This window comes from Candidatus Hydrogenedentota bacterium (assembly GCA_013359265.1).
Taxonomy (GTDB): domain Bacteria; phylum Hydrogenedentota; class Hydrogenedentia; order Hydrogenedentales; family SLHB01; genus JABWCD01.
Genome location: JABWCD010000006.1, coordinates 1 through 57,671, shown reverse-complemented (window position 1 = coordinate 57,671; position 57,671 = coordinate 1). Strand labels below are relative to the sequence as shown.

Sequence of the window (57,671 nt, the reverse complement as noted above, 5' to 3'; positions counted from 1 at the left end):
TAGGGTGCAGCAGGCAATTTCCGCTAGAGCTCCGACCAACTCGACGCCCGTCGGACCGCCTCCCACAACGACGAAAGTCAGCCACTGCTGAATCCTTTGTGGATCGGTTTCTCGTTCCGCGATCTCGAAAGCCAAGAGAATCCGCTGCCGAATCTTGGTGGCATCTTCCACAGTTTTCAGCGCCGGTGCCCATTGCTCCCAGTCCGCATGACCAAAGAAGAAGCTTTCGGAGCCGGCCGCGACGACAAGCGAGTCGTAAGGAACGTTTCCGTCCGTCATCAGCACGCGGCGTTTGCTCAGGTCGAAGCCCGAGACCTCGGCCATGAGCACTCGAGCATTCTTCTGACGCTTCAAAACAGACCGGAGTGGTGCTGCGATATTTGCCGGCGAGAGCCCTCCAGTGGCCACTTGATACAACAGTGGCTGGAACAGGTGAAAGTTTCGGCGGTCGATCACGGTGACCTGCACGGGTGTTCGCCTCAGTGATTGTACCGTATACAACCCGCCGAATCCGCCACCAACAACTACAACTTTATGCGGGCGCTCCATCGGTCCTCCTATCAGGAAACGTACAATGGGCTACCAGAAAGGTGCTCGATATTTCGAGGAACTCGACGATCTTCCTGAAGTGGTCAAGCAACTCAAAGAGTATGAGCATCACGGGACAGCGACGCTAGTGTACGGCACAAAGCACTGGTAACCGGCCTGCAGAAGACGCCGTACCATGTTGGTTTCCATCCAGCCCAGCCCAATCATTTCGAGTTGCATAGGGTGGTCCTTTCGCAAAGCCTTCGCGCGTGTCCGGCGCGACGCTCAGATATTGGCCAGATCGCCAAAGTATTCGTGGTCCTCGGCAAAGCCGCCTTCTCCCTCGCCGATCGACTGAACATCCTCGACGAACTCGATCTCCTTGATCCACTTGACCATCTTGAAGCCGAGCTGATTCTCGACACGCAACCGTAAAGGGGCCCCATGAAGATGATTGAGCGACTGGTAATTCATCTCGTACGCCAGCAATGTTTGAGAGTTCAACGCGTTCGCGATCGAGAGGTTGTCGTAGTATTGAACACCCGAGACGCCCTTATGGAGCGCGACCCCCTCGCCAAACGAACGGAAGACAATTGCCTTCGCGTTGTGCTTCGGCCGGACGAGTTTGATTAGCTCCGCCATCGGCAAACCACCCCAAGCCGCGATGCCCGACCAGCCCTGGATGCAGTGGTGCAACGTGATCTGCTCCTTCTTGCCCATTGCCCGTAGGTCGTCCAGCGACAGTTCGACCGGGTTCTCCACCAGGCCCGATACTTTCAGTCGGTACTCTTTGAAGTTGTCGGCGGCAAGCGTGATCCATTCCTCGCAGGTGGGTACCTTGCCGTTGGCCCAGAGGAATGGAGAGATATCCTCGCGGCGAAACTCGGCCCGTGGAGCGGTACGGTCGAGAAGGAACGACATCACCGGCGCGACAATCACCTTGGCCACATGCTGCACCAGCCTCGGGTGGCGCCACGCTGACCAGTTGGCCAGCGCGTTCACTAACACAATGACGCCCACTCCCATAAGGCCGAGGTACACGCCGGTCAAGCTGGCGTCGTCGGTGCCCACGACGATATGGTTCATGTTACGGATAAACCCGGTCATCGCTACCATGATTACATGGCCCACGAGAAAGATGACGAAGGCACACATGATGAGGAAATGCAGCGAGCGACCTATCTGCCGATTGCCGGGTACCTTCGGATACCATTTGAATCGGGCCGTAAATGCGGGCGACATCGAGGGGCCGGTCAGGATTGCCAGCGGTGCCAGGATAAACACCACTCCGAAGTATGTCAGTTGCTGGAGGGCGTTGTACTGGTAGAAGCCATTCGGCTCCGGCGGCAAGTGGAAGGTGGCATAGTGGACGAAGACCGCCCAGGCGTCGGGGACGATTTGCCAGGAGTTGGGTACCAGGCGCTTCCACTGGTCGGTCGCGAACAGCAGGATCACGAAGAGTAGGCCATTGCCCACCCAGAACAGAACGCTGAGAAAGTGCCAGTGCCGGGCCATGCCAATGGTGTGTCGATAACCGGGCAGACCAATCCACGGGCTAAGGTGACGGGAGTCATCCTTGGCTGTCCAAACGCGGTCTTTAGGCACTTCGATCGGTGTCAGCCGAAGCCATTCCGTACCCGGCGTACTGTGGGGGTTCCAGTATAGCCGCGGATGGTCCGCGAGGATTTGCAGGCCGCTACGGACTAGCAGGACCAGGAATAGAAAGTTGATGTAGTGGGTAATGCGCAGCCAAATCGGAAAACCGTGAGGCTCCACCACCGCTTCGCGAATCGTCGGGAGGCTGGGCGACAGCGACGGAAGACCGAACATGCCCCACTGGACATAGGCCGCGATAACGAGGGCCAAGAATGGCCCTAGAAGCAATAACAGTGTCTTAAGCCTGATGTGCACGATGATCACTAGCCTTTCGGGGCAAGATCGTCAAGAGTACGGATGCGTCTTCAATGCCCTGAAGTGAAAGAAGCGCATCATCGGTTAGGTAGAGCACTTGGCCCGCTCTCAATTCAAGCATCATGTCGCTTGCGGTGCGGGCACGGCCTCAGCGTAAGGAGCTTGACGAGCAACCAGTCTTGTGCCAATAGACCGTTAATGTCGTCGGCGGGAGCAACGTCGTTGGTATCGATTAACTCCAGTCCACGTGAACCGAACAAGATTCTCAGTATAGTCCGTCCGAATCCCGCCAAGAGCATTTTTCTTTACCCTGAATATCTTCTGACTCATTCCTTATATCGGTGACAACATTCGCGGACAGGATTTTATGCCGAGGCAGTAGATTCCCACACAGCATTATGCGCGTGCGTTTCCGCGCAAGCCGTGTTTCTCAAATTCAGTATATCCGCGGGCGTTCCCCTCATCATCTACAGCCAGAAGCGAGAAACCCGCGCTAAGGTCGACCAGCAAGTCCGGGACGACGTGTCGAGCTAATAATTTGGAGGTTGAGTGCCAAAAGCTTGCACTGCATTTCGATCGACTTTGGTTTGTTTTTGAGGAGTAGTCCAAGCTTGTCCAGCAGGATGGCGAGGTGGGTCTCAGGGCGGCAGCCCGCGCGGCCGAAGGCGAGGCGGGGAGTATCGGAAAAGCCATTGATGCTGATGTGACCGATTTCATGGGGGGAAATACCATCGCCGACGACGTCACTATTGTGGTTGCGAAATCAATTGTGTGAACCTTAAATGCTCGACACCTGCAAGCTGACCTGGGCCCGACCCTCCACAAGCAACTTTCCAGATTCTATGGCAACCAGAACAACTGTGGACCCAGGCATTCTGGGACATTACTGCGAATGCTTGCGCCGTTCGTACTCGCGCTTACGCGCATCGTACCCTTGGAACGCACTTTGCACCGTCGTTCTATTCGCAACATTATCCGAGGCGATCTACCGTCTTACGAACCTCGCTTGTCAATCCTGGCGAACTGCATGTCGATGGATCGAACAAAAAGCTTCGCTGAGTTATTGTATCAACAGCGGCAATTTGGCAAACCCGCTGCCAGGGTAAACCGCATTTCTTGGGGGAGTTCCCGGAACGAGCCCGACGCTGTCTGTGCGGGCCAACAATTCTTCCAGCCAGACTCGCATCTCGAGTCGCGCAAGCGGTGCGCCTGGGCAAACGTGCAAGCCGGCGCCGTACAGAAGATTCTTCTCCACCTCCCGATCAAAACAAAAGCAATCCGGTTCGTCAAAGGCCCGGCCATCACGATTGGCGGAAATCCACATGAGCGAGACTCGTTCGCCTGCGTCGATTTGCCGGCCATTGATTTCCACAGGCCTGGTTGTGACTCGCCGATTGGCAACGAGGGGGCCGTGAATCCGCAGAATCTCATCGATGGCGGCAGGCAAGAGCGACGGCTCCGCCCGAAGTTGCGATTGAAGATCGGCGTGTTCGGCAAGATAATGAGCCAATATCCCAACGGCGGCAGAGATTGTCCCGATTTCCCCGACAGTCCAATTTCGCAGGATACTCGCGATATCTTCGTGGCTTAACGGTCGTCCCCAAACCGTGTCGTGCATGAGGGACGCCGTAATGTCGTCATCCGCCTTGGCGCCAGCCTCAAGCCGGTCCTCTATAAGCTCGTCAACCAAGCCCTCAAACTCCCGTGCAATCTCCGACATGACTTTGCGATTCTGGGCGAATGTGGCGGCGTGGTTTTTCTGGGTCCAGCGGATGAGCGGTTCCTGTAACGTTGACGGCCATCCAAGGAAGGCGCATTGGGCCCGTGCCGCAAAAGGCAGCGCAAAATCAGCAACAAGCTCCACCTGACCACGTTCGAGCAGATCCTGGACCAGATCCACAACGAGGTTGCGGCAGATAGGCTCGAACGTCGCTATCCGCTCGCTAGAAAAATACCGTTCGACAATTGCACGATATGCCGTATGCTCGGGTGGATCCATGCCGCTTGGAACAGACAAGTGCTCCGAAACGGTGCTGCTGAAGGTCTCGTGGTCTGAGAGCACGCGCATCACGTCCTCGTGCCGAAACACAGACCACTGCAATGACTCGCTGTACGCCACTGGGCAACGTTCGCGCATCGTGTCGTACACCGCGCGTTGGTCGCGCAATACACCCGCTGCTTTTAAGTCCCAGTCCGGTTCTCGCGTGTCGCTCATAATATTCCGGTTACTCCATCGCAAAATTGAGAATCGCTTCGGCGTGAATGCGGGTTGTGTCGTAGAGTGGCTTTGGACTGTCCTCTGGCTGGATTAGAAGGCAGAGTTCCGTGCAGCCAAGAATCACCGCCTCGGCGCCCTGCGCGGTCAAATCGGCAATCATGCCCTTCGCCGCTGCGCGGGATTCGGGGCGCACGGTTCCGTGCGACAGCTCCTCCCACACAATACGGTCCAACTCCTGCCTCGCGTGCGCGTCGGGAACGAGCGTTTCGATATGACTCGCCTGAAAATGCTTCTGGAAAAACCCGAACTCCATGGTGGGCCGTGTGCCCAGCAGCGCAACTTTCCGCCGGGCGTCGCTGACAAGCGCCTCGGACGTAGCATCCATAATCGTGAGGATTTCCAATGGACTTGACTCGCGGATCAGGGCGTACGCATTGTGAGGCGTGTTCGCCAGAATCGCCGCGAATTCGGCGCCGGCGTTCTTGAGACAGTGCAAAGCGTCCAAAAGAATGGCAGCGACCTTGTCCCATTCGTTTTGTTCGAAGTGCGGGATTAATTTCTGCAGGTTCAGACTCTGGAGGGTAATCTCGGGAAAGTTCAATTCGCCGGCCCGGTGATTGTATTCGCGACAGATTATTTCATAGTAATGAACAGTCGACTCGGGGCTGAGCCCTCCAATTAAGCCTATGTGCTTCATTGCCGCCACCTTTCCGATTCTAAGTGTTCCAATCTCGGCTGCCGTTGACCGCTCCGGTCGTCTCCTGACCGATTGTCGGCAGCCCACGCATTAATTCTTGGCGCGAGTTCAGCTACCAGGCGGAAGGGCAAGTGCGCCGCCTTCACGCAACCGTGGGGCGTCCCTTGTGCTGTGAAGTCTCATACGTCCCCGGCACCTTCCGAAAACTGACGGCCAGCCGGTTCCATCCGTTAATCGCCACAACCGCCAGTGTCAGGTCTGCCAACTCTTTCTCGTCGAAGTGCTGCCGGGCGAGCTCATAGACTTCGTTCGGAACATTCGTTTGTGCGACGTTGGTCACAGCTTCGGTCCAGGCGAGAGCGGCGCGCTCCCGGTCACTGAAGAATGGCGTCTCGCGCCAGGCGGAGAGCGCGTAGAGTCGCTGCTCGGTTTCGCCGCCGGCCCGGGCATCCTTGGTGTGCATGTCGATGCAGTAGGCACAGCCATTAATCTGGGAGGCGCGGGTCTTCACGAGTTCCAACAAGGAAGGCTCCAGTCCGCAGCCGTGCACGTATTTCTCCAGTCCCCACATGGCCTTAACGCCATCCGGAGCGACGCTCGCATAATCAAGTCGCGGTTGCATATGTTTTACCTTTCAGGTGGGTTAGTTGGCATTGCGTTAAGGAAACATGATCGTCAACAATATGAGCGAGTTCTCCCTGCCGGCGATTGTGTGAGGGACACCACCCGGCAAAAAAAGCCAATGTCCCTCAGGTACAACTCGCGTTTCGCCATTTGCTGTAAACGCAATTTGGCCTTTCATACAATGGATCGTGATTGGGCCTTCCACCTGGTGATTGCGACACACCTCGTGTCCTTTTGGGATCTCCATCCGGATGGCCTCAAAGTCTTCGGTCTTCACCAGCGCGTTCGCCTTCGCCTCGGAAAACCCCTCCGCTTGTGGCCGAAGATCTACGGGAATACCGGGAGCCGCATGCGGAATCGCCATGATAGTCTCTCCTTTCTTTGAAATCAGATTGAACTCGGCCGGAGATTGCGATGTCGCCATCGTCGGCCTTCTCCTTCCGGATCGTCATCTCCTGTCGAATCGTGTTACCTGCGCCGGAGCGTGGCGTCAGCGAATCCCCTTGGTTTGGCGGACGCGTTGAAGGTAATTCTTTAGGGCCACAGCGTTATTGTGCTGGGGATCGTGAGCCGCATAGAGAAGCGTAACGGTTTTCTCCCGCGCCAGCTCCTTGACAGCCTGCCGGACGTCCGGTCTCTCATCTAGTTCCTCGAAGTATCGCCTTTGAAACTCTTCCCAACGGGCCGGGTCATGCCCAAACCAGCGGCGCAGTTTGTCGCTGGGAGCAACCTCTTTCAGCCAATTGTCGAGTTTGCAGGTCTCTTTCTTGAGTCCACGCGGCCATAGCCTATCCACCAGGATTCGAAGTCCGTCTTGATTTGACGGAGGTTCATAGATTCGCTTCACGCGAAGGTACAGTGAATTGATCATCTTCCGACTCCATGCCGCGGGGGTCTCTCGGACTACAGCCTCTACTTCTCGGACAAGCCCGCGCCTACGTGTCCGAGGCTCGCGAGCGATCGCCGCTTTCTCATTTCCTCGCCGATTTCCCGAATTTGCTCAGATTTTAGTATGCGAACTGCGATCGCAAAGACCTTCCCTTCCTCAAGTTGTATGTGAGCCGCATAAATCTCTTCCAGTTCATCAAGCGCCGGCCGAAGGCGCTCACGTTGAGCGTCGTCCAGTCGACCCGTTTCGAGCCAACTGCGCACCACGCGGTCAACGAGCGAATGGAGCGCCTCGCAACCGCGATGGTCGTTTTCCAGACGCTCTAAATCGGCCGTGACCTCCCGTGCGTCCGGGTCGCCGGAGTATCGCATCCGTGGGAATAGCGACTGCTCCTCGTCAGCCGTATGGCGCGGCGCGAAGTTCGCGAAGTAGTTCAGCGAGGCCTCTAATGCGTGACGTCCTTCTTCCTCGAGTTCGCTATTGCCGAATCGCCGTTCGGCTTCTCGCAATACTTCTAGAAAATGCTCGATCCGCCGATGGCAATCTTTCATCATCTCGATGGGTTCGCTGAAATCGGCCAGCGGTTTGCCGCCCACGTTCACGGCCATCACACCTTCGCCCTTTCGACAAGTTCGGCTTCGAGCTTGGCGGCCCTCGGAAACAGCACGTTGTCTTCTTTGTGAACGTGCTGATGCATGTCGTGCTCGAGGCGGGCCAACGCATCAAGCATCACACGGTACGTGTTACAGGCCCAGTCAGGCGGGGTGTAGTCATCAGTCAGCGTGCGCATTCGCTCGAGCGCCGCGCCTGCGTCGTGATGCTCCATCTCCATTTGCCGGACCGGATTGGTGATCGAGCCGCAGTGGAACTTCGGAAGCGCCTCGCTCGCTTCCAGCCGGCGGATCATGGGAAACAGGATTTGCTCTTCCTTCATCATGTGGCTGGTCATTTCGGCTGCCAGCGAAAGCAGCGTCTTGCGAACGTCGTGCAGGCGAGCGTCTTCCCCTCCGTGCACAGAAGCCACTTTCTCCGTGAGCGCGTCAAGCCGAGGCAACTCCGAGCTGAGGTAAGCATGGTGCGTGTGCTCGACGTGGTCGGCCAACTCCGTGAGCGACATGGCCGCCGCATCCACGAGCGGCTCTCCCTCGGACGCCGCCTCCGACTGCTCCAGCCTGTCGGCGAACGCTTGCGGATCAACGCCTTTTTCCCGGCATGCCTCCTCCAGCGTCTTTTTGCCGCCGCAGCAGTAGTCCACGCCGGCCGCTTCAAACGCATGCGCAAGCATTGGGCGCCGTGCGATGATCTCTCCCACTATGTTTTGAACGGAAATCGTGCTCATCGGGATTCTCCTTTTTTCAATTGGCGTTGCAGCTACGTCACCTCGCACAACGGAACGATTGGGCTTGCCGAACGGAGCAGTTTCGCAATCGTCACGCGCCCCAGCGCACGTTCCGCCGCGGCGTAGACCTGGTCTAATTCGCTGTGGAGAGGGCAAAGCGTCGTGTGCGATGGCAGCCCTAGCGGGCAACTGCGGATACGCTCCAGCGGCGCCACGGAATTGACCACGTCGAGGATCGTGACATCCTCAGGCCTCCGCGCCAACGCGTAGCCGCCGCTAGGACCGGGCTGCGACCGCACGAGGCCGCCGCCCACCAAGTCTTGCAAGACCTTGTGCAAATAGCGGCGTGGTACCTTCGTGCGCTCGGCCAGAAGGTCGGCCGAAGCCGTTCGCCCTGGTTCACGGGCCAGCCACACCACAGCCCGTAAGGCATACTCTGAAGTCTTGGGCAACATGCATCACCTCGCTTGATCGCATCCTCTATCCATAATTATACACATGTACGTGTAGATTTCAAGTTACCCCTGACACGAGCCGACAGAAATTGCTACTCATGCTACAAATACGCGAGTAGCGACACGCTGTCGTGGGGCATCATTGCAGATGTACTTTGTGGATTATTTGACAGGACACCAGCTTTGCCCTTGGAGTTGAATCGATGTTCATAGCCATGCCACTAGTGGGTGCCGCGACGCTCTGTTTGGCCATCGCTGCTGATACAGGTTCATCACTTCTGGTTGCTTTCAAGGGGCTTGTCCGTTCCTGAGATCGCTGCTGAAGCAGAACTCTTTCTGACAAGAACGCGCTGCAATTTCACATCCTACGAGAGACTTACCCTGGGTCCGCCGTCATCTCGCTGGCGATGGGTTTATCTCGTGGATGGATGAGCTGCGGCCCCAAATCGAGGGAGGGCGCTACCGAGAATCGGAGAGAGCCACGAATTGCTTTCTCATGGTTTGGAAAGCCTCAAGCTGCTCTTGTGCAGAGGTAAGCTTGGTCATGGAACGCAGACGCCTCTCGGTAAAGAAGGCAATCTTGGCAGAGTCCTTTGCGGCACTCAGTTCGGTGATGACCGCCGGTGGAAGTTTGAGGAGATTCAGGAGTTGAGTGACCCGAGCCCGCGTCAGATCTACTTGCTGCGCAAGCTGCGACTGATCACGGACTGTACCTTGGTCCAGCATCTTTCGAAAGGACAATGCGAGCGCTACTGGATTGATCGGTTCGGTCTCTTCCGGTTCCTCTGCTGGAGTCACCGCGTATATCACGTTGCGAACTAATGAGTTGCGATGGACCGGCGATATGTGCCATCCGCAAGCAAAAGTTCGCTGAGTTCGCATCGCGCGGAGCCATGATATCCAGAGGGGTTGCGCTTCGTGCGTAACCCCTTTTCGTTTAATCACTTAACCCGCTCGATTGCACCCAGGTTCCTTTTGGCCAGTTTGCGAGTTAGCGAACTTTCGCGCACAGGTTCTACCGAATGAAGGGGACGGAATCGGGCAAAGTGCATTCCAAAGCAAGCATTCTCATACCGGGTGGTGGCAAGTCGGTGCCAGTGCCTGTATCGCTTGGCCGGCTATTTATCGCGTACGCTATCATAGAGATTTAGTAGTCGAAGTCCGTTTTGAAGATAACCAGAAGCGACGCTCCCATATCGGCAGCGATGGCCATCCAGAGGGTGGCGGCACCCGCAAGCGAGAGAATGATAAAGACGGCCTTCAGTCCCAGAGCGAAGATTATGTTTTGCCGGATGATGCGAAGTGTGCGCTTCGAGTGTTTTATAAGCCAGGGTAGTTTAGAGAGGTCATCAGACATGAGAGCGATATCTGCCGTCTCCAATGCAGCATCGGTTCCAGCCGCGCCCATGGCGATACCGACGCTAGCCGCTGCAAGGGCGGGGGCATCATTTATGCCGTCCCCGACCATGGCCACCTTTCCGAAAGCGGTTACAAGTCTTTGAACGGCTTCTACTTTGTCCTCTGGAAGCAGTTCGGCTTCCACATCATCAACTCCAACCTCATCGGCGATAGCTTCGGCTGTACCGTAGTTGTCGCCCGTTAGCATAATGACCTTTTGTATACCGGCATCCTTTAAAGCCAGAACAATTTCTCTTGATTCCGGCCTAACGGCGTCTGCCACGCTGATGAGGCCGCATACGTGTTTGTCATTTCCAACGATGATAACCGAATGGCCGGCGTTTTCGAGTCGTTGGGCCTCTTCGTGGATTCGCTCATCCTCTTGCCCTAGCTCGTGAAGTAGGCGATGGCTCCCGATCCAGTACAAGCTCCCATTGATATACCCTTTTGCCCCCTTACCTTTTATCGCCTGAAATCCCGCCGCCGGTGTGAATCGAACACTATCGGCATCAGCCCGGCGCAGAATAGCTCTTGCTAACGGGTGCTCGCTTTGGGATTCCAGTGCGGCGGCACGCTCAAGCACCTCATAGGCGGAGTGACCGCTCAACGGCACGACCAGTTGCACTTCCGGTTGACCACGCGTCAGGGTTCCGGTTTTGTCCATGGCGATAGCTCTTAGTTGGGCTGGGGCTTCAAGAAAGACTCCACCTTTTATGAGAACTCCGGCGCGGGCGGCGGAACTTAGGCCAGCGACAATGCTGACCGGGGTAGAAATAACAAGTGCGCACGGACACGCGATGACAAGTAACACGAGACCCTGATAGAACCAAGTCGCCCATGCTCCTCCAAACACAATTGGGGGCACGATCATGACGAGCACGGACAAACCCATCATGATGGGCGTGTAGTACCGTGCAAACTTCTCGACCCACTGCTCGCTTGGTGCGCGTCGAGATTGGGCTTCCTCGACCATCCTGACGATCCTTGCAATGGTAGTGTCAGTCGCGAGTTTTGTTGTTCGAAACTCGAAAGAACCCTGTTCGTTGACGCTTCCGGCAAATACGGTGTCACCGACATCCTTGGCTTCCAGTTTCGATTCTCCCGTGATTGGAGCCTGATTGACGGTCGTGGATCCTTTGGTCACTGTTCCGTCGAGCGGAATCTTTTCTCCGGGTTTGACCAGAACGGCAGTCCCAACGGGTACGTCCGCGATTTCCATTTCCTTGATCCCGCCGTCATCCAGCAGACATCTGGCAGTGGGGGAGGCCACTTCCATGAGTGCGGAAATCGCCTTTCGGGCTCGACCGACGCTCCATGACTCTAAAAGGAGGGCGACGCCAAAGAGAAGTGTGACAACAGCTGCTTCAAGCCATTCACCGATAGCTATGGCGCCGATGACAGCCACGGTCATCAAGAGGTTCATATCGGGCCTTATGCGCCGCGCAGAGTTCCATGCTTTCGGGAAGATGTGCCAGCCCGACGCAAGAATTCCAGCCCCGTAAAGGACTAGAGTTGGGAAGGGGAATCGGTGGCCGGCGGAACCGCTGCTCGCGAAAGCATGCAAGAATCCATGGTACTGGACATGGATCAAAAACCCGGCAAATGTCGCAAGTCCACCCAGGATAACGAATAATGTACGCCCATGTCTCTGCCAGAGACTGTTAGAAGCGGTGGCGTTCCTCATATGCGCTTGCCAGGGCGTGGCCTGCATCCCTGTCCGGGCCACGGCTGCAATAATGGCTTCATCTCGAATGTCTTTTTTTGCCGGCGCAATGGTGATTCTTGCATTGAGCAGGTCAAACGAGATGCATTCTTCGCCGCCTACCAACGGTCCAAGTTCGCGCTTTAGAATCGCAATTTCCTCAGCGCAATCCATGCCCCGAATCTTAAACGACTTTGGAATTGGCCCAAGATTGGGACCCCCATTCGTGATCATCGGCATATTTCTCCTAACGTGTTTTGCTCAGCTCCTGGGCGCGACAAGTACACGAGGGATAGTACATAGACCTTGGAACTCACGTTTGCGTTCAACGTCCGTGACGCCACCATTCGTAACCGGACCAGACCGATACTGCGAGGCAAAGGATCGCGAGTATCACTGGTGAAACGGAAATATGCACGTGCCCAACCGACCGGTAAGACCGGACGATGGAAATGGCTTGGATCAGGACTAACATTAGAGCGATCACGCCCGATATACCTGCCAACACGGCCAAATCGGCAGATCGCTTCTTGGCGGCTGGTACCCGGCGGTTGGACCCTTTCTTGTGTGAACGTTGTCGCACGGCTAAAACGCCTTTCTGTTCACACTTCATTCTTCGTGTTTGTTTGCTCTAGGCGCGAAAACAGGCGGTACAACACCGGCAGTACAACTAACGTCAAAAGTGTAGACGAGATGATTCCGCCGATCACGACGGTAGCAAGAGGACGCTGAACCTCCGCACCGGTGCCGGTAGCAGTTGCCATGGGTACGAAGCCCAGGGACGCAACGAGCGCCGTCATCAGAACTGGACGCAGCCGGGTGATGGCTCCTTGAGTAATCGCCTCGTCAAGCCCTACGCCTTCCGTGCGCAGCTTCTGAATGAACGAAATCATGACCAGCCCATTGAGTACCGCGACGCCGGATAGCGCGATAAAGCCGACCCCTGCCGAAATGGACAGCGGTATGCCGCGCAGCCACAACGCAAGGATTCCCCCCGTGAGCGCCAACGGCACCCCGGTAAACACGAGAAGCGAGTCCTTCACGTTGCCGAACATCATGAAGAGCAAAATGAATATCAGCAATAGCGCAACCGGCACGACGATTTGGAGTCGCCGAGCGGCCGAAATCATCTGCTCGAATTGCCCACCCCAGGTTGTCCAATATCCCGTAGGGACTTTGACCTGGCTCCGAATTGCGGCTTCAGCTTCGGCAACGAACGTTCCGATGTCTCGTCCTCGTACGTTGGCGGTAACCACCACGCGGCGTTTACCATTCTCCCGGCTGATCTGATTGGGACCCGGCGCAAGCTGAAAATCCGCGACGGATTCCAGGGAAACATAGCGCGCGGAGTTTGATGTGTCGGCAGGCTCGACCTGCTCCTCCCGTGCAGGCACGTCGGATTCCAAGGGTAGCGGTACGGGAATACGCTTGAGCGCGTCAATACGTTCCCGTTGATCCTCCGGCAGACGGACAATCAATTCGAAACGGCGATCGCCTTCGAATACTTGCCCGGCGCTCTTACCGCCGACGGCGACTTCGATAACCTCCTGCACGTCGGAAACGTTCATGCCCAGCCGGGCAATGGCGCGTCGGTTTGGCGCGATACTCAGTACGGGAAGCCCGGTCACCTGCTCGACCTTTACGTCCGAGGCGCCGGGCACCTTTTCCAGCACTTCGCCGACTTCTTCGGCGGTAGCCAGCAGAACGTCCAAATTGTCACCAAAGACTTTTACAGCCACGTCGGAGCGGACGCCCGCAATGAGTTCATTAAACCGCATTTGAATGGGTTGCGTGATCTCGTAGTTATTTCCGGGAATCTTTGTGATAATCTCTTCAAGTTCCGCGATGAATTCACGCTTCGATTTTGACTGGTCCGGCCACTCTTTGCGGGGCTTCAGCATCACAAAGTTGTCAGAGACGCTGGGCGGCATCGGGTCCGTGGCGATTTCAGCGGTACCTATTTTTGCAAAGATTGTTTCGACTTCGGGCATGGCCTTTATCGCCTTTTCCAGCGTATCTTGCATAGCAATCGCCTGCGTCAGGCTGGTTCCAGGAATCCGCAAGGCGTGGAGCGCGATGTCTCCCTCGTCGAGACTCGGGATGAATTCGCGCCCCATTCGAAGCCCCACTGCGCCGCACACAAACACAAGAGCCACCGCACCCGCCACAACAGGCGCTTTCATCCGCAACGCCAGGCTGAGCGTCGGCACGTACACGCGTTTGATTGCTCGAACGATGAGATTCTCCTTCTCGGAGACTTTCCCCGTCATGAATAGCGCTACCGCAGCAGGAACGAATGTGATCGAAAAGATCATTGCCCCAAGCAGCGCCGCAAGCACGGTAAAGGCCATCGGGCGGAACATCTTCCCTTCAACTCCCGTAAGCGTAAGGATCGGGAGGTACACGATCATGATGATGAGCTGACCATACAGGATTGCACGCCGCGTTTCGCTCGACGCATCGAAAACAACCGCCAGTCGCTCGGCAAATGTAAGCTTCCGACCTGCCTTATGCTGTTCTTCGCCAAGGCGGCGAATGCAGTTTTCGACGATAACGACGGCGCCGTCGACGATAATGCCGAAGTCGAGAGCGCCAAGACTCATGAGATTGGCGCTCACGTGGTTCGTGACCATGCCGGTGATAGTGAACAGCATGGATAGCGGTATGATAAAGGCAGTGATAATTGCGGCACGGATGTTTCCTAGAAACAGGAAGAGAATTACGATTACAAGAAGTGCGCCTTCGCTCAAATTCTTCCAGACGGTATCAATGGTCTTGTTGACCAGTATTGTCCTGTCGTAAACCGTCTTGGCTATGACCCCCGGCGGCAACGTAGTGTTGATTTCCGCCAGTTTCTTATCCACGGCCTGGGAGACCGTCCGGCTGTTCTCGCCGATGAGCATAAAAACGGTGCCCAGCACGACCTCTTCGCCGTTCTCAGTAGCTGCGCCCGTACGCAGTTCCTTGCCCAAGGCTACTTCGGCCACGTCATGGATGTGAATGGGTACACCTTCATGAGTGGCAATGACGATCTCGCTTATGTCTTCGACTGTTGCAACTTGCCCTGGTGAGCGCACGAGATATTGCTCACCGCTTCGTTCGACGTAGCCCGCGCCGACATTGGAGTTGTTCTTCTCCAGTGCCGCAAGGATGTCGTGAAAACTGAGCCCATACGACATCATGCGTTTGGGATCCGGCGTGACGTGATACTGCTTCTCGTATCCGCCGATCGTGTTCACTTCGGTAACCCCAGGAACATTTCGGAGTTGGGGTTTGACAACCCAGTCCTGGATCTCCCGGAGATCCATGGCCGTATACGGCGTTCCATCCGGTTTCAGTCCGCCCGTTTTCGGCTCGACGGTGTACGTGTAGATTTCGCCGAGACCTGTGGCTATTGGACCCATCGTGGGCTCGAGTCCCGGCGGAAGATTGCTCTTGGCCTCCTGGAGCCGCTCATTGACGAGTTGTCGGGCGAAATAGATGTCCGTGCCGTCTTCGAATACGATGGTCAATTGCGAGAGGCCGTACCGCGACAAAGAGCGGGTGTATTCGAGATTGGGAAGTCCGGCCATGACGGTTTCCAGAGGAAAGGTGATTCGCTGCTCGGCTTCAAGGGGAGAGTAGCCGGGCGCTTCCGTGTTGACCTGAACCTGAACGTTGGTAATATCAGGTACGGCATCGATGGGCAACAGCGTAAAGTTGTAGACGCCGTACGCCGCGATGCCAAGAGATACGGCCATTACCAACCAGCGCTGGTGAATGGAGAATCGTAGTATTCGATCAAGCATGAATGCTTCCTCAAGTGTTTTTCAGTTGTTGCCGCGTTTATGTGGGCTTATACCGCGTCGATTTGTTCCTCACCGGACCGAATCCTGACAATACGCTCGGCGTCGGTTACGACTATCAGGCCGTCCGCGGCATTGCCGGTATGGGCCGCTTTCTGGATGACTGCGACGATTTGGTCGCAAGTGCTGTCCGCACAAAAGACCATCAAGAGGCGCATGGCGCGGAAATCGAGGCTGTCTTCGGTCGCAACATATTTTCCGCCCGGTCCGCGACCGCGGCTCTGTCCTTCACACGGAGAGAGAGTGACGCCGGGAAAATGCTCACAATCGTGCAATGCGCTCAAGATGCGGTGTACCGCGTCGGTGCGGACTATGGCTCGAATTTCTTTCATGGACATTCTCCTCAGTGGTCGTGCGCGGCGCCGGCTTTTTCGATGTCTGCCTTGATCAGATAGCTGTTCTTGCTGACAAATAGCTCGCCAGGACTTAACCCGCTTACAATCTCGACGAGTGATCCGTCGCTACGGCCCTGCTCGACAGGACGCGCTTCGTAGGTATTGCCTACTGAGACGAACGCGACTGACCAGTCGCGAAATGTTTGAATCGCGTCCACCGGCACGGCAACCGGCACAGACGACTCTTCACCTGCAACGGTGACTGTCACAAAGAGCCCTGGGCGCCACAGTCCTTCCGGATTTGGTAAGTCAACTATCGCCTTGGCGGTGCGCGTTTGTTCGCCGACCAACGCACCTACGAAGGCAATCACGCCTTGTGCTTCGATTCCCAAGTCTTGAGAATGTACGGTAACGGGCTGGTTCTCTCGGATGCGCTTGAGGTCGGCGGCATACACCACGACTTCGGCCCAGAGACTGCTTAGATCGGCAATGACAAACGCGTCCGCGTTATCGGCCACGGCTTCGCCAATGCTCATGTGCTTTTCGATGATGGTGCCATCGATTGAAGAATGAATCGGATAGTCCGTCAGCGTCTTGTCTTTACCACCGCGGATGTCTGCAACCTGTTCCGGCGATAGTCCAAGAGAGCGTAGTTTCTGTTCCGCCGATCGCACGCTTACGTCCAACTCGGCGAGTGCCTGTCTGGCAGTCAGGAATTCCTCTTCCGAAGAAATCTTCTTGTCGAAGAGGTCCTTCTCTCGACTAGAGCGAACACGAGCGAGTTCTCGCCGCTCCAGGTCCGCGAGGAATGCACTCTTGGCATCGGCCAGTTCACGGCTGTCTATAACGGCCAGAAGGTCTCCCTTTTTCACAGTGTCGCCGAGGTTCTTGTGGACTTCGCGCACTAAGCCGGGGAGGCGCGGTACGACGTGTACAATTCGATTGGGATTGAGTTGGATTTCACCCGGTAATGCCACAACGTCGCGAATGGTGCCCGGCCCGGCTGGTTGGGTCTCGATTCCACCCTCCCTAGCCGCTTCTTCGCTTATCTCAACACGGCCTTCATAGCTCTCATAACTCCACGTAAACGGCTTTCCTGCGTGCTCCGCATTGACCTCAACGTCGAATGAATGCGGTTCCTCGACTTCCTGATTGCTCTTGAGGAAATCGTCCTCGGGAGAAAAGGTGATGCTATCGGTACGTCCGCCAAGGCGGTGAAGAAGAATCGTGAGTTGTACCTCATCCGGTGGCAGGGGATTTTCGTCGGCATAGGGATAGACCCGGAACTCAGGCGGCACGCCCGTCTCGAATATCGTGATTTCAAGTTCGAGTCCTTCGCCGTGCAACATACGCCCGCCGTGTGGGCCTCGCTCACCCTCTTCGTCATGGCCGCCCTCCTCCGCGTGGCCGTGAACGTCGGCTTCCTGAGCTTGCTCTTCATGACCACCGGCGTGACCGTGTTCGTCTTCGCCAACTGGTTCCGCGCGGTTGGCAGTGACGAAATAGTAGGCCCCACCGAGTCCGGCGATGGCGATCGCGATTACGACAATTGCATTGAACACTTTCATGGTTGTTCCTCGTGCGATTCGTTCGTTTCGGGTATGGCAAACAGCGCCTGACCGGTGAGACGTTCCACATCCGCAAGGTATTGGTAGTACCTAGACTGCGCGTCTAGTAGCTGACTTCGCGCGTCGAACAGGCTGCGTTGCGCGAAAAGCACGTCCAGCAACCCGAACTTGCCCTGAAGATAGCCTTCGTTGGTGGCCTCGAATGCCTCTTGCGCTTTCGGCAAGACATCCGATCTCAGGGTGCTTGCTTCTATATGGGCAGCCTCGAGCACACTGTACCGCGCGGCTAGCGTTGCGCCGACCTGCACTTGCGTAGCACGCCGCTGGGCGGACGCTTTGAGCGCCATGTACTCGGCCTCACGAATTCGCCCTTGGTTGCGATGGAATAGCGGTAACGGAATCGAAGCGCCAAGCACCAGCGACTGCTCCCGCGAATCGTGCGGCCGTACAGTTGATTGCGAGTATCCAAAGTTGCCCTCGCCCGTGAGTCCGTACGCCTGCTGGTCACGTGCGCCAAGCCCCGTGCTTCGAAAACCCAGCGTCACCGTCACATCCGGTTTGGCATTGGCTCGTTCGAGTTCTATCGCAGCTTCTCGAAGGTCAACTTCGGCCATCCAACGCGACAAATCGGGAACTGTTTCCAACTGTTGCCCAAGTTCGTCCAGCGGGGGTATGGCTTGTGTCTCGTCAAACTGGCCGATGGCGTTCGTGAACGTTGCGGATGTCGCACCCCAGTAAGACACCAGAGATATTCTTGCAGCATCCAGTTCGCGTCTCGTACGCTCGACTCCGATCCGCACCACACCGGCTTCGACTTCCACTTTGGAGAGTTCAATGGGAGACACTTTGCCCGCATCAACCCGCGCACGCACGGTATCCTGGACCTGTTGCGCTAAGTCGGCCAAGGCGGTCGCCAGCCGTAGACGTTCTTGGGTGGCTACGACTTCGTAGAATGCCTTTGCCGCGTTCGCAAGAACATCGGCTCGTGCAACCTCGTAGTCCCATGCGGCGACTGCCTGTTCGCGTTTTGCCACGTTAATTCGCTTCCCGCGTTTTCCGCCCAGTTCGATGAGCTGCGAAAGGCTTAGTGTAATCTCCGCTTCGCGCAACCCGGATTCGGATCCGGTTTCTCTGGTCCGTTCATATTCGGGCACGAAACCACGCCGGAAGATAGGAACCGCTATGTCTCCACTGGGGGTTGTTATGGTCTGGGTTTCGCTGGTAAGTGGACTGGAAAGTCCGAAACGCTTGGATGTCACACCCGGCCCGGATTGAAGCCGTAAATCCTCGACCTGAATGGAAAGCTCGGGATTCGGTCTGAGGCGCGCCTGTATTTCACGCGCCTCTGCAGCGCGAATGTCCCACGAGTATGCCGCCAAAGACGGATTCTGTCTTAAGGTTAACGCGAGTGCCTGTCCAAGCGTCAATTCCCCTATAGGATTCTCAATTGCCGCAGACTCTGGCTCCTGACTGGAGTCTGCGCTGTTGGCGTGCGAAACTGAGCAAATAAGCCATGTCGCGAATAACATGACGGCTATTCGAAAAGCCCACATATTACTTAGTCTCCTTTGTCGTCGGGGCTGAGCGTTCGAAGTGGGTATGACCCAAGTGCCGCGTTTTCTTGAACGGCTGGCCGGATGTTTTGGGACGTGGAGACGTTTCCCCTTGGGGGTCTGATGTCAAGTCCTTCGTGTGGTTGGCTCCATATGTTTTGCATCCGGAAAGAGCGAATGTTGTACATACCAAGATGGCTGTGAATAGTAGCTGTTGGATTACTCGGTTTTTCACGGCTGGGTGACCCTTTCCTTTCTCAGTGAACTCCACACGAATGGCAAAAAGCATTCGAGTTGTTGCGGTACTTTCACGAGGGCGTACGGTTAGCGTGGCGCTGGTTGAGGGGTTACGGGACCATCTTGTCGATGCTGTGCTCGACTGAATCCCGGTCACTGCACGCCCGTGCAGTCAGAGGATAGAGCGTGGAAGTGGGCCTACCCAACAATTGATGAGAAGACCAACTACCAAGTAGCCGAGAAGCGATGATCCGAACCGAACACAGAAGGTAGGCGGATCAAATGAGTAGTACGACCGTACGAAGAGGAGTGGGTGACAAATGGGTGGGATTATTGCGGTTAAAAGGTTGGCGAGTACAAAGCACGGCCGCCAGACTCGTCAATGATAACTCCGTACAGTAGGACTTCTGGACTGGATTCGGCGCAAAAAGCCGTGAAGAAAGTGCAAGATTATTCGCATGTGTAGATATGAGCGGCATATCTGTGCAAGGGCCACAGTGCGAATTGTCCTGCGTCACATTCGTTTGATGGTCTGGCTCTGTACGCGACGCTGACTGTGCGAGATTGTCGAAACAACGGCCTCGCTGAGCGGCTTCTATTTCCCTGTGGCCATCCTGCCCTACACACAAAACACGGAGATCGTGGCCGGGCACACCTGCCACGAGTTGTAGGACAAAAATCGTTCCAACAAGGGAAACAAACAATCTCTTTGCGATCATGTGGACAGCCTCATCCGGCAGAAGGGTATCAATCGAAATCCCAAATGTCAATAAACACGCTCGGTATATCCGGGGGCGTAAAAGCCCTCTGTGCGTTCAAATTATCGAATGACGCGGCTATTGATCGCCTACCAGCAGGCGTCCAATCAGGGCTACGGAGTGTTCGGCCACCATTCATTAGGAGGCTTCTTAAGTTCCGAAAGCAGACAATCTCTCCGCCTGATCACACAATAGCTAACAGTCCAACCAGCAAACAGAACAATTCAACACTTGTCGCATATTCCATCATTGGATTGAATATTCGACTCACTTTTCGAACCTGCTGCTACTTGACCTATTAGCCTGACTCATACGAAGGAATACGCTCCATTCTCCAACTCCCATTCTCTGTTTTATTCAAGCGATCGGGCACGCTGCTATTGAAGTGCTTTCAGTTCCTTCTTCAACTCCTGAAACATTCTGCCCTGTGCCCTTGGAGAGGAGAGTCTGGTGAGACGTCGAAGGCGCCTCTCAGTGAAGAAAGTGACCTCAACATGCTCCCGGGCGGAACCCAGTTCTTGGACAATATCAGGCGGAAGCTTGAGCAGATTCAGCAATTGAGTGACTCGAGACGGCGTCAAACCTACTTGCTTCGCAAGCTGCGACTGATTGTCGACCACTCCTTGGTCGAGCATACTTCGAAAGGACAAGGCGAGCGCTATTGGATTAATCGGTTCGGCCTTACCCGGCTCATCCCGTTGGATCGTCGTGTATATAGCATTGCGATCTAATGAGTTGCGATAAACCGGGGACACATGCCATCCGTGAGCAAAAGTTCGCTGAGTTCGCACCGCGCGGAGAACACAACATCGCGAACGCGTCCGTTCGCGGTTGCGCTATATGGAGGTCCTCGGCCTAACTGGTTCGGGGACCTCCCTTTTTTCTTATTCCTTGGTTGATGTGTGACGTGTGCTTGGGTCCATTCTTTCTTCTACGCTATGCCTATGGCGGCGGATAGTGACGGCGTCTTTCAGTCCCGAATCTTTGATTGATATTCGGCCCGCGATTCGAGTCAAATCGAGATGGTTCGCCGATTCGTTGCGGAGGAGAAGTAAAGGTTGGGAAAGAAACCGAAGCAGGCAAAGACCGACGCCCTCGAACGGCTGCTCGGTGCTGCCGATGCGGAAACACTCCGAAAGTTGACGCGCAGCTTGGCCACAAAGCCGGACCTTCGACGGGCCTGCCTTGAATTCCTACGAAAGGAAGTCCGGATCAAAGCAGCGCCGCTCACGGATACCGACGCTGAAATAGTCTGCGCCATGTGGGACGAATTGCAGCCCGAGTTGGACGAATTGGACCAATATGGCGGGAGAGATTATGACGCTGTCGATCATGTGGGCGAACAGCTCTACGAACTTACCAAGAAACTTGGCTATTCTGTTGTTCCGGTTGAAACGCGGAAATTCCTTTTGGACGAGGTAACGCCGTACATCCGAAGCCGGAATTCAGGTTTGGAAGACATGCTCTACGATTTGGCTTACTCGCTGTGCAAAGACAGCGACGATTGGCGGGATTTGGCGGCCCGCTTGGAAGCTACCGGTCAAGATTGGCCCTGTGACCACGCACGGCGCATCTATCGAAAGATTGGCGACCATCAAAAGTATCTCGAATTGCGCGAACGCCGCATGGAATACGGCGCCGATTACCACGATCTCGCGACGTTCTATTGGGAATCGGGAGAAACGGACCAGGCGCTGGCAGTTGCGCGGGAAGGGATCGAAAAGGCGAAGGGCCGGATGGATGAACTTCGTGGTTTTCTGGCTGAGCGTGCCAAGGAATCCGGGGATCGTGCGTCCTATCTCGAGCTGGAGTTCGCCCAAGCCACCGATTTGCTTTCTCTGGACTCTTACAAAAAGTTTGAACACCTGTGCTCCCGCGCGGAATGGCAAGCATACGAACCGCGCATGCTCGACACGGTTGCGAAGGCGTGGTGCGACACGCAGATGCAGATTTATATTCATCGAAAGGACCTACGGACGGCAAGCGATGTGCTCGCCAAAGCGAAGTATCCCGTACCCAAGGGCTACGGGCCTGAAACTATTTTGAACATGGCAGCCCAACTTGAGGCCGCATTCCCCGAAAAGGTCCTGGCCTTCTACCTAACGGGACTTGCGAATCTGAACCACAACGCCACGCGAGATCACTACGCCCACTACGCACAAACGGCAAAGCGTGCGCGGCGGGTTTGGGTAGGTGTGCTGCATAGACCGCAGGAATGGGAATCCTTTGCAAGAAGAATCAAGCTGGACAACATCCGGCGTCCCGCGTTTCAACAAGAGTTCGCCAAGGTCGTACCCGGATGGGACGAGCTGTGAAACGCGACCAAGCATCATATTCGAAGAAAGGCGCGTTACGCCGGAACAAATCGACAAGCCCACCAAGTAGGACCCGCGGCTGCGCGGGACGCTTCAGAATCACCGAACTGGACGGATTCGACGACGATTACTTGTGTCTGGTTACAGAGCCCTTTATTGAGATTGGCCCGGACCAAACGGGTCGCTTCCAATTCGGGGCTTTGGAAGCAACTATGGACGTTCGAGAGACTGAAAGAGATGGCAAGCCGTCAATTGAATTCACATGGGATGGGTTCGACGAAGGCGACGAGATCAGCGGACGAAGATGGGCGGTGCTTGAGGGATTCAGCCTGCGCGGTCACCTATATTTCCACATGGGCGACGATTACGGATTCAAGACGAAACGTATCAAGAAGTAATCCAAACGGGCCACTGCTCTGAATAACTGGTGGCTGGATTACTCTCCGCGACTTGCAATATTCAATGAGGATACCGGCAAAGGTAATTGTTCATTGACGTCCTGGATTACATAGCCCATTGCGCGGTAACCACGAAGGCGCTTAGCAAACATACGCGCCAGCATGGGAACGTCGTGGTCTACGTAGTCATACACACGCACCTCGTTTTTACTTGCATGCAGACGGTGCAGACGACCGACATATTGCTGCAGCGTACCCCGCCATGATATCGGCATAGCGAGAAAAAGAGTGTCGAGAGGTGCGTAGTCGAACCCTTCTCCGATGTACCGGCCAGTGGCAAGAATGACGTACCGCGATTTGCCGTCCTCACCCGACCGATTCTGGAGGCAGACTCGGTTCTTCTTCGTTGTGCCGCCTCGAAGCACGATCACTTCGTCGATTTTGTCGCATAGCATCGATTCCAAGGTCGCTATATGTTCGATGCGTTCGGTGAGTATGAGGGGAACACGTCCCCTACTGATGGCCGCAGCAACATCGGCCACGATTTGGTGGTTACGGGGCATATCCTGGACTAACTTGGCATAGATGTCGTGAATGGAGGGATTTACAGCTTCTACGCAGAATCCCGTTGCCCTTGGAATTACAAAGTGCTCGAACGGTCTATTGGCAGCGGCTTGCTTGATGTGAACTATGTGTCGGATTGGCCCGCATTGCATGAAGATGATCGGATGGTGACCGTCCTTGCGTAAGGGCGTGGCCGTGAGACCAAGCACGTACTTGGCTTTGACTTCTTTCATGATGCGTTCAAACGTGAAGGCGGACACATGATGACATTCATCCACAATGACATGACCATAATCCGCAACGAGGTCGGCCACTTCTCCTTTCCTCTGAATGCTTTGCAGCATAGCGATGTCGAGAATCCCGGTCGCCTTCTTCCGGCCTGCCCCGACTGCTCCTATCGATTTCCTCGAAATATCCAAGAACAGAGCCAACTGTTCGCGCCACTGGTCCAGCAACGTTGTTCGATGAACCAGGATTAAGGTGTTTTTCCGGCGTTTCGCTATAGCCCATGCCGCTAACATTGTTTTGCCAAAACCGGGCGGTGCCACGAGCACACCATCATCGTGTTTGAGCAACCGAATCGCCGCCTCTTCCTGCTCAGCACGCAGCTGTCCCTGAAAGGTGAATTCCACATCGTTGCCGGAATGACGTTTGTCCTCCAATTCCATGACTATTCCAAGGCTATGGAGAAATGTTTGTAGTTCGGTAACGCATCCTCGCGGAAGTGCAAGATGCCGTGGAGATTCTTCCGCACAGCCGATGACCCGTGGTTTACCGAAGGTTGATAGCCTCATGGCTTGTGCCGCATAGAATTCGGGGTTTTGAAACGCCGCAAGTCGAATGATCCTGTTCGTCAGGGCAGGGTTTAGGCCTTCCTTCTCGATGTAGAGCAGGTTACTCTGAACGACGGGAATGCGTTGCGGAAAGGGACCGGATATCTGTCTCTCGGGCTGCCTCTTGGATGGAGGCAATGTCCACGGATCTTGGTCTGCTGATTCGTCGGTAGCCGGTAGTCGAACACCGAGGACCGTATCGCGGCGTTCCACCTCATTGACGATCTCTTGAACCTCGTTCCGGCTAAGCCGTTGGACTGACTCCAGGAATCTCCATTGCTCCGGATGAGGTTGAAACGCATCACCCAGGAATTCTGAATTCCCCGCTTTACGCGGGCCGCGCTGTAACGGCAACGCGATGAGATTCCCGAATCCGCCTTTGGGCATTGTGTCCTGATTCGGAAACAAGCGATCATACGACGCCAAACCTACCTGATGCCGTTCATCCATCGCGGTTGTCAAAATCGCGCTGCCCAGCTTTCGGGCCAGCGCAGCAGGTATGGCTTCCTGGAAGAATATCCAGATATGTCCACCTCTTCCGGAACGTGAGCGTTCCAGATACGCCTTCGCACCCTTGGCCCGGCAAGTTTCCAGGAAAACACGCGCATCCTCCTGCCAACCTTCCTTGTCAAAGTCGGTAGCGAGAAACCAGCATGTTTCGTCTTGAAGCAGCGGATATATACCGATGGTTTTTTGCCCAAGAAGGTGGGCACGAACCACTTCGTTCGTCAAGGGAAGGTAGCTACAGTTCGTGCACTTTCCATTAGGCTTCTTGCACAAGATCGGATCCCATTCATGGGCACATGCAGGCGAATAGCCAGACTTTCCCTTTTTGCTTTCCCACCGCACGGCGTATACGTCTTCGCGTCCGCGGAACAGGGAGCGAAAGAGTTGAATGCGTTCATCGGCAGTCGAATTCGAGGTGTTGGTCGCAGGTATGGCGCCTGTTATGTCGGGTTGTGACTCGACATGACGCTGTGGTGGTTGGTTCTTGAGTGACGCGGCAGGCTTTACGGAGAATGCCTCCAGCATGTCTTTGAGCTTTGAATTCTCGCTCTGAAGGCGGTCGGACTCTCTCTGAGATTGCTCCAGTTCTTTCCGGAGCCTTTCGATTTCATTGTTCGGATTCATTTGTACTCGGCGGCTAAGGCATCCTCAGAAGGGTCTAGTGTGCCGAACGCCATGGCCCTCCCTGTTCTGCGAGTGCGTGACCCCATTCATTCTTCCCGGTTCGCTCCCGTTTGCCGCGCGCGGCCCGCGGGGGTTAGTACGTAGCGCTGAAGACGGCTGTTAGGGCGCTCAGGGATCGTGTAGTCGACTAAACCTTCTCGAAGAAGCGACCGCATTACCATGTTCAGCCTCCCGGACACCTCTTTTTGTCCTAGGCGTTCGGAAATCGACGACTTTGATAGGGGGCCGTCTACAAGCAAAGTAAGAATCCGCAGTTCGAGTGACTCTAGCCGTGACTCTGGCCGCGACTCTGGCCGTGACTCTGGCTGCGGCTTGCGCTTCCCCTTCGTCGAATGGTCGGTTCCGGGGGCCGGATGAAAACGAACCACCACCTCTCCGGCACGGGACTCGAATTCCGGCGCAGGAAGCCCAGCGGCTTCCATTAGTTCTCGCATTTTGATCGTTCCCCGCCCCCACGCTTCGATGATGCCTCTCCTGTAGAAGACCTGGGCAATAAGCGGGTTCCAAGGGCGCGACGCATGTGGACGCGTGAGATCTTCCGGCGTCAGATCGAACGGCAAAACACCCGTGCTTGACACTTCTATGCGATCATCGTAGATTGCGACACTGACGGCGCCGCCCGGGACACTATAATCGCGGTGGCAAAGTGCGTTTGCCACCGCTTCACGGAGCGCCGCGGGCGGATAAAGCGGGTCGTCCTTGCGTTCGAATACATCCGTCAGAATACGCCCCGCCACGGGTAGGTGGTCGCGGAAGAATCGCTGCGTGCGCGTCAACAGTTCGAAGGCGTTTCCAAGCTCTTGGCGATTGTCCAAAAACTCGGTCTTGTCTGTCCCGCGAAAGCGCGCCAAACGAATGCCACACTGGGGATAGTAGGGTAAGAGCCGCTCGCTTCGCGCGAACAGGACTACGGCCGCGTTCAGAAGCCGGTCTTTTTTGATCAAGCCGAATCCCGTAAGCAGCTCTGCGAGATCTCGTGTTCCCGGATCGTCCAGCCGCAAGCGCCGGACGGCTTCGTCGACAGTCCGAAGTATTTCAGTTTTGTCCAGATCCCTGATCGAGAATCCATCGGCAGGAAGGTTTTCCCACCTTTGCGATGCATGCATGCGTTCGAGCAAGACACGCTGATAACGAGAAGACGGCATGATCTTCGTGGTAGGGCCGTGCCGGGCATAGGGTCGTCCATCATAGGTGTACGGACCACCTCCACCTGAAACACGAAGCACGACGACAGCTTTACCGGTTCGAAGTTTGACCATCTCTATGTCGGGGAATGCAGGGGGTTCGATCCGCTGCAGTTCGTGGGCAATATCTTCGAGTGTCCGCGAGGAGGTTTCTTGACCGATTATCTCCGCCTTGTCCGTGACTCCGAACAGCACAAACCCACCAACGCCGTTCAGCATGCCGCAGACTGTCTTCATCGCTTCGGTGCGTTGCCCCGTGGATCGCTTGAACTCGACTTGCTCCGATTCACCATTGGAGACCGCTCGCTGGAGTTCCGTAAGGTTCATTTCAAGTGCTTCCTGAGATAACTCCTGACACTTGTCTTGCACCATCATACATTGGTGCAAGTTTCTTGGTTAACAACGTCACCAGAGAATCGCCGTGAGGTAAGGGCGCATGACTTTCGTCACCCGGCAGATCGCCGCGAATCGCATGAGAGCATCCACATCGACCTTTCGTCGCTCTCGGTAGAGTCGAAGCGCCTCAAGCGCTACGTCCAGACCAATCATGCCGCGGGACTTGAAACAATCGGCGAGTGTCTTCTCGGTGCAGCAGACGCGCACTCGTACCCCATCGACCTGATGGGTCTCGACACCATCGCTGTAAGAATGCCCTGTAAATCGATAAACTCGAAGCGGTGGGTGGACAAGCCTGGGTGGCTCTGAGCCTCGGGGCAGGGCAACGTCGACAGCACGGGGAATCTGAGAGGTCAGATCGTGTAAGGCCGGCGCTGAAACAAGGCTGACGATCCCCTTAAGAATTGAGTAGTGTCCAGCGGATACCGGCACGCTTAGCTGAGCAGGCGGAGAACAAAGATCACAATGAGGACAACACCGATGAGGGGTAGAACGTACCTTTGCAGCAGGAAACCGTACGTCTTCGTCGAGTCAATTGGGCATTGAACCAGGCCCAATGAGGCCGCGATCGCCACTTTATCGCCGCCTTTGGCGTAGGTCCCCAAAGCTCTCGTGAACGAATCTCCAAGGCTCGTGGCCAGTTCCTGGCGTCCAGGGAGTTCGTCCAGTCCGAGATGCTGGACGAGGGAGACGTAGTCGCGTGGAATTATCGAGCATGAAACCATGCCCTGAGTGTTCACGCGAAGAGATGATGAATGCGTCCCCCACGCCATCTTCTCGAACAGAGAACCCCTCAAACGAAGCCGCACGGTGAAGCTCTCCTTGTCTTTTCTTAGGGGCGGCGCCACTAAGCCGTATTCGTTCAATATCGTGAGCCAAGGCTTGATCTGTTTTTCTGCAATCGGGATTGTCGTAACCGCGGTAACAACGCCGTGCGTGAGCAATGGGGCAACCCAGAAGCCGGGCGGAACGGCGCCTAGCGCGATGTTGGATTTGTTAACAACGAACCGTTGGAGCACCAGAAAGACGCCCAAGGCGCCTAAGCTATAAGCAGGCCATAATGACACCGCCGCAAGTACTACGATTGCGCCCCCAAGGCCGGCAAGCTGCTTAACCTTCTCCCGTGGTGAGAGGAGATCAATCTCCCTCTTGAATATGGCCCCGAATGCCGCGGCTACAATCAGCCAGTAGATTACCCAGTAAGGAGCCAGGACGGTCTGGAGCCCGTGCAGATGCGCCGCGGTGATTGAAGCAGCAATGACAGCAGCAACGAGTGGCGCCAGGAGCAGCGCAGCGGCGAAAAGGAGGACGCCCCGAATGATGATTCGCTTGCGCTGGGTCAACATCCCGGCAGGCGCGTGATTATGCCAGCGCTTCACGTCCCATTCTGTGGACCACCAGAACAGTGAAATTAGTGCCGGGAATGCAAGAGCGCCGCCCAGTAAGGAACTCGCTGCAATGCCCCCCTTGAGAGGACCCACGGCGCTGATAGCTTCCATGATAGCCGGCGAGAATGTCGGCAACGGGGCGATCCCCCAGACCCCTTTGAGATCCCCTATCCTATCCCCCAATACGGCTCGGGCTTTGTGGAGTCGCATCTTGACCGTGCTCTCCTTCGTCTCGGTGAGCGCCGCAATCTCGCTCACTTTCAGTTCCTGCCCGTAGTGCAAACTCAGGACCTCGCGGCTAATGTCGTCCAACTGGCCCACGCGCGACCACAGCGTACGGGTTGTGTCTAGTGCGCTGATTCCTTGCCGGGGGTCAGCCGACATTTCGGCAAGTTGTTCGGATCCATGCAGGGTTTGCTGCAAGCGTTCTGTGCGCCACTTGCCGCGCATGAAATCCACACAGAGCCGTCTTAGGATCGTGAGGAGCCACGGCGCAAACGCATCATGATTTTTCAGCATCGGCAGCCTCGTGTAGGCGCGAAGAAAGGCCTCCTGGCTCAGATCCTGGGCATCCTGGCGGTCGTAGACTCGCGCTACCGCGACAGCGTAAACCATAGGTTGATAGCGGGATACCAGGCATCCGAAAGCTTCTACTGTGCCGGCGAGGGTCTTTTCTATGGCCTCCTTGTCGTCCATTTCATTCCTCCCGAATTGGGCTACATTAGAATAGACGAACGATGCCGGAACTTGGTCCACGCAGCCATCCCCTAATCCATCAGGTTTCTCAGTAAGAAAGAAGAATTGCCGCAAGAATTCGCAATCGCGTTTTCGTCTTTCCGCCAACGACGATGCCAGCGTGCTTCCCGAAAGCTCGTGCCTATCGGCACAGAGCAACTTTCGAAGGAGTGATTTCGTATATCACATTGTGGTCGGCGAAGTTACGGTACACAGGCGCTACATGCCGTCCGTAGGCAAGCGTTCGCTAAGTTCAAACTGTGCGGAGCCATAAAATTTCCAGGCCACCCGAGGGGGTGGCTTTTTCTACTGCTACCCCTACCCCACGCGGGACAAGCGCGAGCGACTGTTTCTCCGTGGCCAGCAGCGACTATCTGATAAGCGGCCGCATATCCGAACTCAAATCGTATATTGAGCGTAAGTGGCTGGCGGCTTCTGCGCTTCGCATGACCTGACGCTATTTACGATGGAACAGGGCGTTGGCTATCCGACAAGCATGCGAGCCCACTGGTAGAGCTGCGGGCTAACTTCCTTTCCCTCCTTGCCTTGTGCATTGGCCGAATGCTATAAAAACCTTCGTCTGCGCGGTTGCGGCGCGCGGTAGAGGGTTGAGGGTATTTCAAAAGCAATCGTGGCGCGGCCACGTGTCGGAGGAGTACGCATTCATGAACACGATTTCCGGGGACAAGGCGGGCAAGGCGGCAAAGGCGGCGCTCGAGGCGAACGAGGGGCTTCTTCGGCTCGCGCCGACGTGGGTGCCGCGTTCCTTCCTGCAACCGGGCCGGCGCCTGAAACTGCACCCCGAGGACTACTATGCGCTGGGCAAACACCGGGGCGGCATCGACGAGCGCTGGTTTGCTTCGACCACCGCGGCGGACAACGAGGGCGCGCCGCCGGACGAAGGCCTCAGCTACGTGACGCACGACGGTGCGCGGTTCACGTTGCGCGATGCGGTCGAAAACCTGGGCGCAGAGGCCATCGGCTCGAAAATCTGGGACGAGTACAAGCGGTGGCCGGTCTACTCGAAGTTCTTCGACAACATGGGCCCTATCCCCCACCATCACCATCAAAGCGCGGAACAGGCGGCGCTGGTCGGGCGCGAAGGGAAGCCGGAATCGTACTACTTCCCGCCGCAGTTGAACACCATCGGCAACAACTTCCCGCATACGTTTTTCGGCCTCGAACCAGGCACGACAAAAGAGGACGTGATCAAATGCCTTGATCGCTGGAACTGCGGTGACAACGGCATTCTCGATTTGTCGAAGGCGTACCGGTTGAAACCGGGCACGGGCTGGCTGGTGGGGCCGTGCATTTTGCACGCGCCAGGATCGCTGCTGACCTACGAGCCGCAGTGGGGCAGCGACGTGTTCTCGATGTTCCAGTCGCTGGTCGAAGGGCGCGAGGTTTGGAAGCACCTGCTGGTGAAGGACATTCCGAAAGACAAGCAGGACGATAACGAGTACATCGTGAACCAACTCGACTGGGACGAGAACGTCGATCCGAATTTCAAGGACAGCCACTACCTCGAACCGATCCCCGACGGCGACACGGAGAGCGCGGGGTACGTTGACCGCTGGGTAGTATACGGCGAGGTGCGCGGCGAGCAGTTGTTCAGCGCAAAGGAATTGACCGTCGCGCCGGGCGCGAAAGCGACCATCAGGGACAACGGCGCTTCGGGCGTGATCCTCATGCAGGGCCGCGGCAAAATCGGCAACCTTCCGTTCGAGTGCCCGCAGATGATCCGCTTCGGCGAGTACACCGAAGACGAGGTGTTCATCACCGAGAAGCGCGCGAAGGAAGGGTACACTGTCGAGAACCTCGGCAAGGAGTGTCCGCTGGTAATGTTGCGGTACTTTGGGCCTGGCGTGCACCCGAAGTTGCCGAAAGTGGGCGATCATAAGAAGACGAGGTAAGTGCGCGGACCGCGGTTTCGATAGGCATTTGTCGCGGGGTTGGTGAACGAAAGCGCAAAAAGGGAGAACGTGGGTATGCGGCGTTCAACACTGTTATTTGCCGGCAAGCTTGCCATTGCGCTCGGGATTGCGATCCTACTTGTATCAACGGGACTGCGGGCGTCTGGATCCGGCGGCAACGAATCTGGCAACACCGTCCATGCAGAGAAGGCAAACGTCGGCCGGTTGAAGGTCAAGGTCAAACCGAAGAAAGCCCGGCAGCAGGGCGGGCAGTGGACCGTGGACGGCGGGACGGCGTGGTACAACCACAAAGAATTGGTGTACCTCGATCCGGGCGAGTATACCGTCGAGTTCAAAGACATCAACGGATGGGTTTCGCCGAATGATAAGAACGTGACAATCGAGTTGTTCGAGTTAACAAAAGCGAAGGGCAAATACCAGAAGGAAATGTAACGGTTTGGTTCGCGGAACGGCCTTTGGGCTGTTCCGCTCGCGGGTTGCGATAGAGGTGTAAGAGTGCGGCTATGCGGGGCGCGGGCTTGGGACCCGTGATACGTGGAGGTGCCATGCGATTCATTCGATTGATTGTGTATGTGGCGATCTGTCTCGGTGTGGCGGCGGGTACGGTGTCCATTACGTTGGCGGCGCTCGATTGGGCTGCGCCAAAAGCGCACGCGGCCGTGCGCGACGGAGAGAAGGCCACGCTGAATCTCATACGCGGCAAGATCAAGCCGAAGAAAGCGCGGCAAGCCGGCGGGCAGTGGCGTGTGGATGGCGATATAAACTGGCGCAATCACAAAGAGTCGCAATACGCGACGCCGGGTGAACACACCGTCGATTTCAAAGACATCGACGGATGGATTACGCCGTATGCAAAAGTCGTCCAAGTCGAGGAGGGCAAGACGACGAAGGTCAAGGGCAAATACCGTAAGGACTCGAAGTAAGGGGTGTCGGCTCGTGTGTGGCGCAGCGATTCAGGATGCGATGCCGGACAACTACTGCTACGGCTGCGGCGCCAACAACCCGCATGGGCTGCAAATCAAAAGTCATTGGGACGGCAACGAATCGGTGTGCACGTTTATGCCGAGTCCGCACCATTCCGCCGGACCGAGGCAGTATTTGAACGGGGGAATCATTGCGACGCTGATCGATTGCCACTGCATTTGCACGGCAGTCGCGAACGCGTACCGCAATGAAGGCCGTGATGTTGGCGAGCCGCCGGAGATTTGGTACGTAACCGGCGGCCTGAACGTGAGCTACTTGAAGCCCACGCCGATCGATAAGCCGGTAATGTTGCGCGCGCGGATAGTCGACGAGAAACCGAAGAAGACCGTGCTACACTGCACGCTCTCGTCGGACGGCGCGGATTGTGCCCGCGGCGAAGTCGTCGCGGTCCGGGTCCCGAGCGAGTGGAAGGGTTAGTGGGTAGAAGAACGTGCTTGCGGAACTCGAAATCGATCGAGAGCTTCTGGAGGCGGTGTGCAAACGCTGGCACATCAAAAAGCTGTCGATTTTCGGCAGCGCGCTGCGAGACGATTTTCGGCCCGACAGCGACGTTGACGTACTTATCGAATTCGACCCCGAACACATACCGGGCTGGGAAATTGTTGACGTTGGGGATGATCTTTCAAAAGCTTTTGGCGGGCGATACGTGGACATGGTTAGCCCCAAGTACGTGATTCCCGCGCTGCGCGCGCGCATTTTGACCAGCGCCGTCGTTCAGTACGAGGCCGCCGATGGAAAGGGATGACGCCGCACTCGTCCGGCACATGCTCGATACCGCCCGGAGCATAGCGCGGCGCACGGAGAGTGTGGCGCGGGACGAGTTTGACGCCGACGATGATCTGCGGGACGCATTGGCCCTGCGAGTTCAGATCGTTGGCGAAGCAGCGTCGAAAGTCTCGCACGCATACAGGACCGAGCATCCCGAAGTGCCGTGGGGACGCATTGTTGGCATGCGGCACAGAATCGTTCACGATTACCTTAATGTAGATTTCGACATACTGTGGCAGGTTGCCAAAAAGGACGTGCCCGCACTTGTGCCATTGCTTGAAGGACTTGCCAAGAGCGAATAACGCGACAATGGCGATGCGCGGGACATTGGGAATGTGACCGGGGCGCTGAACGTGAGCTGCCTAAAACCTACGCCGATTGATAGGCCGATGGAGTTGCGGGCGCGGATCGTCGAAAAGAAACCGGAAAAGACAGTGGTGCAGTGTTCGCTCTTGTCAGACGACAACGAATGCGCTCAGGGTGAAGTGGTTGCTGCCAGGGTCGAACGCGAGTGAAAGTCATAGTGTAATCATGCGAATTTTCATAATGCATATCGGCCACCCCGGCAATATAGACATCAAGTACACGATAACGCGGCGGCGTTCTACGACAGAGATTCTGGAGGGGATTGGAGATGATGCTCCGGAGCGCGCATTTTTCGAAGACGACGCGGATTTTAAGTCATCTTTTCCTGACGGCCACTTCAATTGCTGGGGTATTCCGCAACGGGCTAGACCTGCTTTTGACAAGACACGTTCCGGTGATTTGGTGCTCTTCGTCCCTGCAATTGGCGTACACGGTGGAATTCACCACATCGGAATAGTGCGCGCGAAATGCCGCATGACAGCACATCGAGCCAGTCGTGTGCTTTGGCCTGATACTCCTCACGATAGAGTTTACCCTTGGTTGTTTTTCTTTGACACGGAGAATGGCTATTTAGAGTGGTTCGAGTTCTTACAGGAACTTGGATACAACCACGATTGGAATCCAAACGGTTGGTATAGAGAACCGAAAGCAGAAAGATTTGGCAATTTTGGGGGTGCTGCTGGGTATCTTCAGCACCTACGAAATCTGGGGTTTGGATGAATCACAGGCGCTTGGCGTGTGCGTAATGCCGAGTGCATAGGGGTAAAGGAGAGAATTGATGAGCGCATCGAAGAACACGTATCCAAAACTTCATAACGCCGCGTGGCCGGGATTGGTCGGTAAGGGGGAAGGTTCGGAGCCGCCAATCAGTCTGGACAAAATGATCGAACTCACGACCGCCGCGGAAGTGGACGGCGTGAAGTTCGACGGTATGGACCTGTTTCTGTCGGACCCACACATCAGCATCGATATCGATGTCGACGGCGTGAAAAAGTTGGCCGACACATTCCGCTCAAAGGACCTTGCGATCGGTTCGCTGGTGGCGCCGGTGTGGCCGCCGACGGGTGGCGGTTCGACGATGGGCAGCGCGGAGGAGCGCAAGCAGTTTGTCGCGCAGGTGAAGAAGGCCTGCAACATCGGGAAGCAACTGCGCGAGCTCGGCGCGCGCCCGTATGGCGTTATCCGCATCGACTCCGCATGCGGCGTCGGCGACTGGGACGCAAACCCAACGGAAGGTACCCGCAAGATAGCCGATACGTTCCGCGAAGCGTGCGATGTGGCGGAGGGTTACGGCGAGCGCCTGGCCGCCGAAGGCGAAATCTGCTGGGGCGGTATGCACTCATGGAAGGAAATGATCAAGCTGCTCGAACTGGTTGACCGCCCGAAAACGCTCGGGTTCCAGGCGGACATGGCGCACACATTGCTCTACACGCTGGGCGCGAACGCGGAGAAGGACGCGATTCTGCCCGCAGGCTACGACTGGAAAGACAAAGGAGTGCTCGATGCGGCGTTGAAGACACTCACGGACGCGTTGCGCCCGTGGACCATCGACTTCCACATCGCGCAGAACGACGCAACGGTGTTCGGTTCGGGTTCGCACGACAAGACGGGCCGCCACTGTCTGCCGAACGATCCGAACGGCAAGTTGGACATCGTGAAGCACGCGGGCCTGTGGATGCGTGGCGCGGACGGGAAGCCGATGAAGGCGTTTCAGCATGTTTGTTGGGATGGGTGCATGTTCCCCAATGCGACCATGATGAAGCAGGAAACGTGGAACAGCATCCTGGGCGTGATGGCGAAGGTTCGCGACGCGCACGGCTGGTAAGAAAGATACGTCCACAGATTACACAGATTTGCACAGATTAAATGCGAAGAGATTGAAGAGAAAAAGAAATAGAGAAAGAAGGACGAACAACGATGGGGGATGAGAGAGACCCGCAGACGTATGCCATATTGGGCGCGTGCTATACCGTGCATGGGGTAAAAGGATGCGGGTTCCATGAGCCCGTTTATCATGAATGTTTGGCGATTGAATTTGAGTTCCTTGGGATTCCATTTATTCACGAGCAACCGTTTTCGATCGAATATAGGGAGCGGCCTTTGCAGGCGAAATACTATGGAGACTTCGTTTGCTATTCGGAAGTGTTGTTGGAATTAAAGGCGGTGGACAAATTGACGGACAAGCATGTCGCCCAAACAATCAATTATTTGAAGGCGTCCGGGCTACATCGCGCACTGCTAATTAATTTCGGCGCACCGAGTTTAGAGTTTAAGCGTTTTGTTCATTAATCTGTGTTCGTCTGTGAAATCTGTGGACGTATAGAGGGGCGATTCAAATGGCTAAGAAGAAACTGAACGTTGGCATGATCGGGTACGGCTTCATGGGGCGGGCGCATTCGAACGCGTTCCGCAAGGTGAGCAACTTTTTCGACAACGAGTACGTGCCGGTGTTGAAAACGGCGTGCGCGCGCGACGCGGAGAAGGTGAAGGCGTTTGCGGACACGTGGGGCTACGAGTCGACGGAGACGGATTGGCGCAAGCTGATCGAGCGCAAGGACATCGACGCGATTGACATCTGCGTGCCGAACAACTTGCACAAAGAAATCGCGATCGCCGCGGCGAACGCGGGCAAGATGATCCTCTGCGAGAAACCGCTTGCGATGAACGCCGCGGAAGGCGAGGAGATGTGCAAGGCCGTCGAGAAAGCGGGCGTGTTGAACACGGTCTGGTACAACTATCGGCGCGTGCCCGCGGTGACGCTTGCGAAGCAACTGATCGACGAAGGGCGCCTCGGGAAAATCTTCCATTACCGCGCGGTTTTCTTGCAAGACTGGACGATCTCAGCGGACTTGCCGCAGGGTGGCGCGGGGTTATGGCGGCTCGATGCGGCGGCGGCCGGCAGCGGCGTCACGGGCGATTTGCTTGCGCACTGCATCGACACAGCGATTTGGCTGAACGGTTCCATGAACGACGTGTCGGCGATGACAGAGACGTTCATCAAGGAACGCACGCACACGGCAACGGGCAAGAAACAGGCGGTCGGCATCGACGACGCGTGCGCGTTTCTCGCGCGCTTCAAGAACGGTTCGCTGGCCACGTTCGAGTCCACGCGGTACGCGCGCGGCCACAAGGCGCTGTACACCTTCGAGATCAACGGCGAACACGCCTCCATCCAGTGGGACCTGCACGACCTGCACCGGCTGAACTACTTCGACCACCGCGACGATTCGATTGTGCGCGGGTGGCGTTCGGTACACGTGACCGACGGCGACATGCCATATATGGGCCACTGGTGGGTGCCCGGATTGCAGATTGGCTACGAACATTCCTTCGTGCACCAGGTCGCGGACTTCCTGGCGAACGTCGCAAAGGGACAGTCCACCTCCCCCACGTTCCGCGACGCGCTCGAAACGCAGTGCGTATGCGACGCAGTATTGAACTCCGCAAAGTCGGGCAGGTGGGAAAAGGTTGCGCCGGCAAAATGATCGCGCCGACCTCCCAATCCTGACTGTGGCCGGGATTGGGAGGTCGCTTTTTCGTTCAGTTCGCCAATGCTTTCGTTCGGATCGCCGGCAAGACCTGATCGATTTCGCGCTCTAGCATCCGAAGTTTTTCGCGGATCATGTCGGCGCCGTGGGGAAATGTGTGGTCGCCGCCGTAGTACCAGTCGAGGCGGACATCCGATTCCATTACGGGGAGCGCGGTCTCTGCGTTGGCTTTTTCATCGAGCAGGACGTCACGCCAGCGCGCGAACTGTTTTTCCGCAGCTTCGAGTTGCTCCGGCGTTTTGGTTTCGCTTTCGGCTAGCGCACGCAATGCGTCGCGGAGTTGGCAGGACTCATAGAAGTTCGCGTGGGCGCGCGCCGTGTGGTAAAACCACCGAATTGCGGACGCGTCGGAATCGAACACCAGCTTGCAGCGATCGGGCACATCGGGCACTGCGGCTTCTATCTCATCTACCGCGGCCTTCAGCTTCGCTTCCATCTCGCGGTACATGCGCAGGAAGACGGGCACGTTTCCGCGCGGCGAAGTGAAGAACGTGGGGCGCGCGGGCAACCCTTCTGAATCGGACATTTCCGCCATAAAGAGATACTGGCCGTAGAACACGTCGGGCAGCTTTGCATCGGGATCGACGCACATCGGGTGCGCGGGGCCGAGATAATACGGGCCGGTGTAGTAGGGCGGAATTTCCGGTGAAAATGCGATCGCATCGGAAACGTGGCGCCACGCGTCGCGAAGGCGCGGTCCGGCTTTCGCGCCCGCAATGCGCGCGGCGAGGGCTTCGAGCGCGGCGTCCTTGCCAGGCGCGGGGTTCCACCATACCAATTGATTCATTTCCGCGGGCGGTGTGCCGTAGTTCGGACGAAACGCCGGAAACACCCATGCGCCGTCCGCGCCGCAGGAGGCGAGCGCTTCCGCGCGATCCCACCAGCGGTCCATGCAGGGTATGTGCGAGAGTCGCGGCGCCTCGAAACCGAGCTCCGGTTCGCTTTTCATGTAGATCGAAATGCCCGCTTTGCGACAGGCTTCAATCTGTTGCTTCGCGCGCTCGCCGGGGCCGATAAGGTCGATGCTGTAGTCCCAAAGATGTTTGCGCACGCCGTCGGGCTTCTCGACGTATTCGTCCTTCTCCATCTCGGTGAAGATGCCGGCGCCCGGTTTCAGTTTCGCGATGAATCCTGCCTGCGCCTTGTCCGCCGACCAGACGTGTTCGGCGGAGTACGGCCACGCGATGACTTCCGCGTTGGGATTCACGCTGCGCGCGGCCTCGGCGAGGAGGTTGCAGAGATTTGCCACGACGGTTTCCGCGCCGAGCGCCTCGCAGCGCGGGCAGTTGGTGTGGCCCTTCTCGACGCCGAACGGCCGCATGAAGCAATGGTAGAAACCCTCTCCGCCGATGATCATGACAACGCCGTCCAGGTCGGGCGCGGCCTGGAACAACTGCTTCATTGTTTCGGAGAGGAACTGTTTCATTGCGGAGTGTTCCGTGCACAACACGAACTCGCCGTCCGCTTTCCACGTGCGCGTACCGCGAAGGGTCGGATCGCGCTGAAAGATCGCATCGGTTTCCGGGAACTTCTGGCGCAGGGAGATGAAGGCATATGCCTTGAGTTTGTTCTTTTTCGCGTCTGCGACGGCCTTCGCTGAGCCTTCGAGCGCGCCGGGCTGTCGTCGCGACGCGAGTTCTGGAATCGCGTCGCTCGTCGATATGCCGTAGAGTTCGCCGCCGCCTGCAAATACGGCGTTGTAACCCATGAAGATGAGGTCGCGCGTGGCGCCGCCGTACGGAACCGCGCCCAACCGGACGCGCAGACGAGGCGAGTAATTCTGTGTGCCCAGCTCGAGAAATGGCGCCTGCCGCATGCCGATGCGCGAAACCAGTTTCACGACGCCGTCGCGCATGCCCTCCGCATCGACACCGGTGACCGCAACGCGATTCGCGGAGACTTTGATGGCAAAGCTCGCGGGCTCTTGCCCTGCCGCACCGCGATCGGAGAGTACGACCTGTTTCTCTCCCGCGTCACCTTGTTTCACGTCCACACCCATTCGGTCACGAAGAAACTCGGCCAAATGTGCTGCCATGACATTGCCGAATTCCCGATCGGTTGCATTGGAAACGATTGTCCACGCGCCGTCCAATTCCATTTCGTTCTCGCCGGGTCTCGCATCCGGATCGCGCAAGAAGCGGTTGAAGTAGTTTGAGGAGATCGCCGTATACGGCGATTTCGCGTACGCCTCCTGCGTTTCGCGTCCCAAACGCGCGCCAAGTTCGGCGAGGGTTTCGGCATGCGAAATCGGTTCCATCAGGACGAGGCACGCCACGACGATCGCGCACAACTGCGCATGTGCGACCGCGCGAATTCGTATACCTCCCATCGGTCCCATTGCTCCCATATCTCCCATCCCGCGAAGGCGCGGCCGCAAGTGCATCACTGCGCACTTCCCTTCAATTGCGCCAATAATTCAAGCGCCGTTGCCTGAATTTTGTCCGCGGCGCCGACTTCCAGATAGCTCGAGCGCGCGCGCCAAGTCTCATAGCCGCCGAGTTCGTGATGCGCCGCAGTGGGCAGGTAACCGTTGTACCCGTTTGCGAGTTCGATCGTAAATGCCGGCTTCAACGCGGAATTCGCCTTGATATCCAAGCCGATTTCGACGAATACCTCGCAGGGGACCGCAGCAATTCCCAAATCGCCAATGCGCAGCGCCTGGATCGTTACCGGCACCGTATCGGGATAATCCGCAATCAACACCGATTCCCGGGCGTAGATTTCCGGCAGCGTTTTCATTTCGCGGCCTTCGGCCTTGCGCACGATTTCCTTCGCCTCGGCCAATTCCTCCGGCGACGGTTTGCGCACGCCGAGCTGCAGTTCCTGCGTGGCGGCATCGAGCGTCACGCGATCGTGCCACTCGAGTTTCTGTGCGGCGTCGAACACGTTTTGTGCCACCTTGTCCGCCACGAATTTCATTTGCGCATACGGCGGCTGCGACTGACTCGCTTCGCGGAAATTGATGTTGTTGATGTTTCCACTGGTTCCGTTTGTCATCGCGCCGATAAACGGCGGGTCCAATTCGCGCGCACCGAGCAGTTGCTTGATACGCTCCGCGAACATGCCGAAGTAGTCCGCCGACACGGCCCCGCCATCGTTGCCGACGTAGTGCAGCGAGTAATTCGCGAGCAGGGCGATTGGCCGGTCGTCAACCCCTTTCACAAAGACGAACGGCACTTCGGGATCGGTGGGACCCGCAGGCTCGACGAGGTTTTCGCTTGCGCGCGGCGGGTTCATCTGTACCTTGTCGACCTTGCCAAACGGATTCGGCCCGATTGTTCCTTCCTTCATTTTCCAGCGGCGGTTGAACACCTGATCGGGGACGCTGCCTGCGCCCCATGCAATTTTCGCCGGCGCGAGGTTGTTGACGGCGCGGCGCACGCCGTCCGCGACCTTCACGGCAAGATACTTTTTGTATTCGGGATCGGGATCGCTCTGGAAGACGGGCGTGGCGCATGCCGCCGAATGCGTGTGCGTCGCGGAAATCAGCACGTGGTCCGGCGCGATCCCCGTCGCGGATTGGATGCGGTTTTTCGCGTCTTCGACTACTTCGCGCGGCACCATGCAACTGTCGACGATGGCGAACGCGATCTTCGTCGTCCCGTCGTCGAGCACGAGACAGCGCGCGTGGAGTTCGTCGTGCACGTGAGTCGCTATGCGGTCGTTCATATGGCCGGCAATCGAGACGCCAAGCCACGGCGTGACGTTGCTCGCGGCGGCGCCCGCGCGGAACTGGTTTGGCGCGTCCTGAGCGCCTGCCACGGCGGCGACGGTCACCGCCGCGGCGAAGAATGAGCCGGTAAGTCCGTTCACGTCTTTATCTCCACTTGCGTTGCCCACAACTACATGTCGCTCGCTTATCTGGCCGTCAGTTCGTGCACGGCTTTCATGATGTCATCCTGCACCTGCGGCGCCCAGGGGCCGTGAAATCCGTAGTAGATCATGGATTCCGCGCCCTCGTACCCGCCCTCGCGCAACACGCGCAACGACGGGATGTACGCGCACACGTCGTTTGCGTATCCGATGACGAACTGGTTGTCGTGGCCGAGTTCGTATTTGATCAGCAGGGCATAATCCACGACAACTTCGCCGCCAAGCGCGGTCATCTGCAATTCGTTTCCGAATTGCCACACCTGCACCGGGTACGGGTAGGTCGTATCCAACGCGCCATTTTCGTCGAACTGTTTCAGCAGTCGTTTCGCGCGGCGCTGGATGTAGACGTTCTGATCCTGCAACTGCTTCTCAACGTCTTCGCGCGACGGCGGCGCACTCAGGGCCAGCGGAATTTCCTTGTACGCAGCGCGCAACGCGCCCGTCACCGGTTTCATCGTGCTCCCGACAGCTTTCAAGACCGCGCCACAGAGTTCGCCACCGTACTGTTTTGCGTGCTCGACCGTGCCGCGGGGAAGCGGATTCTGGTCCGCGCCGCACCCGGAAACGAAGAGCGCGGTGGCGCCCGGCAAAGCCTGTTCGAGATACGTCTGCGCGAAGCCCGCATAATCGCCGCAGTAGAACTGCCATGAGAGCGTCGTGTTGTGGCACGCGTAACCGAACAGCACCGCTTTCGGTTTGCCGTCGGCGTTGCGCGCGAGCAACACCGGCACGTCGTGGTCCACCGGGCCGATCGGATTGAAGGCGTTCGCCATGCCGCCGAGCACGAACGCGCGCCGGTTTTTGGCGAACCCCGCCTCGCCGTGTCCCCAATGCAGCGTACACGGTTCGAGACTCGCGATGGCGGTCTCGACCGCTTTCAGTATTCTGTCCGGAAGCGTTGCGGTGTACTCAGAGATCAATGCGGCCTGCGCGTCGTCGAGACCGTACATGTCGTAGAGGCGATCGTTGGTGACGGGCCCGCTGTGCGTGTGCGACGCGGTGATGAGGAAGCGTTCGCGCGGGACGTTGTAGGCCTGTTGCACGCGATCGGCTACGGCATGCGCCAGCGTAGACGAAACGGCGACGAGATCGGTCGTGACGAGCACCGCACGAACACCCGCCGGGTCTTCGAGCGCGAGCGCTTTCGCGTAGAGATCGTGTTCCTTGCCTTCGGCGGGCGCTTTGCGCGAGGCGTACCCCGCAAGCCAGATGTTCTTCTCCGGTGTGATGACTACGCTGCCCACGCCGACTTTGTAGCCGCTGTCCGCATGCGCCACGACAGCGGCCAGTACCGCGATACAGACCATTCGACCGCGCACAATCAGTCTCCTATTGGCGTCGCCTGTGAATAGATTTGCGCCCCGCGCCACGCAGAATATCCACGCTACACAACATCGCGGGTGCGATCAACGCAGCGTGCGCCGGACGAAAAAGGAGAGGGCGGGCCGTCACAGCCCGCCCTTCGTTGCTCACGATTTTCACTAGCCTTCGACGACGGTGTCGGGATCGTCAATTGGCGGAACCGAGTCTGCCTCTGGGTTTTCCTTCGATCGCAGTTGCGACAGTCGGCCCGGCTTCACCACGTCGCGCGCGAGGCCGATCCACTGCATCATCTTGATTGTGATATAGGTCTGGTCGATTTCCCACCAACGGTGGCCGTGTGCGGCCGAACGCTGGTCGGCGTGGTGGTTGTTGTGCCATCCTTCACCGAAAGTGACGAGCGCGACCCACCACGTGTTCCTGCTGTTGTCGGTCGTCTTGTAGTTGGTGTAGCCCCAGAGGTGCGTGGCGCTGTTGACCAGCCACGTGAAATGCCACACGAGCACCGTGCGCACGCAGCAGCCCCAGATGACCAATGAAAGACCCAGTTTCCAGCCGCTGACAACGTGCCCGATAGCGTATAGGGTAATCGCGAGCGCAAGGTAAATGAAGAAGAAATACTTCTCGAGGAAGCGAATCACGCGGTCCTTATCGAGGTCTTTCGCGAAGCGCCGGATTTTGTCGTAGCAGTCGAGCTGCGGATCACGGAAGAAGTTCCACACAATGTGCGACCAGAGGAAGGTGTGCATCGGCGTATGCGGATCCGGTTCCTCGTCGGATTCTTTGTGGTGCAGGCGGTGCGTTGCGACCCAGGTGATCGGCCCGCCCTGCAAGGCGAGGCAGCCAAACAGAGTCAGGACATATTCGATGGGCTTGAACGTGCGGTAACTTCGGTGCGTCAACAGGCGGTGGTAGCACAGGGTAATTCCCAAACCGCCGGTCACCCAGACGAGTATCAGACAGAGAAAGAAGCCGGTCCAGCTAAACGTAAACGGCGCGGCGAGCGCGAGCGCGTGAATGATGGAAATAACGACAACGGTCCCGATCTTCAACCGATCGGTGGTTACCCATGCGGGAAAACTGGCCATACTACTGCGATTCCTTTTTGTACGTGGTGCGGCGATCCAAACGGAATGGGCCCCGCGAAACTAACATTCGTAACTGTCCCAGGCGATCGCCGTCCCCCCGGACGTGCCCGCAGACTCCGAATTGCGGGCAACCTGCACGGACCTTCGACGCAAAGTATACACGACGCGGCCCCAAAAGTCGCCCACGCAGTGGCAGCAGCAACGGCGCGCGGCTAGGAACCGGGTTGACCGTAGCGAATCATGAATCGCTCGACGTACTTCGGCGGCTCCCAACCATATCGTTCGTACAAGCCGTGGGCGTCGCGTGTCCCAAGCATAAAGAGTCGTATGTCCCGGCAGTCGGGATGGTCGACTACGCACTGCACGAGAAACTTTCCGAGCCCTTGGCCGCGGAAATCGGGGTCAACGAACACGTCCGCGAGCCAGCCAAAGGTGCGCGTATCCGTGACGACACGCGCACATCCCACCTGCAATCCATCAAGCCCGCTGGCATACACGCCAAACGCCAACTGCGACTGCTCCCATGCTCGGCGAATTTCCTCGTATGTCCGGTCCGCGGCCCAATACGTCGTCTTCAGATACGCATAGACCCGCTCAAAATCGATGCGGTTTCGGTCCGTATCGACAGCAAATGCGCCATTGACCCACTGCATGCGATTTCCTCCCGTGCCTGTTTTGTCTCCCACGGAAGATGCGCACCTGCGAAAGAAACGGGCGAGCGGCGCGAGCCGCTCGCCCGGAATGTCTCGTCTGACGCGCCGCTACTGCGCAGGTGCGGGCGCGGAATCCGCCGGCGCGGCCGTTTCGGCCGGTGCAGCCGCTTCGGTTTCGATGCCGGGCACGTTCAGTTTGAGGTCCGGTTTGCCGTCGGCCGGCATTTCCAGCGTTCCGTCCGCACCGGGGACATCGAGCTTCACGTCAAGGCCCGGTACAGTCGCGGGCGACGCAGCAGGCGCTTCGCCTGGCGCAGGCATTTCGGGCGCGGCGGCGTCACCCACTACGGGGGCCACGGGCGCGGCAGTCTCGATCTTCGGAAACAACTCCGGATTCGACCTCTCGAGGCGCGCCAAAGCGGCGCGCGCCTCTTCGTCTATGGTCGAACCGGGAAAGACCTGCATCTGCTCGCGGTACGCGGCGACCGCTTCGGCCAGGTTGCCGCGCCGTTCCTCGAGCTTCGCAATGTTCAACGGCTGGCGGCGGGCGGCGAAGCTCGTGGACCAGGAGTCGCGTACCTCTTTGTAGTACGTCAGCGCGGCGTCATAGTCCTTTGCGTTTTCCGCGATGTTGCCGAGGCCCTCGACGGCGTCTGCTGTATAAGGCGATTCCTTGAAGTCGGAGCGCATGCGCTCGAACGCGGCTTTCGCCTTGTCGTACTCCCCGGCGCGATACGCGATCTCGCCGGTCATGTACACGACCTCGTCATTCTGCTTGCCGGCGGCGTCCGACAGCGGCACGAGCGCGGCCAACTTGTCCGCGGTTTCCTCTTTGTCCAGCGCCTGCGCGTACGCGGTCACGAGGTCCCTGCGGTTCGACACGGCATTTGCGCGGTACAAGTAACCCGCAAGCAAACACACCAGGAGGAACGCAGCGATTCCGCCATATACCAGCGGCCGCTCCTTCACGTCCTGCAACAGTTGTGTGATGTCGTCCTGCTTGCCTTTGTCGTCGAACAGCGATTTAACGGTTTTTTTGCCCGCCGCCGATGCCGGCGCGTTCTTCTGCGTTTTCGTCTGGACTGCCATTACGTACACCTACTCCGTCGTCGATTAAAAGACCCGGCCCCACTCGACGATCATCCACTTGTTGTCGATCTTTTCGAGGTATATGTTCATTTGCCCGCGCAACTCGATGGGCCGGTTCTCGTTCGGGTTGAACGGTTCCGCGCGCGTACCAAACGTCTCGACCGCGCGCGCGCGGTCGCCTTGCACAATCACCTTCGGGCGGACCCGCGTGATCTGAATCAACTTGTAGCCGCGAAACAGTTCCGTCAGGTACCGCTCGATCGCGGCATAATCCCGGCCTTCGTCGTCGCGGTACGTCTTCGATACGTGCGCCAATACTTTGTAGATGCGCCGCGACTGCATGCCACGGTGGACATCTTCGAGTACGCTGACGATTTGCTCCTCGTCGCTCGGCCCTTGCGTCGTAACGCCCGGGATTTCGACCGGAATTCGGTTAATGCAGCCGCGGGGACTCAACGCGGCGGCAACCAGCAACGGTATCCATATGCCGTACCGCGCGAATGCCGCCGACCGCAGCCACAACATCATTGCCCGCTGTCCGGCGTCACCGTCAGCCAGAGTTGGCGGCCCTTTGTCGGGCCCAGATCGCGAACGATCACCGTGAGCCGCTTGCCCGCCTTCACAAACTGCAATTCCTGCCCGCCCGCCTGGATATTGCTGATCAACTTCCAGCCGCCGGCGGACGTTTCGTTAATATAGAATTGCGCCAACTCGTTCACCGTCGACCGGGTCGTATAGACCATCCGCCCGATCTGGAGGTTCTTGTCCTCGTACACGAACGTCTTGTCCGCATCTTCTTTCGCGCCTATCGGCAGCGGTACGTCCGCGAACCGTTGCGACGGCGAAATCGCCAGGCCCGGCTCGGGCGGCGGACCGGTCTCGGCGGCGGGCGGAGGCGGTGGCGCCGTATCGCCCGGCGGCATTTCCGCCGGCGGCGGCGTCGAACTCCGTTGGAACGGGTTCTGCATCGTGGTGCAGGCGCTAAGGGCAATGCTCAAGCCCGCCAGGACCACCGCACCGGTCACGTGCAAACGCTTCGATCGCAGCAAAAAATGCATCGCCTTCTCCCTTACCCTCGGGCACAAACCGGCCCATGAACACCGCCTCTGCGTGTGTTATCTGCGGCGCTGCAAGAAAGTTCCACCAAACGCTTTAGGATAGCGATCACGCGGGGCGAAGGTCAAGGCAGGGAGCGCGTGGGTTTGGATAGGCCGAACCCGCTCAGAAGAAGTGTTGGACATTCTTAACAAGTCTGTGACACAACGATTCCGTCGATCCTGATTCATTTCGTTTGCACGCCCCGGCGTGAGCCCCGGTGCGCGGTATAATACGTACGTATGGGCGCCGCATCGACGCCTGCGGGGCCGATAACGGGACAGCGCCGGCGACGTCGCATAGTGCAAGCCATGGTGACATACGCATTAACGGAAGAGGACCTGTCCCAACGTCTCGGCATTGCCATTGACGATCCCATTCGCCTCTTCTCTTTTGACAAATCCCGTGAATTGATTGACGCGATTGACGGCACGTACGCCGAACTTCCGTGGGACATATACGACGTGCGGCACCGGCAGATCGAGATACTCCTCGCGTACCACCCCCACCAATCGGAAGAATTGTCCGAGTCATGCGACGCATTCTATTCCGGCGCGATCGGAATGGAACCGCTGGTCCCGTTTTTTGACGCCGTTCCGGCGGGGGCACGGAGGAGTTTTGATTCGATCCTTCCCTTTCGCAGGCGCGCGATTGCCGAATACCGCGTGACGCGCGACGGCGGAAGCTGGTCGGTGTCGCAACAGCCGGCGCGGTCGTTCAGCATGGACGTACAGGACTACCGCCGGCTTCCGCGCGTCTTCGCGCCGATGCAGGTGACCGCAGATACGTGCAGATCGTTCAAGCTATTACTGGTCGATATCGCGGACATGGTTGCCGAGACGCGCGAAAACGTCCGAAACCTTCGGATGACCATTCACCAGATTTCAACGGTCGCACGAACCGATTTCACCGCGACGAACGCGCCGGAAGGAATCCACCAGGACGGCGTCGATTTCGTCGTCACCGCGTTGGTGATATCGCGCAACAACGTCATCGGCGGCGTCAGCCAACTGTTCGGTCCCGACCGCAAGACGCTGTGGTACGAGCACGTTGTCCAACCTGGCGAAGGCATATTCCACGCCGACGCCGGTTCCCCCATCTGGCATCTCGTGACGCCCATCGCCGTTTCCGATCCCGCGATGTCGCAGGAAGCGACCCGCAACATCCTCGGGTTCGACATCGCACTTATCTAGGCACTGCGTGCTGCGCCTGGACGACGGGCCGTTCCGAATCTGTTACGCGTCGCGCAAAGCGGCGCCCTTCGAGAACAAATACGTCGCAATTTACACCGCGCGGTGGGATAGACAGAACGGCACCAGGTAATCTGAAGCGCGGTAAGAATAGTACCTGTCTTCCTTTTCGTCCGGTTAAATGTAAACTTCCCCGCCACCCCCAGCATATGCGCGAAAGCCCAGCGGCGTGCGATCGAACCGAACGCACCGGTCCCACCAGGGGCTGCACAAACGACTTCGTTACAGCAAACCGAATTCGGGTCCCCGAGCGGCCCGATTCAAATCCGGGTGAGCGTCGCAAACACGGGGCCGGCGGGAGGATAGGAAAGTTCCAAAAGATCGTTGTTCACAATATGGACGTTGAGGTGGCCGGAGCCGGTGTATACGGTCGTCAACTCGCCCGAGTCCGGACCGGTTTGAATCCATTCGTATGGGTATGACGAACAGTTTTCGGGGTCATATGTTACACAAATATCCATGCTTCCATCCGCAAAGAACTTATAAATTAGGGTAGAGTCAACCACCCAGGTACCGACTATGTCGAAGATACCCGGTCCAACTGTGAAATCCTCGTCGGATATGTCGAAAAAGACATTACCGATCGCCTCGATTTTAATTCGCCCCCCAGCGGTCTCCACGTCGGGAATCGTAACCTTTTGCTTCCCGTCGTTCGGCGTGCTGGATTTAAGGATTGTCGGGAACGAGTGACCGCCGTCTTCCGAAAAGAGTATTTTCACGTCCGCCGCGTCAATAGGCGCCGCGTCTGTTCCCGCGACATTCCACCGAATGTTTCGTTTAACTCCGCCTTCGAAGGTTTCCGCCCCATTCGGAAACGTCACGCGAAACGGACCCGCCGCCGACGCCACGGTTAACCTCGTCTCGTCCGTCGCAAACCCGCCGGTAAGGTCCCGCGCGACGATTACGAACTTCATCGTTCGCGATAGCGAGGGCAAAAGCTCTTCGAGCGTATTGGCGCCCGAGATGATGTTCGCCAGTTCAGGGAACGTGCGCTCATTGTTAATCGTCGGGAGAAAGCACCGGAACAAGGGGCTTTTGCCGTTGTCCGGGTCTGTCAACGCTTGTTTGGGGCCCTTGTCACGCTCTTCCCAGGCGTATGAGACCAAATCACCGTCCGGATCCGATCCTTGGGCAGTCAAGGTAAACGGCGTTCCCTTCGGAATGGTGAAGTCGGGGCCGGCGCTCACCGTGGGAGGCGAATTATTTGATGATGCATTTGCCGAGCACGTGTTGGTTGTAAGGAAACCGGATATTTGTTCGAGGCTCGCCGAATGAAAGTTATTATTGTCAATAACCCCCTGCAGATTGTCGACGCCGCAACTGCCAAAATAGCTCATAATCGTACTGCCGCTGCCACGCTCGAACGCGGTGGGTCCATTCCTGCTGCCGTTGCCGCACCCCCCAGCGGTGCTATTGAATGTGTGTGTCGCGCCTAATTGGTGCCCAAGCTCATGGCACACGACTGAGATAAAGATGGGGTCGGCAGTAGGGCTTGGCGAGCCGGAGCATCCTCGCGCTTTCTGATTCGAATTGCACGCTACCCCTACGGCGGCCCTGCCGCCAGGAGCGGTGGCGTACGTATGGCCGATATCATAATTGGCATCGCCGATGGTGGCCTGGATGTGCGCTTGCGATTCGTCGATCAGGACGCTTGTGTCCAAATTCCCGGCAAACGGATCGGTCGCCGGATCGGTAAAAATAAGTTGGCCGACTTGTCCAACGAGAACAAATCGCACCCCGAGATTGCCCTCGAATATGGCATCCACGAAGTTCTGCATCGTGGTAATCGCCGCCAGTACGTTTACGATATCGTCATCGCTTGTGGCCCCGTGGAAATTCGCATATTCTCCGGTGCAAGCCACCGCGAGGCGGAAAGTCCGCAGCATGCCCCCAAAACTGATCTTCGCGCCGCTGATGGTTTCCGCGCGCGCCGATCCATCCTCAACGCCGCACGTGAATTCATTCCCGTCCGATGGATAGTCGGACGCGCGGTAGGAGAGGTAAGCGCCTTCCTTCTCGCCAGGTCCGATGTAAACGTCGCCTCCCCCGCGTATCAGCGCGTGGAATCCCTGAGGCGTGCGATCAAAACGAACGTACCGGTTCGAGCCGTCCAGCGCGTTTCCAAGATACGTGCGGATTTCCGGGTACTGGTCGGCGAGTTCGGGTTCCATGATTGGCGATTCGACGAAGCTGAACGGCACATCCGTGCCGTCCGGCATCGGGAGCCAGATTATGGAGTCGCTGTGGTCGCTCTTCATGGGGTGATCGGGCTCTTCGAGCGGCGCGGAATTGAGCGCCTTATGGAGAAGGTAATCGTCCAACAACAGCGCGCGGTACGTGAGCGGCCGGACAAAGCCGTTTTGCTGCGCCGCGCGTTTGGGTAGCGCGTCGAGGTCGTCGTCGTCCAAGGTCAAGAAGATACCGTCCGGCGTCTCTCGCGGCTGCGTGGCGATTGCCGCCAAAGCCGCATCGGCGAATACGCACGAAAGGGCCCCGAATACGGACAAACGTACGGACAGCCCCAGCGGAAACTTGCCCATTACACTTCTCCCGGCGGAGATACTGCGCCTTGCCCTGCGGCCAGAAGCATATCACACATAGCTGCGCATTGCGTCAGATTCTTTACACGAGGCTGGGTTCGCCGTGCTTGACCCGACGTGCCGGCACGTATCTGGCCCGAGTCTCCTTGTGCGGCAGGTGATTGCGGCGTCACTCGGGCCGAAACGCGTCGCGCAGTATCGTGACGTGCGGGTTGCCGTCATCGGGCAAAACGACTGACACGATGTCGTAGCGATAGTAAGTTTCGGGATCATTGTGGCGCGAGATGTAGATCGCCGCGGCGCGGCGGATGTGCTGTTGTTTCGTGGGCGTGACGTTCGCCTCGGGTTCGAGGAAGGAATTCGAGCGGCGGGTTTTGACTTCGACGAACGCGATGGTGTCACCTTCGCGGGCGATAATATCGATCTCGAATTTGCCGAGTTTCGCGTTGCGTTCGAGGATTCGGTAGCCCGCGCGCCTGAGGTGTTTGGCGGCGAGGTCTTCGCCGCGCTGGCCGAGGGGTTTCGGCGCGCGCCTGCGCCAGAACCGCCACGGGAAGATCACGCGGGCTCGGCCTCGAGCGCCGGCCGCGGCTCCGCCGGGAACAGCCGGATTTCCTCGAACGAATGGTGCTGGTGCGCCCGGATGCGGCCCATGCGGCACAGTTCGAGAATCGCGAGGAAACAACACACCAACTCGACGCGCGACCGGCATTCCTTGAACAGCTCCGTCCACGCGACGCTGCCCTCCCGCGCCAGACGTTCTTCGATGTACTCGACCTTCTCGTCCACCGACGCGCCTTCGCCCGCTATCGTGTGGATGTTGTCCTCGGTGAAGTACCGCAAAACGCCCTTGAACGCGGTCACAAGATCGTACAGCGTGACCTCGAGCATTTCCTCTTCTTCCTCGGGCGGCAGGTCGAGCGCGGGTTTCGTGCTGCGCGCGAACAGGCGTTCTCGCTCGGACTCGAGAAATTGCAGCCGCTCGGCCACGTCGCGGTACCGGCGGTATTCGAGCAGCTTCTCCACCAGTTCCATGCGCGGGTCTTCGTCCTCGAACTCCTCGTCCTCCGCCGTCTCAACGTCCGGCGGGAGCAGCATCTTCGACTTGATCTGGATCAGCGTCGCCGCCATGACAAGGAAGTCGCCGGTCACCTCGAGGTTCTCCTCGCTCATCACCTCGATGAACCGCAGGAACTGTTCCGTCACCTTCACGATCGGAATGTCGAAGATGTCGATCTCCTGCGACTTGATGAGGTACAGAAGGACCTCGAGCGGCCCCTCGAACTTCTCGAGGTGCAGTCGCAGGACCTCGTCCGTCGCTTCATCGACAATGAACGGTTCGTCTACGCCAATCGGAGCTGTATCTTTCGCGTCAGCCATGCAATTCCCCACCAAGTGATCCGCCGGATCGTATTGGTTTTGCGCCGCGCGCGCAAGTGTGCGGCGCGGGTTCCACGCAAAATGCGCTTGGTGTCATTTTCGAATCCAAATTCCGGTATCGGTGACGCCGCTCGAGAACCGTTGCATATCCCATGTGGCAAGTTGTCGAAACGCCGATTGCCACTCGGGCGTCGGTGGTTCGGAACCCGACGGAAGGGCGAGCGGGGCACGCGATTCGGAAGGCATGTATCGGTGAACATCGTCGATGATCAATATCCCCCCGGCGCGGACCTTTGGCATCGCGGCGAGCGCACAGGAATCGCGCAGGGCTGACAGACCGTCTACCAGCACGAAGTCAAGTGACGCATCCTCGACTTCTGCGATAGCATCTATATACGCCAACGGGTTTGAATCCGTTACCACAACGAACCGATGCTCGACACCGCCGCACGAGTTCGCGCGGAGCTTTTGTTGCACACGACGGAACCATTTCTCGTCATGCTCGATGCTCGTCAGGCGCGCCGCTCGCCGCGAGAACCACACCGTGCTGCGACCCGAGCCCCATTCGAATCCCGTGTGATGGGGCTGAATCCACGCATCGAGAAAACACACGGCACCAGGGGCCAGCCACGGTGCGCCAGGGTGAGTAAGCGTGTACGCGAACAACCGCAAACGGTCGTGCGCGTAGCGGGGAGTCCAGTGTGCGAATTGTTTCATGGAAATCCTAGTAACATTGACCGCGTAACGGCTATACCTCCCGCGCTTGAAGATACACTGTCCGGTCCGTTCGCGAGTGTCAATCAATCTGTTGCGAAGAGCGCGGAGCACCCACTTATACCTGAAAACAGCAACCATCCACTTTGGCTAACCTCATTTGGGCGATTATCGTGCATATTTCTACGGTATTGCTTCGCGCCGTTAAGCCCTTGACGTTCAATGAACTAGACTGATAGGCTATCGACCTTTCCGGGCTTTCGTGCGTGCGGCACGGACTTTGCTCCTCGCGGGCGGGGAATACCGTCGAGCGAATGGCACACGTTTGTCCAATCCGCCGCGGTGGCCGGTATTCCACATCACACCGAAATTGCAGGAGAGGAAGGATGATCAGAGCCGAGAGCCTGTCGATGCATTACGGCCCGGTCCAGGCGCTGCGCAATGTATCGTTCGAGGTGAAGAAGGGGGAGATTGTCGGCCTCCTGGGCCCGAACGGGGCCGGCAAATCGACCACGATGAAAATCCTCACGACCTATCTGCACCCGTCGAAAGGGACGGCGAAGGTCGGCGGGATTGACGTACTCGAGAACCCACTGGGCGTGCGCAAAATTATCGGGTACCTGCCTGAAATCTTGCCGCTGTACATGGACATGGAAGTCAAGGGCTACCTCAACTTCGTGGGCAAAGCGCGCGGGTTGAGCGGCGCCCGGTTGCGCGAGCGGACGGACGTCGTGCTCGAAGCGTGCGGCCTGCGGCATATGTACCGCAAGGTGGTGCGCGAACTCTCGAAGGGCTACAAGCAGCGCACGGCACTGGCGCAGGCGCTGATTCACGATCCCGAGATTATCATCCTCGACGAGCCGACCTCCGGCCTCGACCCGCACCAGATTGTCGAAATCCGGCAGCTCATCAAAAGCCTCGCGCACGGCAAGACGGTCATCCTTTCGACGCACATCCTGCAAGAGGTCGAGGCGACCGCCGACCGTATCGTCATCATCAGCCAGGGCCGCATCGTCGGTGACGGCACGCTCGAAGAGTTGCGCGACATGGCGACCAGCGAAGAGCGCACGCGCGTGTCCGTTCTCGGAAAACGCGAGGATACCGAGCGCCTGCTGTCCGGCATCGAAGGTTCGCGCAAGGTGGACTTTGTCGGCGAAGACGACGGCTTTGCGACGTTTGTCCTGCACGGCAGGCCTGGTTCGCACCTCTGGCGCGAAGTGGGCAAGTTGGCGCGCATGAAGAACTGGGAACTGCGCGAACTCACCGACCGACCGCTCACCCTCGAGGAAACTTTCCTGAAATTGACCGAGAAGGCCGAAGGCGCGGCCACGACGGGAGCGCAGTCATGAGCAATATCCGCACGATAATCCGGCGCGATCTGGGGGCGTACTTCACCTCGCCGATCGGCTACATCTTCATCATCGTGTTCCTCGCGATCAGCGTGGGCCTCTACATCACCTCGTTCTTCACCTTCCCCATCGCGGACATGCGGTCCTACTTCGGCAACCTGCCGTTGATGCTCTGCATCTTCGTCCCCGCGATCACCATGCGCGTGTGGGCCGAAGAACGCAAGGAAAACACCTGGGAAATGCTCCTGACCTTCCCCATGCGCGCGTGGGAACTGGTCATCGGAAAGTTCCTCGCGACGTTTGTCTTCTTCGCGATCACGCTCGCGTGCACGTTCACGGTGCCGCTGATGCTCGTCGTTCTCGGCAATCCGGATAACGGCGCGATCTTCGGCGGATACCTCGGCACCCTTCTGCTCGGCGCGTTCTTCCTGTCGATCGGCATTTTCTTTTCCGGGTTCTGCCGCGACCAGATCGTCGCGTTCGTCGTCTCGCTGCTTGCGTGCTTCACGATCTTCCTGTTGGGCACGAACTTCATCGCGTCGTACCTGGACGATCTGCTGCCGAACCTCGGCTCGTCCCTAAGCACGCTCATCGGAATGGTCGATCATTACAACACATTCACTCGCGGCGTGCTCGAACTTGTGGATATCGTCTACTTCGTCATATGGACGGTGATGTTCCTCGTGCTGAACATCATGTTCATCGAACAGCGCAACCGACCGGGCGCGCGCACCGCGTACGCGACCGCGGTCGCGCTGTGTTTCGGCATCGGCTTGGCGTTCAACTGGCTTGTTACGGACATGAGTCTCGTGCGCGTGGACATGACCGAGGACAAGAGCTACACAATTTCCCCCGCGACGAAGACCATCCTGTCGCAACTCGAATCGCCCGCGCAGATAAAGCTCTATATCTCGCCGAAGGAGGACATGCCGACGGCGTTGAAAACACTCGAACAGGACATTTCGGACAAATTGGCGGAGTTGCAGATCGCGTCGAACGGCAAAGTCGAATTCACGCCGGTGTACTTGAAAGCGGCCAACGTGCTCGCGTCGCAGGAAGACCTCGTCGACGAAGACGGCGAGGAGAAGAAAGAGGCCGAGAAAAGCGACGCCGAGAAGCTCGAGAAACGCATGCTCAGCAAGGGCGTCCAGCCGTTCATGGTGCAGGCGATGATCAACAACGAAGTGTCTCAGAAGCCCGTCTATTCGAGCATCGGCGTGGGCTACCGCGACGCGAAGGAAGAGATCATCCCGCAGGTCATGCCGGAATCGTTGCAGGAACTCGAATACCGTCTCGTCAACACGATCTACAAGATTTCCCGCACGGAGCCGGCAACAGTCGCGTTGGTCGCGCCGAAGGAAGCGGTAAACATTCCGCCGCAACTCCGGCAACTTTACATGCAGATGGGCCAGCCTATACCGGAAAGCGAAGACCCCTACGAATATTGCCAGCGCCTGCTCGAACAGGAGAAATACAAGGTCGAGCGCGTCGAACTGAATCAACAGAGCCCGTTGCCGGAGAAGTACGACACGCTCGTTGTCATCAACCCGCGCGAGTTCAACGACCGGCAGAAATGGGAAGTCAGCCGCGCGCTGGCGTCCGGCAAGAATGTGGTGATCGCGGTGCAGAACTACGAGTGGGAATACCGCGTCACGCCCGAGGGCAGCGTGAACCTCACCAAGCGCGAACAGAATCCGCAGATAAACGACCTGCTCGCGAAGTACGGTCTCGGCGTCAGCACGGATATCCTGATGGACAAGAACAAAGTGCCGTTGACCGTGCGCAGCGGCAACCCCCTCGAACAGTTGATGGGCGGCGGCACTACGCTGAACCTCCCAATGCACATGCTCATCAACAACACGACGATGAACCAGGAAGCGCCGATGACCAACCGTCTCTCGAGCATCTTCTATCTCTGGGGCACCGCACTCGATATCAACAAGGAAGAGCTCGCGAAGTACAGCCTTGAAGAGAAAACCATCATGACCACGACGGACAACGCGTGGACGATTCCGCCGGACAAGAAGCTGACGAATCAGGACATCGAGACGCCGCCGTCGGGCAAGACATATCCGCTCATGGCGCAGATCACGGGCCAATTCCCCGACGTGTACAAAGATCAGCCGCGTCCCGCGTGGCCGCCCGCGCAGCCCGCGCCGGGTATGCCGCCCCAACCGCCCGAACCGGAAACCGGCGAAGCGCCGGCGCTCACACCCGCGCCGGGCAAACTGGTGCTGCTGGGCTGTTCGCAGATGTTCAACAAAAACTTCCTGCAGCAGGGCAACCTCGAGTTGTTCCTGAACTGCGTGGACAACCTGACCTGGGGCGACGACATCGTGAGCGTGCGCGGCAGCAAGCCGATCGATCGCGCAATCGACAAGCCGTCCGACGCCCAGCGCGGGTTCTGGCAGTTTATGAACTACGCGGCCGTGAACATGTGCGTCGCAGCCATCGGCGTCGCGTCGTGGTTTACGCGCAAGCAGTCGCGCGACGCATACACCATGTCGTTCCAATCGCAGCAGAACGCATAGCGGAAATAAGTGCCGCCACGCCCGCGGGCGTGGCGTTGACGACGGAGAAATAGCATGAAACAGAAGTACGTCACGCCCCTCGCGGCGATCTTCGTGATCCTGTTCGTCCTGGTTGTCATCAAGCAGACGACCAAGCCGAAGTACAACATTACGGATCAGGTGAAACTCACCGCGTTGGTTCCCGAAGGGCTGAACAAGGCGGACATCGCCAAAATCGAAATGTACGCCGGCGGCAAGGCCGAAGAGAAAGTCACGCTGCAGCGCAGCGACGCCGACCCGAACGTCTGGTGGATTACCAGCCACTTCAACGCCCCCGCGGACCAGAAGAAGATCGAGGAATTCGTCGAAAAGGCGATTGCCCTCAAGGGCGAAGTACGCGACCGCGGCGCGGGCGATGCGACGCTCGAGTCGTACAACTTGAAAGACGAGAAGGCGTTCCACGTCAAGGGATTCAAGAAGGGCGAAGAAAGCCCCGCGGTGAACGTGCTCGTCGGCAAGGCCCCCGCAATGGAACAAGTGCTGATGCGCGCGGCCGATTCCACCGACGTCTACCTGCTTGACACCAACCTCAGACGCGAAGCCGGCGTGTACCAGGACGAGCCCGACACCGCGCCGAAGGCGGATACGTGGTTGAAGAAGGAAGTCGTCAACATCGCCAAGGACACCATCTCGAAAGTCGTCGTCACCACGCCGGACAAGCGCCTCGTCGTCGCGAAGGAAACAAAGGAAGTGCCCGTCGAAGACACGGCCGCGGCGGCCGAAGAAGCCACGACCGGCGACAAGCCCAAGGCGGGCGAACCCCTTGCCGAACGCGCCGCCAAGGAAGCGGCCCAGAAAGAGGCCGCCGAAGGCGAGACGGCCGGCGAAAAACCGGCGACGAAGACCGAAGTGAAGTGGGTGCTCGCGGAAGGCGGCACGGGGCTTGACGTAAAACAGTCCGGTGTGGAGAACCTCGCCGGGGCCTTTGCGCCAGTGACCGCGTCGGACGTTGTCGATCCCGCCAAGCTCGCGGACTGGGGCCTCGAGTCGCCTCAGTTCAGCGTCGCGATTACCGTCGAGGGCAAAGACAGCGACGTCGTCATCGAAGGCGGCCGCCCCGATCCGAATGGCGACGGCTACGTGCGCGTCGCGTCCGCAAACAAGGACGTCATCTTCAAGCTCAGCAAGTTCGCCTTCGAGAAGGTCTTTCCGAAGGGTACGGACATGTTCACGCTGAAAGGCCTCGCGCTCGACAAGGCGCAGATCGCGAAGATCGATCTCACGCAGCCCGCCGGCAACATCTCCGTCACAAAACAGGGCGAGGAATGGGTCGTCAACGCGCCTACAGCAGACCTCGAGCCGCAAACCTCGACGCTTGACGCCATCGCCAATGTGTTGTCCGCGTGGACGCCGTCGGACTACGCGGATAAGCCCGATGGCGCGGGCCTGGAAACGCCGACACACACCGCCGTCGTTTCGCTCGCATCCGGCGAACAGCACACGCTCGCGCTGGGCGCGCCGTCCAAGGGCATCGCGGGGCAATACGCACGCTTGGACAACGCCGCAAACGTGCTGGTCATGAGCAAGGGCGACGTGGACCGCGCATTCCCGCCCGCGAAAGACATCTATCAACGGCAGTTGCTCGACATCGACGAAGAAGAGATCAACAGCATCAGCGTCGAGCGTGCGTCGGATTCGTTCCAACTTGCGCGCGCCGGTGAAGATGGTTGGACACTGACCGTCGACGGCGCCACCGCCGATCCCAATACGGAAAACTGTGACGACCTCGCAATGTCTATCGCGGACCTCGAGGCGTCAGACATCGTTTTCGGCCAGCCTGATTTAACAGCCGCGCCGATCGCGACGTTGCATTGCGTGATGAAGGACGGCGCGGACCACGTGTTCCGCTTCGGCCCGGATGAGAACGGTTCCCATGCGCTCGCGCTTTCCGGCAAGGCGCAGGTTTTCCGCGTCGAGAAGCTGACCGCGGAGGAAGTGCTTGTCACCGGCGCGTCGTTGAAGAAGCCCGAACCCGCGCCCGCTCCCGCGGCGGCCGCTGACACGGTGGAGCCCGATGCGGGCACCGGCACGACGCCGGCGACGGATGCACCCGTACAAGAAGCAGCGCCAACCGCGGAACCGAGCGCCG

Annotated in this window: 46 protein-coding genes and 1 pseudogene (1 of these 47 running past the window's edge); 16 read left to right on the top strand and 31 right to left on the bottom strand. The window is 57.8% G+C overall.

From position 1 onward, the window contains the following. The 16 genes and pseudogenes from HUU46_07250 to HUU46_07175 all read right to left on the bottom strand — a co-directional run. Positions 1-549 carry the beginning of an NAD(P)/FAD-dependent oxidoreductase gene (locus HUU46_07250; protein NUM53422.1) on the bottom strand. Its footprint begins 834 nt before the window's first position, so 549 of the gene's 1,383 nt are visible here — the first part of the coding sequence; its start codon is at positions 547-549; the stop codon falls past the left edge of the window. Positions 550-813: 264 nt separating this feature from the next. Beyond that, entirely contained in the window at positions 814-2,439 is a 1,626-nt protein-coding gene (locus HUU46_07245) for a molybdopterin-dependent oxidoreductase (protein ID NUM53421.1), read from the bottom strand. A 1,060-nt stretch (positions 2,440-3,499) separates the two neighbouring features. Then, positions 3,500-4,654, bottom strand: coding sequence for a cytochrome P450 (locus tag HUU46_07240; GenBank protein ID NUM53420.1), 1,155 nt, complete (start codon positions 4,652-4,654; stop codon positions 3,500-3,502). A gap of 10 nt (positions 4,655-4,664) precedes the next feature. After that, the gene (locus tag HUU46_07235) at positions 4,665-5,354 is read right to left on the bottom strand and encodes an amino acid racemase (protein ID NUM53419.1); all 690 of its coding nucleotides are present in this window, start codon (positions 5,352-5,354) and stop codon (positions 4,665-4,667) included. A 142-nt stretch (positions 5,355-5,496) separates the two neighbouring features. Further along, positions 5,497-5,976 (bottom strand): carboxymuconolactone decarboxylase family protein, encoded by a 480-nt coding sequence (locus tag HUU46_07230; protein NUM53418.1) that lies wholly within the window; start codon positions 5,974-5,976, stop codon positions 5,497-5,499. Between the two features lie 36 nt (positions 5,977-6,012). Next, the gene (locus HUU46_07225) at positions 6,013-6,402 is read right to left on the bottom strand and encodes a hypothetical protein (GenBank protein ID NUM53417.1); all 390 of its coding nucleotides are present in this window, start codon (positions 6,400-6,402) and stop codon (positions 6,013-6,015) included. 66 nt (positions 6,403-6,468) lie between these two features. Continuing rightward, positions 6,469-6,849, bottom strand: coding sequence for a DUF488 domain-containing protein (locus tag HUU46_07220; protein ID NUM53416.1), 381 nt, complete (start codon positions 6,847-6,849; stop codon positions 6,469-6,471). A 41-nt stretch (positions 6,850-6,890) separates the two neighbouring features. Then, positions 6,891-7,463: a hemerythrin domain-containing protein gene (locus tag HUU46_07215; protein ID NUM53415.1), complete on the bottom strand. Its 573-nt coding sequence runs from the start codon at positions 7,461-7,463 to the stop codon at positions 6,891-6,893. Positions 7,464-7,474: 11 nt separating this feature from the next. Then, positions 7,475-8,206: an iron-sulfur cluster repair di-iron protein gene (gene ric, locus HUU46_07210; protein NUM53414.1), complete on the bottom strand. Its 732-nt coding sequence runs from the start codon at positions 8,204-8,206 to the stop codon at positions 7,475-7,477. A gap of 32 nt (positions 8,207-8,238) precedes the next feature. After that, positions 8,239-8,661 carry an Rrf2 family transcriptional regulator gene (locus tag HUU46_07205; GenBank protein ID NUM53413.1) on the bottom strand — a complete coding sequence of 141 codons (423 nt, stop codon included), beginning with the start codon at positions 8,659-8,661 and terminating at the stop codon, positions 8,239-8,241. Positions 8,662-9,120: 459 nt separating this feature from the next. Next, positions 9,121-9,459, bottom strand: a complete 339-nt coding sequence (locus tag HUU46_07200) for a hypothetical protein (GenBank protein NUM53412.1) — start codon at positions 9,457-9,459, stop codon at positions 9,121-9,123. Positions 9,460-9,779: 320 nt separating this feature from the next. After that, positions 9,780-11,995: pseudogene (locus tag HUU46_07195) on the bottom strand (heavy metal translocating P-type ATPase). A 368-nt stretch (positions 11,996-12,363) separates the two neighbouring features. Continuing rightward, the gene (locus HUU46_07190; GenBank protein ID NUM53411.1) at positions 12,364-15,549 is read right to left on the bottom strand and encodes a CusA/CzcA family heavy metal efflux RND transporter; all 3,186 of its coding nucleotides are present in this window, start codon (positions 15,547-15,549) and stop codon (positions 12,364-12,366) included. A 47-nt stretch (positions 15,550-15,596) separates the two neighbouring features. Next, the gene (locus HUU46_07185; GenBank protein ID NUM53410.1) at positions 15,597-15,938 is read right to left on the bottom strand and encodes a P-II family nitrogen regulator; all 342 of its coding nucleotides are present in this window, start codon (positions 15,936-15,938) and stop codon (positions 15,597-15,599) included. 11 nt (positions 15,939-15,949) lie between these two features. Continuing rightward, positions 15,950-17,503: an efflux RND transporter periplasmic adaptor subunit gene (locus HUU46_07180; GenBank protein NUM53409.1), complete on the bottom strand. Its 1,554-nt coding sequence runs from the start codon at positions 17,501-17,503 to the stop codon at positions 15,950-15,952. Positions 17,504-17,505: 2 nt separating this feature from the next. After that, complete coding sequence (locus HUU46_07175) at positions 17,506-19,062, bottom strand: TolC family protein (GenBank protein NUM53408.1); 1,557 nt, start codon at positions 19,060-19,062, stop codon at positions 17,506-17,508. Positions 19,063-21,115: 2,053 nt separating this feature from the next. Here HUU46_07175 and HUU46_07170 point away from each other — a divergent pair. Together HUU46_07170 and HUU46_07165 are read left to right on the top strand one after the other, a co-directional pair. Beyond that, positions 21,116-22,372 carry a hypothetical protein gene (locus tag HUU46_07170; protein ID NUM53407.1) on the top strand — a complete coding sequence of 419 codons (1,257 nt, stop codon included), beginning with the start codon at positions 21,116-21,118 and terminating at the stop codon, positions 22,370-22,372. Positions 22,373-22,470: 98 nt separating this feature from the next. Further along, positions 22,471-22,770, top strand: coding sequence for a hypothetical protein (locus HUU46_07165; protein ID NUM53406.1), 300 nt, complete (start codon positions 22,471-22,473; stop codon positions 22,768-22,770). 38 nt (positions 22,771-22,808) lie between these two features. Here the strand turns inward: HUU46_07165 and HUU46_07160 are convergent, their stop codons facing one another. The 3 genes from HUU46_07160 to HUU46_07150 form a co-directional block, all read right to left on the bottom strand. Next, a complete protein-coding gene (locus tag HUU46_07160; protein NUM53405.1) occupies positions 22,809-25,298 on the bottom strand; it encodes a DEAD/DEAH box helicase family protein in 2,490 nt (829 codons plus the stop codon). Positions 25,299-25,384: 86 nt separating this feature from the next. Continuing rightward, the gene (locus tag HUU46_07155; protein NUM53404.1) at positions 25,385-26,869 is read right to left on the bottom strand and encodes a putative DNA binding domain-containing protein; all 1,485 of its coding nucleotides are present in this window, start codon (positions 26,867-26,869) and stop codon (positions 25,385-25,387) included. 503 nt (positions 26,870-27,372) lie between these two features. Next, a complete protein-coding gene (locus HUU46_07150; GenBank protein ID NUM53403.1) occupies positions 27,373-29,022 on the bottom strand; it encodes a sigma-70 family RNA polymerase sigma factor in 1,650 nt (549 codons plus the stop codon). Between the two features lie 704 nt (positions 29,023-29,726). On the opposite strand from HUU46_07150, the gene HUU46_07145 reads away from it, so the two are divergent. The 10 genes from HUU46_07145 to HUU46_07100 all read left to right on the top strand — a co-directional run bounded on the left by HUU46_07145 (position 29,727) and on the right by HUU46_07100 (position 36,598). Next, positions 29,727-30,974 carry a hypothetical protein gene (locus HUU46_07145; protein NUM53402.1) on the top strand — a complete coding sequence of 416 codons (1,248 nt, stop codon included), beginning with the start codon at positions 29,727-29,729 and terminating at the stop codon, positions 30,972-30,974. A gap of 75 nt (positions 30,975-31,049) precedes the next feature. Continuing rightward, on the top strand, positions 31,050-31,427 hold the full coding sequence (locus HUU46_07140) for a hypothetical protein (GenBank protein NUM53401.1): 378 nt from the start codon (positions 31,050-31,052) through the stop codon (positions 31,425-31,427). Between the two features lie 113 nt (positions 31,428-31,540). After that, on the top strand, positions 31,541-31,918 hold the full coding sequence (locus tag HUU46_07135; protein NUM53400.1) for a hypothetical protein: 378 nt from the start codon (positions 31,541-31,543) through the stop codon (positions 31,916-31,918). 40 nt (positions 31,919-31,958) lie between these two features. Further along, entirely contained in the window at positions 31,959-32,396 is a 438-nt protein-coding gene (locus tag HUU46_07130; GenBank protein ID NUM53399.1) for a PaaI family thioesterase, read from the top strand. Positions 32,397-32,409: 13 nt separating this feature from the next. After that, positions 32,410-32,724: a nucleotidyltransferase domain-containing protein gene (locus HUU46_07125; protein NUM53398.1), complete on the top strand. Its 315-nt coding sequence runs from the start codon at positions 32,410-32,412 to the stop codon at positions 32,722-32,724. Continuing rightward, complete coding sequence (locus tag HUU46_07120; protein NUM53397.1) at positions 32,711-33,049, top strand: DUF86 domain-containing protein; 339 nt, start codon at positions 32,711-32,713, stop codon at positions 33,047-33,049. The genes HUU46_07125 and HUU46_07120 overlap by 14 nt, the downstream gene beginning before the upstream one ends. Before the next feature lie 244 nt (positions 33,050-33,293). Then, positions 33,294-33,833, top strand: a complete 540-nt coding sequence (locus HUU46_07115) for a hypothetical protein (protein ID NUM53396.1) — start codon at positions 33,294-33,296, stop codon at positions 33,831-33,833. Between the two features lie 58 nt (positions 33,834-33,891). Beyond that, positions 33,892-34,938, top strand: coding sequence for a TIM barrel protein (locus HUU46_07110; protein ID NUM53395.1), 1,047 nt, complete (start codon positions 33,892-33,894; stop codon positions 34,936-34,938). 92 nt (positions 34,939-35,030) lie between these two features. After that, positions 35,031-35,402: a GxxExxY protein gene (locus HUU46_07105; GenBank protein NUM53394.1), complete on the top strand. Its 372-nt coding sequence runs from the start codon at positions 35,031-35,033 to the stop codon at positions 35,400-35,402. Positions 35,403-35,449: 47 nt separating this feature from the next. Beyond that, positions 35,450-36,598, top strand: a complete 1,149-nt coding sequence (locus tag HUU46_07100) for a Gfo/Idh/MocA family oxidoreductase (protein NUM53393.1) — start codon at positions 35,450-35,452, stop codon at positions 36,596-36,598. Positions 36,599-36,653: 55 nt separating this feature from the next. Here HUU46_07100 and HUU46_07095 read toward each other — a convergent pair whose 3' ends face one another. The 8 genes from HUU46_07095 to HUU46_07060 form a co-directional block, all read right to left on the bottom strand. Then, positions 36,654-38,990, bottom strand: coding sequence for a hypothetical protein (locus HUU46_07095; protein ID NUM53392.1), 2,337 nt, complete (start codon positions 38,988-38,990; stop codon positions 36,654-36,656). A 53-nt stretch (positions 38,991-39,043) separates the two neighbouring features. Continuing rightward, positions 39,044-40,474 (bottom strand): neutral/alkaline non-lysosomal ceramidase N-terminal domain-containing protein, encoded by a 1,431-nt coding sequence (locus tag HUU46_07090; GenBank protein ID NUM53391.1) that lies wholly within the window; start codon positions 40,472-40,474, stop codon positions 39,044-39,046. A 44-nt stretch (positions 40,475-40,518) separates the two neighbouring features. Further along, the gene (locus HUU46_07085) at positions 40,519-41,853 is read right to left on the bottom strand and encodes a neutral/alkaline non-lysosomal ceramidase N-terminal domain-containing protein (GenBank protein ID NUM53390.1); all 1,335 of its coding nucleotides are present in this window, start codon (positions 41,851-41,853) and stop codon (positions 40,519-40,521) included. Positions 41,854-42,015: 162 nt separating this feature from the next. Further along, positions 42,016-42,942, bottom strand: coding sequence for a fatty acid desaturase (locus tag HUU46_07080; GenBank protein NUM53389.1), 927 nt, complete (start codon positions 42,940-42,942; stop codon positions 42,016-42,018). A 212-nt stretch (positions 42,943-43,154) separates the two neighbouring features. Continuing rightward, positions 43,155-43,595 (bottom strand): GNAT family N-acetyltransferase, encoded by a 441-nt coding sequence (locus HUU46_07075; GenBank protein NUM53388.1) that lies wholly within the window; start codon positions 43,593-43,595, stop codon positions 43,155-43,157. Between the two features lie 108 nt (positions 43,596-43,703). Beyond that, complete coding sequence (locus HUU46_07070; GenBank protein ID NUM53387.1) at positions 43,704-44,684, bottom strand: tetratricopeptide repeat protein; 981 nt, start codon at positions 44,682-44,684, stop codon at positions 43,704-43,706. Positions 44,685-44,708: 24 nt separating this feature from the next. Beyond that, a complete protein-coding gene (locus HUU46_07065) occupies positions 44,709-45,212 on the bottom strand; it encodes a hypothetical protein (protein ID NUM53386.1) in 504 nt (167 codons plus the stop codon). Then, positions 45,209-45,742, bottom strand: a complete 534-nt coding sequence (locus HUU46_07060) for a hypothetical protein (GenBank protein ID NUM53385.1) — start codon at positions 45,740-45,742, stop codon at positions 45,209-45,211. The genes HUU46_07065 and HUU46_07060 overlap by 4 nt, the downstream gene beginning before the upstream one ends. A gap of 348 nt (positions 45,743-46,090) precedes the next feature. Here HUU46_07060 and HUU46_07055 point away from each other — a divergent pair, with 348 nt between their 5' ends. Next, positions 46,091-46,972, top strand: coding sequence for a 2OG-Fe dioxygenase family protein (locus tag HUU46_07055; protein ID NUM53384.1), 882 nt, complete (start codon positions 46,091-46,093; stop codon positions 46,970-46,972). Positions 46,973-47,289: 317 nt separating this feature from the next. Here HUU46_07055 and HUU46_07050 read toward each other — a convergent pair whose 3' ends face one another. The 4 genes from HUU46_07050 to HUU46_07035 form a co-directional block, all read right to left on the bottom strand. Then, the gene (locus HUU46_07050; GenBank protein ID NUM53383.1) at positions 47,290-49,569 is read right to left on the bottom strand and encodes a hypothetical protein; all 2,280 of its coding nucleotides are present in this window, start codon (positions 49,567-49,569) and stop codon (positions 47,290-47,292) included. A 169-nt stretch (positions 49,570-49,738) separates the two neighbouring features. Further along, positions 49,739-50,131: a YraN family protein gene (locus tag HUU46_07045; protein ID NUM53382.1), complete on the bottom strand. Its 393-nt coding sequence runs from the start codon at positions 50,129-50,131 to the stop codon at positions 49,739-49,741. Further along, positions 50,128-50,949: a segregation/condensation protein A gene (locus HUU46_07040; GenBank protein ID NUM53381.1), complete on the bottom strand. Its 822-nt coding sequence runs from the start codon at positions 50,947-50,949 to the stop codon at positions 50,128-50,130. The genes HUU46_07045 and HUU46_07040 overlap by 4 nt, the downstream gene beginning before the upstream one ends. A 93-nt stretch (positions 50,950-51,042) precedes the next feature. Continuing rightward, positions 51,043-51,666 carry a class I SAM-dependent methyltransferase gene (locus HUU46_07035; GenBank protein NUM53380.1) on the bottom strand — a complete coding sequence of 208 codons (624 nt, stop codon included), beginning with the start codon at positions 51,664-51,666 and terminating at the stop codon, positions 51,043-51,045. A 383-nt stretch (positions 51,667-52,049) separates the two neighbouring features. On the opposite strand from HUU46_07035, the gene HUU46_07030 reads away from it, so the two are divergent. The 3 genes from HUU46_07030 to HUU46_07020 all read left to right on the top strand — a co-directional run. After that, on the top strand, positions 52,050-53,012 hold the full coding sequence (locus HUU46_07030) for an ATP-binding cassette domain-containing protein (GenBank protein NUM53379.1): 963 nt from the start codon (positions 52,050-52,052) through the stop codon (positions 53,010-53,012). Next, a complete protein-coding gene (locus tag HUU46_07025) occupies positions 53,009-55,543 on the top strand; it encodes a Gldg family protein (protein ID NUM53378.1) in 2,535 nt (844 codons plus the stop codon). Before HUU46_07030 ends, HUU46_07025 begins: the two co-directional genes overlap by 4 nt. A 54-nt stretch (positions 55,544-55,597) precedes the next feature. Continuing rightward, positions 55,598-57,671 (top strand): DUF4340 domain-containing protein (locus tag HUU46_07020; GenBank protein ID NUM53377.1); only part of this gene is annotated, 2,074 nt, incomplete at its 3' end.

What these genes read in the sequence shown, in the direction of transcription:
- HUU46_07105 (NUM53394.1), top strand. Translation starts at nt 35,031, where the DNA reads ATGGGGGATGAGAGAGACCCGCAGACGTATGCCATATTGGGCGCGTGC.
- HUU46_07240 (NUM53420.1), bottom strand. Translation starts at nt 4,654, where the DNA reads ATGAGCGACACGCGAGAACCGGACTGGGACTTAAAAGCAGCGGGTGTA.
- HUU46_07205 (NUM53413.1), bottom strand. Translation starts at nt 8,661, where the DNA reads ATGTTGCCCAAGACTTCAGAGTATGCCTTACGGGCTGTGGTGTGGCTG.
- HUU46_07220 (NUM53416.1), bottom strand. Translation starts at nt 6,849, where the DNA reads ATGATCAATTCACTGTACCTTCGCGTGAAGCGAATCTATGAACCTCCG.
- HUU46_07155 (NUM53404.1), bottom strand. Translation starts at nt 26,869, where the DNA reads ATGAACCTTACGGAACTCCAGCGAGCGGTCTCCAATGGTGAATCGGAG.
- HUU46_07100 (NUM53393.1), top strand. Translation starts at nt 35,450, where the DNA reads ATGGCTAAGAAGAAACTGAACGTTGGCATGATCGGGTACGGCTTCATG.
- HUU46_07135 (NUM53400.1), top strand. Translation starts at nt 31,541, where the DNA reads ATGCGATTCATTCGATTGATTGTGTATGTGGCGATCTGTCTCGGTGTG.
- HUU46_07175 (NUM53408.1), bottom strand. Translation starts at nt 19,062, where the DNA reads ATGTGGGCTTTTCGAATAGCCGTCATGTTATTCGCGACATGGCTTATT.
- HUU46_07030 (NUM53379.1), top strand. Translation starts at nt 52,050, where the DNA reads ATGATCAGAGCCGAGAGCCTGTCGATGCATTACGGCCCGGTCCAGGCG.
- HUU46_07150 (NUM53403.1), bottom strand. Translation starts at nt 29,022, where the DNA reads ATGGACGACAAGGAGGCCATAGAAAAGACCCTCGCCGGCACAGTAGAA.
- HUU46_07070 (NUM53387.1), bottom strand. Translation starts at nt 44,684, where the DNA reads ATGGCAGTCCAGACGAAAACGCAGAAGAACGCGCCGGCATCGGCGGCG.
- HUU46_07065 (NUM53386.1), bottom strand. Translation starts at nt 45,212, where the DNA reads ATGATGTTGTGGCTGCGGTCGGCGGCATTCGCGCGGTACGGCATATGG.
- HUU46_07075 (NUM53388.1), bottom strand. Translation starts at nt 43,595, where the DNA reads ATGCAGTGGGTCAATGGCGCATTTGCTGTCGATACGGACCGAAACCGC.
- HUU46_07110 (NUM53395.1), top strand. Translation starts at nt 33,892, where the DNA reads ATGAGCGCATCGAAGAACACGTATCCAAAACTTCATAACGCCGCGTGG.
- HUU46_07130 (NUM53399.1), top strand. Translation starts at nt 31,959, where the DNA reads ATGCCGGACAACTACTGCTACGGCTGCGGCGCCAACAACCCGCATGGG.
- HUU46_07190 (NUM53411.1), bottom strand. Translation starts at nt 15,549, where the DNA reads ATGCTTGATCGAATACTACGATTCTCCATTCACCAGCGCTGGTTGGTA.
- HUU46_07225 (NUM53417.1), bottom strand. Translation starts at nt 6,402, where the DNA reads ATGGCGACATCGCAATCTCCGGCCGAGTTCAATCTGATTTCAAAGAAA.
- HUU46_07230 (NUM53418.1), bottom strand. Translation starts at nt 5,976, where the DNA reads ATGCAACCGCGACTTGATTATGCGAGCGTCGCTCCGGATGGCGTTAAG.
- HUU46_07025 (NUM53378.1), top strand. Translation starts at nt 53,009, where the DNA reads ATGAGCAATATCCGCACGATAATCCGGCGCGATCTGGGGGCGTACTTC.
- HUU46_07035 (NUM53380.1), bottom strand. Translation starts at nt 51,666, where the DNA reads ATGAAACAATTCGCACACTGGACTCCCCGCTACGCGCACGACCGTTTG.
- HUU46_07060 (NUM53385.1), bottom strand. Translation starts at nt 45,742, where the DNA reads ATGCATTTTTTGCTGCGATCGAAGCGTTTGCACGTGACCGGTGCGGTG.
- HUU46_07095 (NUM53392.1), bottom strand. Translation starts at nt 38,990, where the DNA reads ATGGGAGGTATACGAATTCGCGCGGTCGCACATGCGCAGTTGTGCGCG.
- HUU46_07080 (NUM53389.1), bottom strand. Translation starts at nt 42,942, where the DNA reads ATGGCCAGTTTTCCCGCATGGGTAACCACCGATCGGTTGAAGATCGGG.
- HUU46_07120 (NUM53397.1), top strand. Translation starts at nt 32,711, where the DNA reads ATGGAAAGGGATGACGCCGCACTCGTCCGGCACATGCTCGATACCGCC.
- HUU46_07115 (NUM53396.1), top strand. Translation starts at nt 33,294, where the DNA reads ATGCATATCGGCCACCCCGGCAATATAGACATCAAGTACACGATAACG.
- HUU46_07040 (NUM53381.1), bottom strand. Translation starts at nt 50,949, where the DNA reads ATGGCTGACGCGAAAGATACAGCTCCGATTGGCGTAGACGAACCGTTC.
- HUU46_07185 (NUM53410.1), bottom strand. Translation starts at nt 15,938, where the DNA reads ATGAAAGAAATTCGAGCCATAGTCCGCACCGACGCGGTACACCGCATC.
- HUU46_07235 (NUM53419.1), bottom strand. Translation starts at nt 5,354, where the DNA reads ATGAAGCACATAGGCTTAATTGGAGGGCTCAGCCCCGAGTCGACTGTT.
- HUU46_07140 (NUM53401.1), top strand. Translation starts at nt 31,050, where the DNA reads ATGCGGCGTTCAACACTGTTATTTGCCGGCAAGCTTGCCATTGCGCTC.
- HUU46_07055 (NUM53384.1), top strand. Translation starts at nt 46,091, where the DNA reads ATGGTGACATACGCATTAACGGAAGAGGACCTGTCCCAACGTCTCGGC.
- ric (NUM53414.1), bottom strand. Translation starts at nt 8,206, where the DNA reads ATGAGCACGATTTCCGTTCAAAACATAGTGGGAGAGATCATCGCACGG.
- HUU46_07160 (NUM53405.1), bottom strand. Translation starts at nt 25,298, where the DNA reads ATGAATCCGAACAATGAAATCGAAAGGCTCCGGAAAGAACTGGAGCAA.
- HUU46_07145 (NUM53402.1), top strand. Translation starts at nt 29,727, where the DNA reads ATGAACACGATTTCCGGGGACAAGGCGGGCAAGGCGGCAAAGGCGGCG.
- HUU46_07050 (NUM53383.1), bottom strand. Translation starts at nt 49,569, where the DNA reads ATGGGCAAGTTTCCGCTGGGGCTGTCCGTACGTTTGTCCGTATTCGGG.